61 protein-coding genes (1 of these 61 only partly in view) are annotated in these 54,694 nt (G+C 60.3%); 39 read left to right on the top strand and 22 right to left on the bottom strand.

All coding sequences use genetic code 11. The features are described 5' to 3' along the window. Positions 1-36: 36 nt before the first annotated feature. The 4 genes from yidD to D1641_RS01660 all read right to left on the bottom strand — a co-directional run bounded on the left by yidD (position 37) and on the right by D1641_RS01660 (position 4,503). Positions 37-255: a membrane protein insertion efficiency factor YidD gene (yidD, locus tag D1641_RS01645; RefSeq protein ID WP_160662656.1), complete on the bottom strand. Its 219-nt coding sequence runs from the start codon at positions 253-255 to the stop codon at positions 37-39. Further along, positions 252-608: a ribonuclease P protein component gene (gene rnpA, locus D1641_RS01650; RefSeq protein WP_160662657.1), complete on the bottom strand. Its 357-nt coding sequence runs from the start codon at positions 606-608 to the stop codon at positions 252-254. Before rnpA ends, yidD begins: the two co-directional genes overlap by 4 nt. A 130-nt stretch (positions 609-738) precedes the next feature. After that, the gene (gene rpmH, locus D1641_RS01655) at positions 739-873 is read right to left on the bottom strand and encodes a 50S ribosomal protein L34 (protein WP_160662658.1); all 135 of its coding nucleotides are present in this window, start codon (positions 871-873) and stop codon (positions 739-741) included. A gap of 234 nt (positions 874-1,107) precedes the next feature. After that, positions 1,108-4,503: a response regulator gene (locus tag D1641_RS01660; RefSeq protein ID WP_347707364.1), complete on the bottom strand. Its 3,396-nt coding sequence runs from the start codon at positions 4,501-4,503 to the stop codon at positions 1,108-1,110. A 253-nt stretch (positions 4,504-4,756) separates the two neighbouring features. On the opposite strand from D1641_RS01660, the gene dnaA reads away from it, so the two are divergent. From dnaA to D1641_RS01745, 17 genes are all read left to right on the top strand, one after another. Then, on the top strand, positions 4,757-6,073 hold the full coding sequence (gene dnaA, locus D1641_RS01665; RefSeq protein ID WP_160662659.1) for a chromosomal replication initiator protein DnaA: 1,317 nt from the start codon (positions 4,757-4,759) through the stop codon (positions 6,071-6,073). Positions 6,074-6,426: 353 nt separating this feature from the next. Next, complete coding sequence (gene dnaN, locus D1641_RS01670; RefSeq protein ID WP_160662660.1) at positions 6,427-7,533, top strand: DNA polymerase III subunit beta; 1,107 nt, start codon at positions 6,427-6,429, stop codon at positions 7,531-7,533. A 12-nt stretch (positions 7,534-7,545) separates the two neighbouring features. Continuing rightward, positions 7,546-8,304, top strand: coding sequence for an SUKH-4 family immunity protein (locus tag D1641_RS01675; RefSeq protein WP_160662661.1), 759 nt, complete (start codon positions 7,546-7,548; stop codon positions 8,302-8,304). A gap of 10 nt (positions 8,305-8,314) precedes the next feature. After that, on the top strand, positions 8,315-8,530 hold the full coding sequence (locus D1641_RS01680) for an RNA-binding S4 domain-containing protein (RefSeq protein WP_160662662.1): 216 nt from the start codon (positions 8,315-8,317) through the stop codon (positions 8,528-8,530). Next, positions 8,527-9,630: a DNA replication/repair protein RecF gene (gene recF, locus D1641_RS01685; RefSeq protein ID WP_160662663.1), complete on the top strand. Its 1,104-nt coding sequence runs from the start codon at positions 8,527-8,529 to the stop codon at positions 9,628-9,630. Before D1641_RS01680 ends, recF begins: the two co-directional genes overlap by 4 nt. Before the next feature lie 278 nt (positions 9,631-9,908). Then, positions 9,909-10,175 (top strand): extracellular matrix/biofilm biosynthesis regulator RemA family protein, encoded by a 267-nt coding sequence (locus D1641_RS01690; protein WP_160662664.1) that lies wholly within the window; start codon positions 9,909-9,911, stop codon positions 10,173-10,175. A 109-nt stretch (positions 10,176-10,284) separates the two neighbouring features. After that, on the top strand, positions 10,285-10,692 hold the full coding sequence (locus tag D1641_RS01695; protein ID WP_201757191.1) for a PH domain-containing protein: 408 nt from the start codon (positions 10,285-10,287) through the stop codon (positions 10,690-10,692). Between the two features lie 108 nt (positions 10,693-10,800). Beyond that, positions 10,801-12,756: a DNA topoisomerase (ATP-hydrolyzing) subunit B gene (gene gyrB, locus D1641_RS01700; RefSeq protein ID WP_160662665.1), complete on the top strand. Its 1,956-nt coding sequence runs from the start codon at positions 10,801-10,803 to the stop codon at positions 12,754-12,756. 29 nt (positions 12,757-12,785) lie between these two features. Continuing rightward, positions 12,786-12,995, top strand: coding sequence for a hypothetical protein (locus D1641_RS01705; protein WP_160662666.1), 210 nt, complete (start codon positions 12,786-12,788; stop codon positions 12,993-12,995). Between the two features lie 2 nt (positions 12,996-12,997). Beyond that, positions 12,998-13,270, top strand: a complete 273-nt coding sequence (locus D1641_RS01710) for a type II toxin-antitoxin system YafQ family toxin (RefSeq protein ID WP_160662667.1) — start codon at positions 12,998-13,000, stop codon at positions 13,268-13,270. A 31-nt stretch (positions 13,271-13,301) separates the two neighbouring features. After that, positions 13,302-15,818 carry a DNA gyrase subunit A gene (gene gyrA, locus D1641_RS01715; RefSeq protein WP_160662668.1) on the top strand — a complete coding sequence of 839 codons (2,517 nt, stop codon included), beginning with the start codon at positions 13,302-13,304 and terminating at the stop codon, positions 15,816-15,818. Between the two features lie 3 nt (positions 15,819-15,821). Further along, positions 15,822-16,304 carry an SHOCT domain-containing protein gene (locus D1641_RS01720; RefSeq protein WP_160662669.1) on the top strand — a complete coding sequence of 161 codons (483 nt, stop codon included), beginning with the start codon at positions 15,822-15,824 and terminating at the stop codon, positions 16,302-16,304. Between the two features lie 4 nt (positions 16,305-16,308). After that, on the top strand, positions 16,309-16,764 hold the full coding sequence (locus tag D1641_RS01725; protein WP_160662670.1) for a DIP1984 family protein: 456 nt from the start codon (positions 16,309-16,311) through the stop codon (positions 16,762-16,764). A gap of 405 nt (positions 16,765-17,169) precedes the next feature. Continuing rightward, positions 17,170-17,445: a type II toxin-antitoxin system RelB/DinJ family antitoxin gene (locus D1641_RS01730; RefSeq protein ID WP_160662671.1), complete on the top strand. Its 276-nt coding sequence runs from the start codon at positions 17,170-17,172 to the stop codon at positions 17,443-17,445. Then, a complete protein-coding gene (locus D1641_RS01735) occupies positions 17,445-17,717 on the top strand; it encodes a type II toxin-antitoxin system YafQ family toxin (protein ID WP_160662672.1) in 273 nt (90 codons plus the stop codon). Before D1641_RS01730 ends, D1641_RS01735 begins: the two co-directional genes overlap by 1 nt. Positions 17,718-17,730: 13 nt before the next feature. Beyond that, positions 17,731-18,168 carry a ribonuclease HI gene (gene rnhA / locus D1641_RS01740; RefSeq protein WP_160662673.1) on the top strand — a complete coding sequence of 146 codons (438 nt, stop codon included), beginning with the start codon at positions 17,731-17,733 and terminating at the stop codon, positions 18,166-18,168. Positions 18,169-18,216: 48 nt separating this feature from the next. Next, complete coding sequence (locus tag D1641_RS01745; RefSeq protein ID WP_160662674.1) at positions 18,217-18,597, top strand: YegP family protein; 381 nt, start codon at positions 18,217-18,219, stop codon at positions 18,595-18,597. A 29-nt stretch (positions 18,598-18,626) separates the two neighbouring features. On the opposite strand, the gene D1641_RS01750 is transcribed toward D1641_RS01745, so the two are convergent. Genes D1641_RS01750 through D1641_RS01760 form a run of 3 tightly spaced genes read right to left on the bottom strand, consistent with a single transcriptional unit; the run spans position 18,627 to position 19,340 of the window. Next, complete coding sequence (locus tag D1641_RS01750) at positions 18,627-18,800, bottom strand: hypothetical protein (protein ID WP_160662675.1); 174 nt, start codon at positions 18,798-18,800, stop codon at positions 18,627-18,629. Positions 18,801-18,814: 14 nt separating this feature from the next. After that, positions 18,815-19,024: a helix-turn-helix transcriptional regulator gene (locus D1641_RS01755; protein WP_160662676.1), complete on the bottom strand. Its 210-nt coding sequence runs from the start codon at positions 19,022-19,024 to the stop codon at positions 18,815-18,817. A gap of 4 nt (positions 19,025-19,028) precedes the next feature. Beyond that, on the bottom strand, positions 19,029-19,340 hold the full coding sequence (locus D1641_RS01760; RefSeq protein ID WP_160662677.1) for a DUF6442 family protein: 312 nt from the start codon (positions 19,338-19,340) through the stop codon (positions 19,029-19,031). Positions 19,341-19,543: 203 nt separating this feature from the next. Between D1641_RS01760 and D1641_RS01765 the strand changes: the two genes are divergently transcribed. Further along, positions 19,544-20,353 (top strand): MoxR family ATPase, encoded by an 810-nt coding sequence (locus D1641_RS01765; protein WP_160662678.1) that lies wholly within the window; start codon positions 19,544-19,546, stop codon positions 20,351-20,353. 4 nt (positions 20,354-20,357) lie between these two features. Next, positions 20,358-21,557, top strand: coding sequence for a VWA domain-containing protein (locus D1641_RS01770; protein ID WP_160662679.1), 1,200 nt, complete (start codon positions 20,358-20,360; stop codon positions 21,555-21,557). 106 nt (positions 21,558-21,663) lie between these two features. Here D1641_RS01770 and D1641_RS01775 read toward each other — a convergent pair whose 3' ends face one another. From D1641_RS01775 to D1641_RS01790, 4 genes are all read right to left on the bottom strand, one after another. Then, on the bottom strand, positions 21,664-22,560 hold the full coding sequence (locus tag D1641_RS01775) for an MBL fold metallo-hydrolase (RefSeq protein ID WP_160662680.1): 897 nt from the start codon (positions 22,558-22,560) through the stop codon (positions 21,664-21,666). A gap of 168 nt (positions 22,561-22,728) precedes the next feature. Next, the gene (locus D1641_RS01780; protein ID WP_160662681.1) at positions 22,729-23,406 is read right to left on the bottom strand and encodes a DUF4304 domain-containing protein; all 678 of its coding nucleotides are present in this window, start codon (positions 23,404-23,406) and stop codon (positions 22,729-22,731) included. Between the two features lie 12 nt (positions 23,407-23,418). Further along, positions 23,419-25,293 carry a tRNA uridine-5-carboxymethylaminomethyl(34) synthesis enzyme MnmG gene (gene mnmG, locus D1641_RS01785; RefSeq protein ID WP_160662682.1) on the bottom strand — a complete coding sequence of 625 codons (1,875 nt, stop codon included), beginning with the start codon at positions 25,291-25,293 and terminating at the stop codon, positions 23,419-23,421. Then, complete coding sequence (locus D1641_RS01790; RefSeq protein ID WP_160662683.1) at positions 25,290-25,733, bottom strand: hypothetical protein; 444 nt, start codon at positions 25,731-25,733, stop codon at positions 25,290-25,292. Before D1641_RS01790 ends, mnmG begins: the two co-directional genes overlap by 4 nt. Before the next feature lie 167 nt (positions 25,734-25,900). Between D1641_RS01790 and D1641_RS01795 the strand changes: the two genes are divergently transcribed. After that, entirely contained in the window at positions 25,901-26,344 is a 444-nt protein-coding gene (locus D1641_RS01795) for a nucleoside deaminase (RefSeq protein ID WP_160662684.1), read from the top strand. Between the two features lie 565 nt (positions 26,345-26,909). On the opposite strand, the gene D1641_RS01800 is transcribed toward D1641_RS01795, so the two are convergent. Next, on the bottom strand, positions 26,910-27,128 hold the full coding sequence (locus D1641_RS01800) for a helix-turn-helix transcriptional regulator (protein WP_160662685.1): 219 nt from the start codon (positions 27,126-27,128) through the stop codon (positions 26,910-26,912). 99 nt (positions 27,129-27,227) lie between these two features. Between D1641_RS01800 and D1641_RS01805 the strand changes: the two genes are divergently transcribed. Then, positions 27,228-27,404: a hypothetical protein gene (locus D1641_RS01805; protein ID WP_160662686.1), complete on the top strand. Its 177-nt coding sequence runs from the start codon at positions 27,228-27,230 to the stop codon at positions 27,402-27,404. 46 nt (positions 27,405-27,450) lie between these two features. Here the strand turns inward: D1641_RS01805 and D1641_RS01810 are convergent, their stop codons facing one another. The 8 genes from D1641_RS01810 to D1641_RS01845 form a co-directional block, all read right to left on the bottom strand. Further along, positions 27,451-28,707, bottom strand: coding sequence for an acetyl-CoA C-acetyltransferase (locus tag D1641_RS01810; protein ID WP_160662687.1), 1,257 nt, complete (start codon positions 28,705-28,707; stop codon positions 27,451-27,453). 201 nt (positions 28,708-28,908) lie between these two features. Further along, positions 28,909-30,858, bottom strand: a complete 1,950-nt coding sequence (locus tag D1641_RS01815; RefSeq protein WP_160662688.1) for a hypothetical protein — start codon at positions 30,856-30,858, stop codon at positions 28,909-28,911. Further along, positions 30,833-31,735, bottom strand: a complete 903-nt coding sequence (locus tag D1641_RS01820; protein WP_160662689.1) for an ABC transporter ATP-binding protein — start codon at positions 31,733-31,735, stop codon at positions 30,833-30,835. The genes D1641_RS01815 and D1641_RS01820 overlap by 26 nt, the downstream gene beginning before the upstream one ends. Further along, the gene (locus D1641_RS01825) at positions 31,728-32,102 is read right to left on the bottom strand and encodes a GntR family transcriptional regulator (RefSeq protein WP_160662690.1); all 375 of its coding nucleotides are present in this window, start codon (positions 32,100-32,102) and stop codon (positions 31,728-31,730) included. Before D1641_RS01825 ends, D1641_RS01820 begins: the two co-directional genes overlap by 8 nt. A 134-nt stretch (positions 32,103-32,236) precedes the next feature. Then, entirely contained in the window at positions 32,237-32,722 is a 486-nt protein-coding gene (locus tag D1641_RS01830) for a type III toxin-antitoxin system ToxN/AbiQ family toxin (protein ID WP_160662691.1), read from the bottom strand. Positions 32,723-33,038: 316 nt separating this feature from the next. Then, positions 33,039-34,505, bottom strand: coding sequence for a UDP-N-acetylmuramoyl-L-alanyl-D-glutamate--2,6-diaminopimelate ligase (locus D1641_RS01835; protein ID WP_160662692.1), 1,467 nt, complete (start codon positions 34,503-34,505; stop codon positions 33,039-33,041). Further along, positions 34,502-35,344, bottom strand: coding sequence for a diaminopimelate epimerase (dapF, locus tag D1641_RS01840; protein ID WP_160662693.1), 843 nt, complete (start codon positions 35,342-35,344; stop codon positions 34,502-34,504). Before dapF ends, D1641_RS01835 begins: the two co-directional genes overlap by 4 nt. Before the next feature lie 169 nt (positions 35,345-35,513). Beyond that, entirely contained in the window at positions 35,514-36,692 is a 1,179-nt protein-coding gene (locus D1641_RS01845) for a PLP-dependent aspartate aminotransferase family protein (protein WP_160662694.1), read from the bottom strand. Between the two features lie 272 nt (positions 36,693-36,964). On the opposite strand from D1641_RS01845, the gene D1641_RS01850 reads away from it, so the two are divergent. After that, positions 36,965-37,813, top strand: a complete 849-nt coding sequence (locus D1641_RS01850; protein WP_160662695.1) for an AraC family transcriptional regulator — start codon at positions 36,965-36,967, stop codon at positions 37,811-37,813. Between the two features lie 28 nt (positions 37,814-37,841). Here the strand turns inward: D1641_RS01850 and D1641_RS01855 are convergent, their stop codons facing one another. Then, the gene (locus tag D1641_RS01855) at positions 37,842-38,657 is read right to left on the bottom strand and encodes a hypothetical protein (protein ID WP_160662696.1); all 816 of its coding nucleotides are present in this window, start codon (positions 38,655-38,657) and stop codon (positions 37,842-37,844) included. Between the two features lie 127 nt (positions 38,658-38,784). On the opposite strand from D1641_RS01855, the gene D1641_RS01860 reads away from it, so the two are divergent. From D1641_RS01860 to D1641_RS01895, 8 genes are all read left to right on the top strand, one after another. Next, the gene (locus D1641_RS01860) at positions 38,785-39,621 is read left to right on the top strand and encodes a TIGR02452 family protein (RefSeq protein WP_160662697.1); all 837 of its coding nucleotides are present in this window, start codon (positions 38,785-38,787) and stop codon (positions 39,619-39,621) included. After that, the gene (locus D1641_RS01865; RefSeq protein ID WP_160662698.1) at positions 39,618-40,874 is read left to right on the top strand and encodes a DUF1266 domain-containing protein; all 1,257 of its coding nucleotides are present in this window, start codon (positions 39,618-39,620) and stop codon (positions 40,872-40,874) included. Before D1641_RS01860 ends, D1641_RS01865 begins: the two co-directional genes overlap by 4 nt. Before the next feature lie 163 nt (positions 40,875-41,037). Next, positions 41,038-41,550 carry an HDIG domain-containing metalloprotein gene (locus D1641_RS01870; protein WP_243149214.1) on the top strand — a complete coding sequence of 171 codons (513 nt, stop codon included), beginning with the start codon at positions 41,038-41,040 and terminating at the stop codon, positions 41,548-41,550. Between the two features lie 190 nt (positions 41,551-41,740). Then, positions 41,741-42,424 carry a DapH/DapD/GlmU-related protein gene (locus tag D1641_RS01875; RefSeq protein WP_243149215.1) on the top strand — a complete coding sequence of 228 codons (684 nt, stop codon included), beginning with the start codon at positions 41,741-41,743 and terminating at the stop codon, positions 42,422-42,424. A gap of 101 nt (positions 42,425-42,525) precedes the next feature. Next, a complete protein-coding gene (locus tag D1641_RS01880; RefSeq protein WP_160662701.1) occupies positions 42,526-43,524 on the top strand; it encodes a ribose-phosphate pyrophosphokinase in 999 nt (332 codons plus the stop codon). A 170-nt stretch (positions 43,525-43,694) separates the two neighbouring features. Then, positions 43,695-44,288 carry an aminoacyl-tRNA hydrolase gene (pth, locus tag D1641_RS01885; RefSeq protein WP_160662702.1) on the top strand — a complete coding sequence of 198 codons (594 nt, stop codon included), beginning with the start codon at positions 43,695-43,697 and terminating at the stop codon, positions 44,286-44,288. A 95-nt stretch (positions 44,289-44,383) separates the two neighbouring features. After that, positions 44,384-44,530, top strand: a complete 147-nt coding sequence (locus D1641_RS01890; RefSeq protein WP_160662703.1) for a hypothetical protein — start codon at positions 44,384-44,386, stop codon at positions 44,528-44,530. Positions 44,531-44,877: 347 nt separating this feature from the next. Beyond that, complete coding sequence (locus tag D1641_RS01895; protein WP_160662704.1) at positions 44,878-45,048, top strand: ribbon-helix-helix domain-containing protein; 171 nt, start codon at positions 44,878-44,880, stop codon at positions 45,046-45,048. 343 nt (positions 45,049-45,391) lie between these two features. On the opposite strand, the gene D1641_RS01900 is transcribed toward D1641_RS01895, so the two are convergent. Beyond that, positions 45,392-46,459 (bottom strand): alanine racemase, encoded by a 1,068-nt coding sequence (locus tag D1641_RS01900; RefSeq protein ID WP_160662705.1) that lies wholly within the window; start codon positions 46,457-46,459, stop codon positions 45,392-45,394. Between the two features lie 285 nt (positions 46,460-46,744). On the opposite strand from D1641_RS01900, the gene D1641_RS01905 reads away from it, so the two are divergent. From D1641_RS01905 to D1641_RS01945, 9 genes are all read left to right on the top strand, one after another. After that, the gene (locus D1641_RS01905; RefSeq protein ID WP_160662706.1) at positions 46,745-47,137 is read left to right on the top strand and encodes a zinc ribbon domain-containing protein; all 393 of its coding nucleotides are present in this window, start codon (positions 46,745-46,747) and stop codon (positions 47,135-47,137) included. A gap of 46 nt (positions 47,138-47,183) precedes the next feature. Continuing rightward, entirely contained in the window at positions 47,184-48,008 is an 825-nt protein-coding gene (locus D1641_RS01910; protein ID WP_160662707.1) for a purine-nucleoside phosphorylase, read from the top strand. 130 nt (positions 48,009-48,138) lie between these two features. After that, a complete protein-coding gene (locus tag D1641_RS01915; RefSeq protein WP_160662708.1) occupies positions 48,139-49,449 on the top strand; it encodes an amidohydrolase in 1,311 nt (436 codons plus the stop codon). Next, positions 49,450-50,085: a hypothetical protein gene (locus D1641_RS01920; RefSeq protein WP_160662709.1), complete on the top strand. Its 636-nt coding sequence runs from the start codon at positions 49,450-49,452 to the stop codon at positions 50,083-50,085. Positions 50,086-50,114: 29 nt separating this feature from the next. After that, a complete protein-coding gene (locus D1641_RS01925; protein WP_160662710.1) occupies positions 50,115-51,986 on the top strand; it encodes a polysaccharide biosynthesis protein in 1,872 nt (623 codons plus the stop codon). A gap of 112 nt (positions 51,987-52,098) precedes the next feature. After that, positions 52,099-52,881 carry a nucleoside triphosphate pyrophosphohydrolase gene (mazG, locus tag D1641_RS01930; protein ID WP_160662711.1) on the top strand — a complete coding sequence of 261 codons (783 nt, stop codon included), beginning with the start codon at positions 52,099-52,101 and terminating at the stop codon, positions 52,879-52,881. A gap of 326 nt (positions 52,882-53,207) precedes the next feature. Then, complete coding sequence (locus tag D1641_RS01935; protein WP_160662712.1) at positions 53,208-53,483, top strand: HU family DNA-binding protein; 276 nt, start codon at positions 53,208-53,210, stop codon at positions 53,481-53,483. Positions 53,484-53,546: 63 nt separating this feature from the next. Continuing rightward, on the top strand, positions 53,547-53,789 hold the full coding sequence (locus D1641_RS01940) for an RNA-binding S4 domain-containing protein (RefSeq protein ID WP_160662721.1): 243 nt from the start codon (positions 53,547-53,549) through the stop codon (positions 53,787-53,789). After that, positions 53,786-54,694, top strand: the 5' portion of a protein-coding gene (locus D1641_RS01945; protein WP_201757192.1) for an FAD:protein FMN transferase. Its footprint extends 132 nt past the window's final position; 909 of the gene's 1,041 nt are visible here — the first part of the coding sequence; the start codon lies at positions 53,786-53,788; its stop codon lies beyond the right edge, outside the window. Before D1641_RS01940 ends, D1641_RS01945 begins: the two co-directional genes overlap by 4 nt.

Raw genomic sequence — 54,694 nt, forward strand, 5'->3', positions numbered from 1 at the left:
CATACTCGACAGCGGGGCGGCGCTTCAGGCCGTCCCCTACGGCACAGGGTCATATTCAATGGACTTCTGCCGGTGGAAGGGCTGGCACCTCGCAAGCCTGCGCAGGGCCAGCCAGCCCCCCTTGAAAACGCCATATTTCTCCACCGCCTCCAGGGCATACTCCGAGCAGGTGGGAATAAAACGGCAGCAGGGGGGGCGCAGGGGCGAGATGCTGCGCCGGTAAAACCGGATCAGGGCCAGAAGAAGAGTTTTCACTGCCGGCTGTCCCCTTTTGACGGGAGCAGTCCCAGCTTTTTTGTCAGCTGGCGGAAGCTGCGCACCAGCTCGGCGTGCCGGCCGTAGATTACCCGGGTGCGGGCCACGATAACAATATCATAACCGGGGAGCAGCTCACCCTCGTGGACGCGGTACAGCTCCCGAATACGGCGGCGGGCCCGGTTGCGCTTGACGGCGTTGCCCAGCTTGAGCCCGGTTGTGATGCCCAGCCGGCTCACCGGCCGGCCGGTTTTCCGGCAGTAGATGACGAAATAAGGGGAGACAGCACTTTTTCCCTTGTTGTACAGCCGGCGGAACTCGTGATTCTGTTTCAACGCGACAGTATGCTCCATGCCGTCCTCCGTAAAAAAGCGTATACGCACATAGAGGGCGGGGAATTTCTCCCACGCCCCTGTTTTGTGCCTATTAAAACTGTGTCCTCTTATCCCGCCCCGGCAGGACCCGGTCCGTTCTCACCTGAGCTTAATAAGTCAGGCGGGCGCGGCCCTTGGCGCGGCGGCGGGCCAGCACCTTGCGGCCATTGCGGGTGGCCATACGCTTGCGGAAGCCGTGCTCCTTGGAACGCTGGCGCTTTTTGGGCTGATAGGTACGAAGCATGGGGGACACCTCCTCATTTGAAATCAAGCCGGCTCTCCCGGCCCAACAACAGCTCCGGCTGAGAACAGGAGCTGCGGTCTGCAAAAGATACGCCTAGTATTATAGCGGATAAATGCGGCCGCTGTCAACCAAAATTTTATCTCCGCCGCCAGGATTTTTTCATTTTCTCACTGGATGCTATATCTTGTGACAGCTTTTTCTCTATCCACAAGGTATGCCCGCCCCGGGCGGCCGTCAGGAGGTGTATTTCTGAAGCACTGAGATAAACAGCCCCATATCCAGTGGCTTTGCCAGGTGGGCAGTCATGCCGTTTTTCAGCGCTGCCTCCTTGTCCTCCTCCATGGCGTTGGCCGTCATGGCGATGATGGGCAGGTCTTTCACATCCCTCCGGGGCATACTCCGGATAGTTCTGGTGGCCTCATAGCCGTCCATAATGGGCATCTGCACATCCATCAGGACCACGTCATAGTAGTGCTCCGGCGATTCAGTCATCATAGCCACCGCGTCGGTCCCGTCGGGGGCCGCCTCCACCTGGAAGCCGGCCTCCTGGAGAATCGCCTCCGCAATCTCCCGGTTGAGCTCGTTGTCGTCCACCAGCAGAACCCGTTTCCCGCTGAAATCGGCCTGGGTCCAGGGGGCCTCCTCCTCCTCTTCCTTCTCTATCAGATTATAGGCGGACAACAGGGCGGATTTCAAATCGGACATGAACATGGGCTTGGCGCAGAAAGCGGTGATCCCCGCGCCTCTGGCCTCCTCCTCAATATCCGTCCAGTCGTAAGCGGTGAGTATGATGATGGGCACGTCGCTTTTCACCGCCCGGCGAATTTGCCGGGCGGTATCCACACCGCTGAGCTCCGGCATCTGCCAGTCGATAATGTAGGTGCGGTATGGGTCCCCCTCCTCCTCCGCCTTTCTTGCCCGGTAAACCGCCTCACGGCCGGAGGCCGTCCACTCGGACCGAAGGCCAATCTCCTGGAGCATCTTGCTCACGCTGTCGCAGGTATTCAGGTCGTCATCCACCACCAGGGCCCGCAGCCCCTCCAGCTCTCTGATCTGGGCGGCGTTCTTCTCCACGTCCTGGAGCTTCAGGCTGATCTCCACGGTAAAGACGCTTCCTCTGCCGGGGGTACTGTCCACGTGGATGGTTCCGCTCATCATCTCCACAATGTTTTTGGTGATGGCCATACCCAGGCCGGTGCCCTGAATGCCGCTCTGCGTGGCGGTACTCTCCCGCTCGAAGGGGTCAAAGACGTGCTTGACAAACTCAGGCGACATGCCGATGCCGTTGTCCTTCACAATAAAGGTATAGTCCCCGTAGCCGTGGCGGAAGGTGGTCTTCTGGCTGATCCGGAAGGTGACCATCCCACCGGCGGGAGTGTATTTCACCGCGTTGCTCAGCAGGTTGATGAATACCTGATTCAGTTTCAGGGGGTCGGCGATGACGTCCTCATTGACCACCTCAAAGGTGTCGATAAACAGCTCCAGCTGCTTGGCCTTCACCTGGGGCTGTATGATATTCACCAGGTTGTGCATCAGCTCAGAGATGTTGCACTCCTGCTCCTTGATCTGCACCTTGCCGCTCTCGATGCGGCTCATATCCAGAATATCGTTGATGAGGCTGAGCAGATGGTTGCTGGAGGACAGCACCTTCTGTAAACAGTCCCGGACCTGGTCCTTGTTGTCAATGTGACTGACTGCAATAGTGGTAAAGCCTATGATGGCGTTCATAGGGGTACGGATGTCGTGGGACATATTGGACAGGAAGGTGGTTTTGGCCTGATTGGCGTGCTGGGCCTGCATCAGGGCGTCCTGAAGGGCCTGAGTCTGTTCCCTCTGCGCCCGGACCTGGTCCGTGATATCCCGGGACACCACCATCACCATAATATCTCCGGAGTCATCCTGGGTCATCACGAAGGACTGCCGCACACACATTTGCTCCTTCGTGGAGATTTGGCCCCAGTAGTCCGCAGTGACCTCAAGCTCCCCCTGTTCAAAGCGCTCCTTCAGATATTCCAGATTTGACACGGCCCGGTATTCCTTCAGTGACTCCTCCAGTACAAAGACCTCCCACTTCTGGAAGCACAGGGAGGCGGAGCAGGGCGCCTGGAGCCCCACCCGCTCCAGCAGGGAGACCTGCCGGCCATCTATGGTGCACACCACGTCGTGCTCAATCAGGTCCCGGGTCAGGTTGAACTCAAAGGTGCAGAAGGCGGCGGAGGTAATGGCGATCCGATACTGCCGCTCCTTGCGGTTCATGACGGACAGGGCCTTCTCACTTTGCAGCTCCCGCAGCTTCAGCTCCGTGATATTCTGCCGGACATACAGAATGCGGGTAACCCGGCCCTCCTCCCGCTGGAGGCACACCGCGATCAGATGCTCCCAGTCCTCCTTTCCGTCCCGGGATACATGGCACTCGTAGGTGAAAACATCCTGCTCTGAGAGAAGCGCCTGTATGGAATTGATCTCAAAGGTCCTCCGGAACCGCTCCTGATCCTCCTTCTCAATGATATCCAGAGCGTGAATCCGAACGATATCCTCATAGGGTCCCTCCATTCCCAGACTGCTGCTCAGGGGCCTGATTCCAGCCATATAGGAATATGTACCCTCCTCCAGATCCACCGTGAGGTAGCGGGAGGAGAAGAGGGTGTTCAATCCGTCCAGCACATAGCCGAACTGGGTATTCTCCTTTTCCAGCCGCTCCCGGCGCTTCCGGGCTCTGAGCAGAAGAACAAGGATATAGATGAGAAACAGGCATATGAGCATGATTTCCAACTGGATGCCCACCATATTTTCCGCCTGAATCATATTCTGAGTCACATTTTTGGGGAAGGTCTGCACCAGCACATATTCCCCATTGGACAGGTCCCGGACGCAGATGTTATCCGTCTTGCAGCCGTCCTCACAGAGGAAGGATCCGTCTGTGCCCGGGCGGTCAAACACCTCCTGAACAGCCTGAGCCGTCCTGGAGTCAATCACGCCGTCCGCCAGCAGACCGTCCACAAGCCTGGCCTCATAGCTTTGACTGTCGGAGCTGGCGATGACGGTTCCCTCCCGGGTGCACAGGAACACGGCGGCCTTCTCCCCGAAATAGCTGGTGGCCAGCATATTCCGCAGATAGTCCTCCGCAAGATAGAGGCCCAAGAGCATGCCGATGATTTTGCCGTCCCGCTCCACTGGAGCGTAAAACACCATCATCATCTGGCCTGTCAGTCTGGACTGAAAAATTACCTCCAGACCGCTCTTCCCCTGCATTCCCTGGATAAAGTAGTTCCGGTCACTGCTGTCGGAGATCTTTCCGCCTGAGGACAGGTTGACACCTTCTGCGTTAGTGAAGCGGATGGCGTCGAAGGAGGAGTGGGACTCCATTTCCTTTAAAAATTCCGCGTCAATCACAGAGTTTCCCTCGTCCGTGCTGAGCAGATAAGCATAGTTGCGGATTCGCAGCAGCGCGTTGTTAAACTCGCTTTCGATGCGCTCCGCGGTCTGCCGGGCGGAGTCTGCTGCATAGGTCTTGTTGCGCTCCTCAATCCTGCTGCTGTTCTGCGCCGTATACCAGAAAAACAGAAGTACAATGGCAAGCAGGAGAAAGGCTACATACACCATCTCCTGGGATATCTTCTTCCCCTTCACAATTCGCCCTCCTTACAACCTCCAGACCTTCCCGATCCCGCACGCATATAGAGCTTCTCTTAATGTATTATACGTCAAAGCGCCAGCCCCGTCAATATTTTGGTCTCTTTCTAAAATAAAAGAAGGGATATCCGCAAATTGACCTTGCTGTCTCTTCTCTTTTTTGGTATAATGGAAAGAGTGGAAATTTATGCGATTTTATACGCGGAAAGCGGCTGAGTCCCTTTTCCGTCAGTCATGAGGAGTGAAGGAAATGAACCCCGCCGCGGAAGTATGGGAAAAAGTAAAGGCACTGATGGGGGCGGAGATGACCGCCACCACTCTGAACACCTGGTTTGACGACGCCGAGGCCGTCGCCCTGGAGGAGAGCCGCTTCGTGCTGTACAGCCCCACCAGGTTCAAGCGGGATATCATCGCCGCCCGCTATATCGTCCCGATTCAAAACGCCCTCCACGAGCTCTTCTCCGCCGATTTTCAGGTCACCGTTCTCACCGAGGGAGAGCGGGAGGGCTTTCAGGAGACGGCCAAACAGAAGGTATTCCTCCCCGGCACCGAGGATTACACCTTCGAGCGCTTTGTGGTGGGCTCTTCCAACAAGTTCGCCCACGCCGCCGCCCGCAAGGTGGCCGAAAACCCCGGAGAGAGCTATAACCCCCTGTTTATCTTCGGCGAGTCCGGCCTGGGCAAGACCCATCTGCTCTATGCCATCGCCCACACCATCCACGCCAGCCACCCGGAGTATAAGGTCATCTACATCAAGGGGGACGCCTTCACCAACGAGCTGATCGCCGCCATCCGGGAGGGCCGGAACCAGGAGTTCCGGGAAAAATACCGGGGGGCCGACGTGTTCCTCATGGACGACGTGCAGTTCATCGCCGGCCGGGACTCCACCCAGGAGGAGATGTTCCACACCTTTAATACCCTCTACGAGCTTAAAAAGCAGATTGTATTCACCTCCGACCGCCCCCCCAAGGAGATGCTCCGCCTGGAGGACCGGCTGAAAACCCGCTTTGAGTGGGGCCTGCTGGCCGACATCATCCCCCCCGACTATGAGACGAGGATGGCCATCATCCGCAGCAAGTCCATCCGCATGGGGATGGAGCTGCCCGACTTCCTTATTCAGCTCATCGCCGAAAACATCACCGCCAACGTCCGGCAGATTGAGGGCACGGTAAACAAGATCATGGCCTATCAGGATCTGATTGGGGACACGGTGAACAAAAACACCGTCATCCGGGCGGTGAAGGACATCTTTAAGGAGAAATCGGATATCCTGCCCACCGCCGACGTAATTATCGACGAGGTGTGCAAGTTCTACAACCTGGAGCCCGACCTCCTCCGGGGCCAGGGCCGCTCCAAGGATATCTCCATGGCCCGGCAGATCGCCATGTATCAGATCCGCCGCATGACCAACCTGTCCCTGAAGGAGATCGGCGCGGAGTTCGGCGGCCGGGACCACTCCACCGTCCTCAACGCCCTGAACCGCATCGAGGGTCTGGTCAAAACCGACCCGGAGAAGGCGGAGATTATCAAGGATATCACCACCAATATCAACTCCCGGTACGAATAAGGCGCCCTCTCCCTACCGCCTCTGTCACTTCGCGACATCTCCCCCTGACAGGGGGAGTCGTCCGGGCAGGCATTCTTTTTCTCGAGAGAAAAAGAATCAAAAAGAGCTCTCCTGTTGTCCCATTATAATCTGACTTTCCACAAAAAATTGTGAATTATCTGTGGATGAATGTGGAGAAAAAAAGCTGCTGTGGAAAGCCGCCCGTTTTTCACCACACCCCCTGTTGAGACTTTTTTCTTAGAGCCGCAGCGCTTTGCGGCATCTTTCCACAAAATTTTTGCCTACGGACTACTGTTACTAAAAAATATCCTCTCCTCCTATTGCGGAGAGAGAAAGAGACTGGAGGAACTGTTATGAAATTCTCCTGCGAAAAGGCCCTGCTGTCCGCCGCCGTATCCGTCGCCTCCCGGGCGGTGGCCGCCAAGAGCTCCATCCCCGCCATGGAGGGTATCCTCATCGAGGCGGGAGAGTCCCTGCGCCTCACCGGCTACAACCTGGAGACGGGTATCCAGGCCGCCGTCCCCGCCGAAATCGTGGAGGGGGGCTCCCTGGTGCTGTCCGCCCGGCTCTTTGGGGAAATCGTCCGCAAGATGCCCGACGACGTGGTGGTATTCACCTCCCAGGGCTGTACAGTGAATGTGAGGTGCGGACTCAGCGAGTTCAACATTCTGGGCACCGACCCGGAGGAGTTCCCGGAGCTGCCCGCAGTGGACCAGCAGAACGCCCTGGTCATCGGCCAGCCGGTGCTGCGCTCCATGATCTCTCAGACTCTCTTTGCCGTCAGCGACAATGAGAGCCGGCCCGTCCACACGGGGTCTCTCTTTGAGGTTGACGGCTCCGGCCTCACTGTGGTCTCGGTGGACGGCTACCGTCTGGCCCTGCGCCATGAGGAGGTGGAGGACAAAAAGGGGGCGGATTCCTTCTCCTTTGTGGTGCCCGGCTCCGCCCTGGGCGAGGTGGAGAAGATCTGCTCCGGAGAGGAGAGCGTCACGGTAATTCAGGGGGCCCGGCACATCCTGTTCCAGACGGGGGACACCCTGCTGGTCTGCCGACGGCTGGAGGGGGACTTCCTGGCCTACAAAAACGCCATCCCCCGGAACAACACCGTCAAGGTGGAGGTGGAGGCCCGGGCTCTGCTCAGCTCCATCGACCGGGTGTCCCTGATTATCAGCGAAAAGCTCAAGTCCCCCCTGCGTTGCGTCTTTGGGGACGGGATGGTGGATATCACCACCAGGACCGCCATCGGCGACGCCGCTGACCAGTGTCCCATTTCCGGCGACGGCGGCGGGCTGGAGATCGGCTTCAATAACAAGTATCTGATGGATGCCCTCAAGGCCGCCCCCGCCGACAAGCTGCGCATGGAGTTCACCTCCGGGGTGGCCCCCTGCGTCATCCTGCCCGCCGAGGGGGAGGAGAACTTCACATATATGGTCCTGCCCGTAAGATTGAAGGCGAACTGATGGAGGTTTCACGTGGAACAAGCAGAAAGGCACCCTAACTGGATGAACTATCCCCCTCTGCTCCAGCTCTACCAGCAGGTCCGGGAGGCGGGAGTGGAGCTGGAGCCCGACCCGAAGTTTTTGGAGGACCCGAGACTTGGACGATATCAGGAGCACCGATTGAAAAATTTAGAGGTGCCACAAAGCATCAAAGATTTTCTGACGAAGGTAGGTCTGCCCGATCAATTTCGTCCTTTCCGCCTGCCCAGTGACGAGAGGAGCGGAAAGCATGTCTATCTTGGAACCCTGTTTTGGGTCAGCTGCCTGAGAAATGAGACAATCAATAAGAAAAAGTATCTGGTGATCGGAGAAAGTCGGGAATTTAGCCCGATTGTGTTCACCAGCGAGCGTGAAATGCCAGACGGGGCGAAGGAAAAAATTTGGAACTACTTCAAGGACGAACATGTCTCTTATGAGGTGGTGGAGCTGAAAACCGGGTCAGTGTGGACCTGGTATCACGACTCCTATGGTGACGAGCTGAGCTTTGTAAACAGCAGTCTGGAGCAATATCTGCTTTCTATGGCCTATTGGCAGAGCTTTTATCAGGATTTCTCAGAAAAAATTGAGAGCTATTTGAAGAAGAACAGGGATAAACGGGAGTGGGAGTATGTGGAGCGAAACCGAAAAAAGCTTTACGCCCCTTTTCTGGAATGTATGAGGACGCTGGATCCGCCGGCTCTGCGCAAGCGGATGACCATATGGAAGCGTTTGACTGACATCTCCCTGATTTGAGGTTATCAATATGGACTCACACGAGATTAAAATACACACTGAATTTATCAAGCTCCAGGACCTGCTCAAGTTCGCCGGGGCGGTGGAGACGGGCGGGGACGCCAAGCTGATTATCCAGGAGGGACGGGTGGCCGTCAACGGCGAGCCCTGCACTATGCGGGGGAAGAAGCTGCGGCCCGGAGATAGAGCGGTAATCGATAACGAGACGGAGCTTGTGGTTACGTGATTGTCAAAAGTCTGGAGCTGGATTTTTTCCGGAACTATGCCCATCTGGAGGCGGAATTTGACCCCAGAGTCAACCTGATCTATGGCGACAACGCCCAGGGCAAGACCAACCTGCTGGAGGCGGTGGCCTATCTCTCCGCTGCCCGGTCCCACCGGGCCCGGTATGACAGGGAGATGATTATGCTGGGGGTGGACTCCGCCTTTGTGAGGGGGGAAGTATTCAGCCGTGACCGGGATTTTTCTCTGGAGGCCCGTCTCTTCCGGGGCCGGGGCCGGCAGCTGTATTCCAATGGAATACGCCTGAAGACGGCGGCGGAGCTGGCGGGAATTTTGAATACCGTCCTTTTCTGCCCCGAGGATTTGTCCCTTATTCGAGAGGGGGCGGCGGAGCGGCGGAGATTCCTGGATGGGGGCATCTGCCAGCTGCGGCCCCGATACGCCCAGGCTCTGGCAGAGTATAACCGGCTCTACGACCACAAGACCCGCATCCTCCGGGACTGGCCGGAGCGGCCCTCCCTGCTGGACACCCTGGACGACTTCAATCTCCGTATGGCTCAGACCGGGGCCATTATAATTCACTACCGGGCCCATTTTGTGAAGCGCCTGCGGGAGCACGCCCCCGCCATCCACGCCGACTTCTCCGGGGGCCGGGAGGGGCTGGAGCTGGGCTATGAGACGGTGTCCAACGTAGACGACCCCCAGGCCCAGCCCCGGGAGCTGCTTCCCCTCCTGCTGGAGCACCAGGAGAAGCACCGCCAGGCGGAGCTTGACAGCCGTCAGTGCCTGTCCGGCCCCCACAAGGATGACCTGGCTGTCACCATCGGCGGCCAGTCCGCCAAGACTTACGCCTCCCAGGGCCAGACCCGGACGGCGGCCCTGTCCCTCAAGCTGGCCCAGCGGGAGATTTTCCAGGAGGAGACCGGGGAGTGGCCCGTCCTGCTGCTGGACGACGTCCTCTCCGAGCTGGACCCCAGGCGGCAGGCCTTTGTCCTCAACCGCATCCGGGGGGGCCAGGTGTTCATCACCTGCTGCGAGGAGGAGAAGCTGGAGGGTCTGGAGGGCGGGAAGGCCTTTCATATCTGCGGCGGGAAGCTGATATAGGAGGAAAAAATGGCTGTTTTACTTCCCTTTGTTTTCATTCCCTTTTGCTTTCAGCTTTTCGCATTGGGCTGTATCAAAAACCGCTTTTTACGGTGGAGTCCCCTGATAATATTTGAGATGATTCTATTGATTGGAATGGTAAATCACCGGCTGAATCCGCCCTCCTTTGACATTTTAGGCTGGGAAATATGGCTATGGCTGATTGGGAGTGTATTTTTAGGCTGTATACTGGCCTGGCTAGCTTATGTTTTGTATGAGAGAAAGAACAGGTAGCGCTTATGTATCTGCATTTGGGACAATCGGTTGTGATTCCAGACCGGGATATTTTGGGTATATTTGATTTGGACAACGCCAGCTGGGCCTATAAGACCCGGGAGCTGCTGGAGCGGGCGGAGGCGGAGGGTCGGGCCATCTGGCTCACCGACGACCTGCCCCGATCCTTCATCCTGGCGGACAGCCGCTGGGGAGAGCCTGTTGTGTACATCTCCCCCCTCTCCCCCGCCACCCTGGCCCACCGGGCGGAGCGGGGCGGATTGGCTCTGTAGGGGGCGGCCTCTGTGCCGCCCCATCATCCTTGCGTCATAACAGCGGGGCAGCCTCTGCGCCGCCCCCTGCATGGTATATTATAATAGAGAATAGAATGGAGGTTACATTATGGAATCCATCGAATATCTGTGGAAAGACCGCAAGCGGCACCTGGGACTGCCTCTGTCCTTCACCAAATACCGTCTCAGCGAGGACCGGCTGTTCTGTGAGGTTGGCTTTCTAAACATCAAGTCTGACGAGGTGCTCCTCTATCGGGTGCGGGATCTCCAGCTGAACATCGGCCTGTGTCAGCGTATTTTCGGCGTAGGGACGGTCTGCGTAATTTCCTCTGACAAGAGCATTCCCCACCTGGAACTGAAGAACGTCAAGCACCCACGGGAGGTCAAGGAGCTGATCCACAGGCATGTGGAGGAGGCCAAGGACAAGCGGCGGATGCGGACCACCGAGCTTGTGGGCACCGAGAGCGGCGATGATTACCACGAAACCGCTGATCTGGACGACGAGGAATTGGATTAATATAGGCAGGAGCGGATATCATCCGCCCGCCGCAGAGCGAATTACAGCATATTTTCAGGCGGATGATATCTGCCCCTATCAGGATTTTACCATCGCGGAGGTTAAGCTATGTCTGAAGAATTGAACCAGCTCAACGAGCTGAACACCACCCAGACCGACCACGAGTACAGCGGGTCGGAGATCCAGGTCCTGGAGGGTCTGGAGGCGGTGCGCAAGCGCCCTGGCATGTATATCGGCTCCACATCGGAATCCGGCCTGCACCACCTGGTGTATGAGATTGTGGACAACTCCATTGATGAGGCCCTGGCCGGGCACTGTACGGACATTACCGTCACCATCAACCCGGGGAACACCGTCACCGTCACCGACAACGGACGGGGCATCCCAGTGGACATCCAGCCCCAGACGGGCAAGCCCGCCCTGGAGGTGGTTTTTACCATCCTCCACGCCGGCGGCAAGTTCGGCGGCGGCGGATATAAGGTCTCCGGCGGCCTCCACGGGGTGGGCGCCTCGGTTGTCAACGCCCTGAGCGAGTGGCTGGAGGTCCAGGTCCACAAGAACGGGGAAATTTATGAGATGAAATTTGCCCGGGGTAAGATTACCCAGGAGATGAAGGTGGTGGGCCGGACGGACCACACCGGCACCACCGTCACCTTCAAGCCCGATCCGGAGATGTTCGACACCCTGGAGTACAGCTACGACACCCTCCATACCCGGATGCGGGAGGAGGCCTTCCTCAACGCCGGCCTGCGCATCCAGACGGTGGACCTGCGTCCCGGCCGGGAGCAGGAGGACGACATGTGCTATGAGGGGGGCATCCGGGAGTTTGTCACCTTCATCAACAAGAACAAGGACCCCCTCCATAATGACGTGATCTACATGTCCGGAGCCCGGGAGGACTCCATGGCTGAGGTGGCCATGCAGTACAACGACGGCTATCAGGAGGTCATGGTCTCCTTTGCCAACAACGTCCACACCCCCGAGGGCGGCATGCATGAGGAGGGCTTCCGCCGGGCGCTGACCAACGTCCTCAACGCCTACGGCCGGAAGATCAAGCTGCTGAAGGACGACGAGAAGGTCTCAGGGGACGACTGCCGGGAGGGCCTCACGGTGGTCATCTCGGTGAAGCTCACCGAGGCCCAGTTCGAGGGACAGACCAAGGCTAAGCTGGGCAACAGCGAGATGCGCACCCTGGTCAACTCCATTGTCTCGGAAAAGCTGGAGACCTATCTGGAGGAGAACCCCTCTGTAGGCCGGGCCATCCTGGATAAGGCCCTCATGGCAAACCGGGCCCGGGAAGCCGCCCGGAAGGCCCGGGAGTCCATCCGCCGCAAGACCGCCCTGGGCGGGGCAGCCATGCCCGACAAGCTGCGGGACTGCAACGAGGCAAATCCCGAGCTCACCGAGCTCTATATCGTCGAGGGCGACTCCGCCGGCGGCTCGGCCACCCAGGGCCGGGACAGCCGTTTCCAGGCCATTCTTCCCCTGTGGGGCAAGATGCTCAACGTGGAGAAGGCCCGGGCGGACAAGGTTTACGGCAACGACAAGCTCACCCCCGTGATTACCGCCCTGGGGGCCGGCATCGGAGACGACTTCGACCTGAACAGGCTGCGGTATCACAAGGTCATTATCATGGCCGATGCCGACGTGGACGGCGCCCATATCCGCACCCTGCTTTTAACATTTTTCTTCCGCTTTATGCGGCCCCTCATTGAAAACGGCTATGTCTACTCCGCCGTCCCTCCCCTGTTCAAGCTTACCCGGGGCAAGCAGACCCGGCTGGCTTTCTCCGAGGAGGAGCGGGATAAGATTTCCGCCGAGATGCGGGGGGACAACCCGAACGCCAAAATCGACATCTCCCGCTTTAAGGGTCTGGGCGAGATGAACCCCCACGAGTTGTGGGAGACCACCATGGACCCGGAAAAGCGCACCTTGCGCCGCATCGAGCTGGACGATGCCGTCCGGGCGGACGAGACCTTCACCGTCCTCATGGGCGAGAAGGTGGAGCCCCGGAAGGAGTTCATCGAGCGTAACGCCAAGTATGCGGTGAATTTGGATTATTGATGCTTTGTTTTCGGAAAGGAGCGCCAGAAATGAGTAATCGGGAATTTGCAAAGACCCTCATTGACCAGATACCGGAAAACCGCCTGTTCTATGTAATTTCCTATCTGCAGGGGGCGGCGGTCCCGGACGAAACCCCGAACGCCGAAACATTAGAGGCTTTCACGGAGTTGGACAACGGCGGGGGCCACCCATTCAACGGCACAACGGAGGAGCTTTTTGCCGAATTGATGGAGGAATGACAATGTTAAATGTCAGATACTCCACAAGATTCAAGAGAGACTTTAAGCTCTGTGTAAAGCGTCATTGGAATATGGAATTGCTCCAGCAGGTAATTGACAGGCTGAAAATCCCGGACACGCTCCCGCAAAAAAATTTGGATCATAGTTTAAGCGGGAATCATTCCGGACACCGGGAATGTCATGTAGCTCCGGATTGGCTGTTGATTTACAGGCAGGATGGAGAAGAATTGTTACTTTACCGCACAGGTACGCACGGTGATCTGTTTGGTATATAAAACCCACCTCTAACAAGGAGGAACACAATAAATGTCTAAAAAACCCCAATACGACCCCGAGGAGATTCGTTACCCGGACCAGAAAATTGTCGCCTCTCCTCTGGTGCCGGAAATGGAGAAATCCTATATTGAATATGCCATGTCGGTCATCGTGGGCCGGGCTCTGCCCGATGTGCGGGACGGCCTGAAGCCCGTCCACCGGCGCATCCTCTACGCCATGTATGAGGACAACCTGACGGCGGATAAGCCCTTTAAGAAGTCGGCCACCTGCGTGGGCGACGTGCTGGGCCGCTACCACCCCCACGGGGATCAGTCTGTCTACGACGCCCTGGTCCGCCTGGCCCAGGACTTCTCCATGCGGTACATGCTGGTGGACGGCCACGGCAACTTCGGCTCGGTGGACGGCGACCCCCCGGCGGCCTACCGTTACACCGAGGCAAGAATGTCCAAGCTCTCCGACGAGATGCTCCGGGACATTGAGAAGGACACAGTGGACTGGGACCCCAACTTTGACGAGACGAGACGGGAGCCCAAGACCCTCCCCTCCCGCTTCCCCAACCTGCTGGTGAACGGGTCCAGCGGCATCGCCGTGGGTATGGCCACCAATATCCCGCCCCACAACATGCGGGAGGTCATCAACGCCGCCATCTGCGTGCTGGACGACCCCGAGGCCACCCTGGGCGACCTGATGGAGCACATCAAAGGTCCCGACTTCCCCACCCGGGCCATTATCATGGGCCGGGCGGGCATCCGCGCGGCCTACGCCACCGGCCGGGGCCGGGTGACCATCCGGGCCCGCCATGAGTTCGAGGAGTTCGGCAAGGACCGCACCCGGATTGTCATCACAGAGATTCCCTACCAGGTGAACAAGCGGATGCTAATCAAGAATATGGCCGATCAGGTGGAGGACAAGCGGCTGGAGGGCATTTCCGACATCCGGGATGAGACCGACCGCAACGGTATGCGCATTGTCATCGAGCTGAAGCGGGACGCCAACCCCCAGGTGGTGCTCAACCGCCTCTTTGCCCAGACCCAGCTCCAGACCACCTTCGCCATCAACATGCTGGCTCTGGTGGAGGTAAACGGCAAGCTCCAGCCCCGGATTTTGTCCCTGCGGCACATTCTGGACGAGTATATCGCCTATCAGGAGCAGATCATCATCCGGCGCACCAAATACGACCTGAAAAAAGCCCAGGAGCGGGCCCATATTCTGGAGGGCCTGCTCATTGCTCAGGACAACATCGACGAGGTTATCCACATTCTGCGCACCAGCTACGACAACGGCAAGGAGCGGCTGATGGAGCGGTTTGGGCTGGACGACGTCCAGGCCCAGGCCATCTGCGACATGCGGCTCATCTCCCTCCAGGGACTGAACCGGGAGAAGCTGGAGGCGGAATACAAGGAGCTGGAGGAGCGCATCGCCTACTTCAACCAGCTGCTGGCCTCCGAGGAGATGCTCCGGGGAGTCCTGAAGGACGAGCTTACCGTCATCCGGGACAAGTACGGCGACGACCGGATTACTGAAATCCAGGACGTGGAGGACGAGATCGATATCGAGGACTTGATCGAGGAGGAGCAGTGCGTCTTCACCCTCACCCAGGCGGGCTACATCAAGCGCACCCCGGTGAGCGAATACGCCGCCCAGTCTAAGGGCGGTATGGGCAAGAAGGGCATCACCACCCGGGAGGAGGACTGCGTGGTGGACGTGTTCACCGCCTCCACCCACGACTATATCCTCTTCTTCACCGACACCGGCAAGGTCTACCGCAAGAAGGGCTATCAGATTCCCGAGAGCGGCAAGACGGCCAAGGGGACCAACATCATCAACATTCTGCAAGTGGAGCAGGGGGAGCGGGTGCAGACCATGCTCCACTACCGGGAGCACGAGGGCGAGGAGCTGTATCTGTTCATGGTCACCCGCCAGGGCACGGTAAAGCGTCTGCCCGTCCACACCCTGAAAAACCTGCGGAACAACGGCATCCGGGCCCTGCGCCTGGACGAGGGGGACGAGCTGGTATCCGTCCGGGAGACCGACGGAAGCAAGAAAATCCTCATTGCCACCCACGACGGCATGGCGGTGTGCTTTGACGAGAACGACGTGCGGCCTATGGGCCGGGACGCCGTGGGCGTCCGGGGCATCCGCCTCCGGGAGGGGGACTACGTGGTAGGCGCCGCCCGGGCCATCGAGGGCAGGACGGTGCTGTCCATCACCGAGAAGGGCTTCGGCAAGCGCACCCCCGTGGAGGAGTACCGGATCACCAACCGGGGCGGCCTGGGTATTAAGAACTACATGGTCACCGACAAGACCGGCCCCATCGTGGGGGTCAAGGTGGTGGACGGCAGCGAAGACCTGCTGGTGGTCACCCAGGCGGGCATCCTGATCCGCACCCATGTGGACTCCATCCGGATGGCGGGCCGCTCCACTCAAGGGGTCATCGTCATGCGCTTCAAGGAGGAGGGGGACAAGGTGATCTCCCTGGCTCTGGCCGAGCGTGAGGAGACCGTCGAGCCTGAGTCTTTGCCTGATGAGGAGAAATCAGAGGAGTAATCTATGTATTTTGTGCCAATGTGGGAGTCCGCCATCGACCCCAACGGCGATACAGAGGTCATGCTGTATGTGGTGCTGTCCCTGATTGGACTGTGTCTGGAGTTCACCGCCCTTAATAAGGCCTATAACTGGACCATGGGCTGGCTGCGGAAGCGGGCCGGGGGAAACGACGCCCATCTCCCCAGCAGGACGCAGGGGGTAGTGGGCGCGGTGTGGGGCGGAGTTTTTGTCCTGTTTGGGCTGGCTGTGATCGTTCCCGCCACCGCCCCTTTCGGAGTCATATGGACCCTCCTGGCCGGCATATTTACCGCGTTGGACATCTATCAGGTCTTTATAAAGCGGCATGTCAGGGCCCGCCCCCGGAGCGGAGGGCTCGCCCCGGAGGTCCAGCGCCAGCTGGCCCTGCTGGAGAGCCTGAGGGCCGCCGGGATGATGGACGAAGAGGAGTATTGGGAAAAACGACGGAAAATTTTAGAGGAGCTGTGATTGTATGAAACTGGCCAACGCCCTGTCCCAGCGGTCGGAGCTGCAAACGAGAATCCGCCAGCTGGAGAGCCGGCTGAGCAACAACGCCCTGGTCCAGGAGGGGGAGCAGCCCGCCGAGGACCCCACGGAGCTGCTGGCTGAGCTGGAGGCGGACTACGCCCGCCTGGAGGAGCTGATCTCCGCCATCAACCGCACCAACAACTCCACCAGGATGGAGGACGGGGCCACCCTGTCCGACCTGCTGGCTCGCCGGGACTGTCTCAAGGGCAAACTGTCCATCCTGCGTGGGTTTTTGAACAGCGCCAGTGCCCTGGCCCACCGCCACTCTGTCAGCGAGATCAAGATTAAGAGCACCGTCAACGTCCGCCAGCTGCAAAAGCAGGTGGACGGCCTGTCCAGAGAGCTGCGGGAGCTGGAGGAGACCATCCAGGAGAAGAACTGGACCACCGAGCTTTTGTAGGGCGCGACGACCCCGGCGCGCCGTCTCCCCGGGATACACCGTCCCTGTTGAACGGCGTGCCCGGTGGTCACGCCCTGCATTTATCATTTTGGTTGCGCGAGAGGCGGGCGTCAAGCCCCAATGTGCCGGGGCCAAGAGGCACGTTGTATGGGAGCGGGCGGGACCTCGCTTAGCCGGGTTCGAACCCTGGCTTATTATCAGGTCCGTTACTGTTACACCTGTACCGTTATCTGTCGTGAAAGACGCTTATTTTTATCACCGGACGTCGGTTTCGCGCGGGCGGGTTTGGGGATTATGGAAAGGCTGGACGCGGGAATCGTGTCCAGCCTTTTGTATTAAAATATCTTGACAATGTATATAAACTTAAATATAATACATAGTATAAAGCAGAAGGGGGTATCTGATATGGCGCAGACGAACGTAAATATCCGGATGGACGCGGAATTGAAGCGTCAGTTTGAGGAATTTTGCGCGGACGTGGGCATGAGCATGACCACGGCGTTTACCGTGTTTGCAAAAAAAACCGTGCGGGAAAACCGGATTCCCTTCTCCGTGGACCGGGAGATTCCCAATGAGGAGACAAGGGAAGCAATAGAAGAGACCCAGCGGATGATGGCGGACCCGAGCTACGGGAGGAGCTATACGGATGTTGATGAGATGATGAGGGAGCTGCTGGGTTGATGTATACAGTAAAGCCGACGACAAAGTTTCAGCGGGATGTGAGAAGAGCGGCAAGGCGAGGATATAATATGTCTCTGTTGACGGAGACAATCAAACGATTGGCTGCTGGAGAAAAGCTGCCAGAGAAATTTAAGGATCATGATTTGATTGGAGATTATATTGGCTGCCGGGAGTGTCACATTACTCCAGATTGGCTGTTGGTCTATAAGACAGATCAGGATAAGCTGATCCTGGTGCTCACCCGGACGGGAACTCACAGCGATTTGTTTTAAGGAAGAAGGGGCTATGAAAACTGTCACCATCTACACCGACGGGGCCTGCTCCGGCAATCCGGGCCCGGGGGGCTGGGGGGCCATCCTGATGTACGGCTCCCACAGGAAGGAGATGTCCGGAGGCGAGGCCCAGACCACCAACAACCGCATGGAGCTCACCGGGGTGATTGCCGCTCTGGAAGCGTTAAAGGAGCCCTGCGTGGTGGAGCTGTACTCCGACAGCAAATATGTCATCGACGGCCTGGGCAAGGGCTGGGCCCGGGGCTGGCGGGCCCGGGGCTGGGTAAAGTCGGACAAGAAGCCCGCCCTCAACCCCGACCTGTGGGGCCGTCTGCTGGATTTATGCGAGAGGCACACCGTCAACCTCCACTGGGTTAAGGGCCACGCCGAGAACGAGTTCAACAACCGCTGCGACCAGCTGGCGGTGGCGGAGAGCCAGAAATATAAATAGAGTTCAAGGTCGGAGGACCTGAAAATAAAGAGAAAGAAGGCATTTACTATGGGCAAATTTGTAATCTCCAAGACCAAAAACGGCGAGTTTACCTTCAACCTGAAGGCGGGCAACGGCGAGGTGATTCTCACCGCCTCTGAGAGCTACACCAGCATGTCCAGCTGTCAGGGGGGCATCGCCTCCGTGCAGAAGAACGCCCTGGCCCACGTGGAGGACCAGACGGCGGAGGGCTTCGAGGAGCTGACCCACCCCAAGTTCGAGGTCTATCAGGACAAGGCCGGGGAGTACCGCTTCCGCCTCAAGGCAAAGAACGGCGAGAACATCGGCAAGAGCGAGGGCTACAAGGCCAAGGCCAGCTGCATGAACGGCATCGCCTCGGTGGGCCGCAACGCCCCCGACGCCAAGATCGAGGAGCCCGAGGAGGATTAAGACCCTCTAAAGCTACGAAAAAGCGCCCGTCAGGGCGCTTTTTTGTCGGTTTTCTTCTGATTCCGGTAGCAGATATCCCGGTTGCCGCAGGTGGCGCATCCCCGGCCGCATCCCCGCTTCTTGCCGTAGTCGTTCAGCAGCAGGATGGCGATAGGGATGCCGATCACCGCCACGGCGAACAGCCCGATGGCGAAAGCCTCCATTGACAGGCCCCCTCTCAGTCGAAGTAGAACAGCTCCTCAAATTTCTTGTCCAGGGCGACGCACAGCACCAGTGCCAGCTTGGCGGTGGGGTTGAACTGCCCCGTCTCGATGGAGCTGATGGTCTGCCGGGAGACCCCCACCAGCTTGGCCAGCTCCCCCTGGGACAGGGACCGCTCCGCCCGGGCCACCTTTAACCGATTCTTCAGGACCAGCTGATCGTCCATGCCCTCACCCCTGTGAGAAATATTTTACCACATAAAAGACCAGAATGACAAGGGATATTATCATTGTGATCAAATCAGAGGTATCCCCTCGCTTGGTCAGCCGGTACAGCCGGCTGCTGACGCAGGAGGTCCAGAACATAATCATCACACTGTCGGAGGGCAGGTTGTGAAAGTGGTTGTAGGCGACGATGGCCAGCCCTGCCATCAATGTAAAGGCCAGGCTGAAGGACTCCCCCTCGATGGTAATGGTCCGCTCCATCTCGTCCCGGTTTTCATTTTCTTTGCGGCTCTTTTCCAGAATTTCATTCTTATCCATTGAAATGACTTCCTTTCCAAATTCCCAGCCTCGGTCCGGCCGTGACCTCCCCTGGTGAGGCTATCATAGCACAGCGGGGTTATAATGTCAAGTACACTTGTCAAAAAAATAATAAAACTTGGCAGAACAGAATAGACTTGCCTTTTTTCGGAAAACAGGATACAATCAGGAACAACGCTAAATTGACTTAGGAGGAAAATGGAATGAAGGAATTTCGGGGAAGTCAAAACTACGTGGCCTCGGAGGAGCTGCTCCGTGCGGCCAACATCGCCATGGTGCTGCAAAAGCCCCTGCTCATCAAGGGGGAGCCGGGCACCGGCAAGACCATGCTGGCTGAGGCCATCTCTCAGGCGCTGGGCAGAAAGCTCATCATCTGGAATATCAAATCCACCACCAAGGCCCAGGACGGCCTGTATGTCTACGACGTGGTCCAGCGCCTGTATGACAGCCAGTTCGGTGGCCAGGGGGTGGACGACATTGAGAAATACGTCAAGCTGGGCAAGCTGGGGGAGGCCTTCACCGATCAGGAGCAGGTGATTCTCCTCATTGACGAGATCGACAAGGCGGACCTGGAGTTTCCCAACGACCTGCTGTGGGAGCTGGACCGGATGGAATTTCACATCCCGGAGACGGGCCGGACAGTGAAGGCCAACCACCGCCCGGTGGTAATTATCACCTCCAACGCCGAGAAGGAGCTGCCCGACGCCTTTCTCCGCCGGTGCGTATTCCACTATATTGAGTTTCCCGACAGGGAGCTGATGGAGGACATCGTCCGGGTCCACTTCCCCGACATCGACAAGAAGCTGCTGGACCAGGTGCTGGAGGCCTTCTACAAGATCAGAAATCTGCCTCAGATCAAGAAAAAGCCCTCCACCAGCGAGATCATCGACTGGATCCAGGCCCTCCAGCACGGGGGCGTGGACGTGCGGCGGATTGTGAAGGAGGTGCCCTATCTGGGGGTGCTCTTGAAGAAGAACGAGGACATCGACGTCCTGCGCCGGCAGTGGCGGTGAGCCCATGTTTACCGATTTTCTGTATCTGCTCCGGCGAAACGGTCTGAAGGTGTCCCTCACCGAGTGGATGGCCCTGGTGGAGGGGCTGGACAAAAACCTCCACAACGCCAGCTTTACCGGCTTCTATCATCTGTGCCGGTGTCTGCTGGTGAAGAGCGAGGCCGACTTCGACGCCTTCGACCGCACCTTTCTGGAGTACTTCAAGGACGTCCCCTTCCAGCAGGAGGTATCCCAGGAGTTATTAGACTGGCTGAATAAACCGGAAGTATTAACCGATTACGCCAACTGGGATGAAATTCAGGCGCTGAAAAATATGGGCCTCTCCGAGGAGGAGATCGAGCAGATGCTCAAGGAGCGCATGGAGGAGCAGAAGGAGGAGCACAACGGGGGCAGCTACTGGGTGGGGACCCACGGCATGTCGGTCTTTGGAAACGCCGGTCTGTCCCCCAGGGGCATCCGGGTGGGGGGACAGAGTATGTACCGCCGGGCCTTCCGGGTGGCTGGGGAGCGGAAGTTCCGGGATTTTCGCCGGGACAACACTCTGGACACCCGCCAGTTCCAGGTGGCCCTGCGGCACCTGCGGCAGTACTCCGGACTGGTGGACCTCCCCCCCACCGAGTTTGACGTGGACAGCACGATAAAGGACACCGCCGGCAACGGCGGGGTGCTGAAGGTGCGCTACAAGCGGCCCCGGGAGAACACAGTGAAGGTCCTCCTGCTGATGGACTCCGGGGGCTCCATGGACTACTACGCCCAACTGTGCTCCGCCCTGTTCCAGGCGGTGAGCAAGTCGGGCCACTTCAAGGATTTAAAGGTCTACTACTTCCACAACTGCGTTTACGGCCGGCTCTATCAGGACCCCACCCTCCTGTCCCGGAACAGCGTACCCACCGACTGGGTGCTGTCCAACCTGCCCGGGGATTACAAGCTGATTCTGGTGGGGGACGCCCAGATGGCCCCCTACGAGCTGATGGGGGGCTACTACGGCCGGAGCGGCCGGGAGGACGGTCCACGGTGCGGCATGGACTGGCTGCGGCTTTTGAAGGGCCGCTTCCGGCATACCGTCTGGCTCAACCCCAGCCCCCGCCCCGACTGGGGCCCCTACTGGTCCCAGACCTACGATACCATCGCCCAGGAGTACCCCATGTTCCCCCTCACGGTGGACGGCCTGGAGGAGAGCATGAAAAAGCTGCTGAGCAGATGAAAAGACCCCTCTGATGGGTGTACCTTTGTAGGGGCGGACATTGTCCGCCCGCGGGCGCGCAGTGCGCGCCCCTACAATGGGTCCCGTTCCATCAGAGGGGGCTCTTTTATTTTTCCGCCGGGCTGTAATAGGTGGCGCCGTTCTGACACTCCTCATGAAGCCGCCCGATATCCACCAGGTACTCGATAAAAAACCGGACGTTCCGCTCAAAGCGCAGGGAGCGGCGGGGCTTGTGGGTGAGGAGCTGGTAGAGGAGGCATACCCTTTCGTCAATCTCGCTGGCCGTCATAGGCCGGTCAATGAGGGCCAGGATTTCCTCCGCCCGGCGGCGGATCAGAGCCTGATTGGCGTCGATGAGTCCGCCGATCTCCCCGCCGGGGCACACCCCCCGGTGGGCCATGATGTAAAAATCACAGCCCAGCCCCCTCAGCTTCTCCCGGCTGGCGATGGCCATTTGCTGGCTCAGGTTGTAGGGCAGCTTGGCAGTGAGCAGCTCCTGGCTGAGCAGGGCGTCGGCGGTGTAGCACACGTTGTCCGGGGTAATGGCGCAGATATGCCCGGCGGAGTGGCCGGGGGTGAGGACAATCCGGAACCGGGCCCCGCAGAAGTCGAAGGGGCCGTCCCCCTCCGGGATGAACAGGTCGGGCCGGTGGATCATGCAGGAGGACTCCTGCGCCACTGTCCCCGGGGAGAGGGTGAGAAAGTAGCACTTCAGCGTCAGCGGTGTGGAACACATCCCCGCCTCCGGGAAGGTGAGGGCGATTTTTGTACCGTACCTCTCCTGAAAATAGCCGTTGTTGGAGCAGTGGTCCACGTGGGCGTGGGAGCACAGTATCCCCACAGGGGTCAGCCCCGCCTCTGACAGGGTGCTTTCCAGCTCCTCCCGCTCCTCGAAGAGCCCTGTGTCCAGCAGGACACACCGCTTCTCATCCAGCTTGTACAGCGGGATCAGCTGGTTGGCCTCGATGACCCAGGTGTTTCCCTTTACTTGTGTCAGATTCATGTCAATACCTCCAGGGGATGTTGTGTAGGGCGCGCCGTTTTTAGGGATAGGGCGGCCTGCGGGAGACGGGCCGCCGAGGTCGTCGGCCCCTACGCAAGGTGATTTGTAGGGGCGCATAGTATGCGCCCGCTGTTCTACATTCTGCATACGGGCGGATAATATCCGCCCCTACAGGCCCAGTTCCTTTTCCAGGTCCTCCGCCAGCCGAATCACCGCCCATGCCTGAGAATTGGTGGTCCGGGTGTCCTTGATCTGCTCATAGACCTGGGCCTGATAGCCCATCTCGGCCAGCATTTTTGCGGTGCCGTAGTGCATAACGATTGTGTAGGAGTACTGCTGGACTGTGCCGTCTAAAATCATGTCTATTGTGGACTGCCGGCTCTCGAAATGGCCGAACCAGTTCAACACATCCTGCATGGACTGCTTTAAGTCCTGATACATGGCCTCCATGTCGGTCCGCTTGAAAATATACCAAAACTGCTTGTTATAAGAAAATTCCTCACCCTTTTTTCCGTATATGTCGGTAGGGGTCGGGTTGTCCCCGGTACTTCTGATTTGGCAGTCGTATTCCTTGAATTTTCGATTTTTAATGGCCGGTTCCGGCTCAAAATAGACGCCGGTATAAATTAAGAACCCCAGCCTGCGGTCCTTCTGATTCCATTTGTCCTTTCGGAAGTTGACGATCTTTCCCAACCCGTCCGGGGCAATCTGGCGGAAATTCTGCCCATCCTTTTTGAATCCCAGGGGCTTCAAGATTTCCTCATGAACCCGCCGCAGCAATTCCGTGTATTTGTCCTCGATGGGCGTGGGGTCGAGAAATTCCTGTACCTTTCCAAACAAATTCATAAACTGCACCCCTTACTGCTCTCTCTGCTTCAAATACACCATCAGCACCGCCACGTCCGCCGGGGACACTCCGGACACCCGCCCGGCCTGGCCCAGATTCTTGGGGCGGATGGTGGCCAGCTTCTGCCGGGCCTCCAGCCGCAGTCCGGCGATGGATTCGTAGTCGATATCCTCCGGCATGGGGCGCTCCTCCATCCGGCGGACCTCCTCCACCTGACGCAACTGGCGGTCGATGTAGCCGGCATACTTGATGGTAATCTCCGCTTCGCTCACAATCGCCGGGGGCAGATCGGGCCGGTCCGGGTCGAAGGGGGTCAGATCCTGATAGCTCAGCCTGGGCCGGCGGAGCAGATCGGCCAGCCGGGCTCCGTCCTTGACAGGGGACTCCCCCCGGGCCTCCAGCAGGGCGGCCAGCTGGGGTGTGGGGGGCGTGCCGGTGTGCTCCAGCCGCCGGACCTCCCGGTCCACAGCGGCGTACTTCTCCTCCACCCTTTCATATTGTTCCCGGGAAATAAGCCCCAATTCATAGCCGATAGGGGCCAGCCGCCAGTCGGCGTTGTCCTGGCGGTGGAGCAGCCGGTACTCGGTGCGGGAGGTCATCATCCGGTAGGGCTCGTTGGTGCCCTTGGTGACCAGGTCGTCGATGAGCACCCCGATGTAGCCCTGGTCCCGGCGGAGAATGAGGGGCTGCTTTCCCTGTATCTTCAGGGAAGCATTTACCCCGGCCACAAAACCCTGGACGGCGGCCTCCTCATAGCCGGAGGAGCCGTTGAACTGCCCCGCCCCGTACAGGCCGGGGACGGCCTTGGTCTCCAGGGTGGCCTCCAGCCCGGTGGGGTCCACACAGTCGTACTCGATGGCGTAGGCGCACCGGGTCATCTCCGCCCGCTCCAGGCCGGGGATGGTATGGAGCATCTCGATCTGCACCTCCTCCGGGAGGGAGGAGGAGAAGCCCTGGATATACAGCTCCTCCGTGTCCAGGCCCATTGGCTCGATGAAGAGCTGGTGGCGCTCCTTGTCGGGAAAGCGCTCCACCTTGGTCTCGATGGAGGGGCAATAGCGAGGCCCCACCCCCTCGATGGTGCCGTCGTAGAGGGGGGAGCGGTCCAGATTGGCCCGGATGATTCTGTGGGTGTCCTCGTTGGTGTAGGTCAGCCAGCACACCGCCCGGTTTTCCGGGGGCGTCTCCGTCTGAAAGGAGAAGGCCGGATTGTCGGTGTCCCCTTCCTGGCGCTCCATCTTGGAAAAATCCACGCTGCGGGCATTGACCCGGGGGGGCGTGCCCGTCTTGAACCGGCGGATGGTCAGCCCCAGCTTTATCAGCGATTGGGTCAGGGGCAGGGCGGCGGACAGGCCGTCGGGGCCCGAGTCCCTTACCACCTCCCCCACCACAATCCGGCCTCCCAGGTGGGTGCCGGTGGCGACAATGGCGGCCTTCACCTCATACACCGCCCCGGTGTGGGTGACCACCCCGGACACAGCGCCGCCCTCGGTGAGGATATCCACAATTTCCGCCTGCTTTACCCACAGGTTTTCCTGCTTCTCCAGGGTGTGCTTCATCACCTTCTGATACTCCCGGCGGTCGGCCTGGGCCCGGAGGGACCAGACGGCGGGGCCCTTGCTCCGGTTGAGCAGCCGGTACTGGATGCAGGCCCGGTCAGCGGCCTTAGCCATCTCGCCCCCCAGGGCGTCCAGCTCCCGCACCAGATGGCCCTTCCCCGTGCCCCCAATGGCCGGGTTGCAGGGCATATTGCCCACCGCGTCCAGGTTGACGGTGAAGCAGAGGGTTTTCATCCCCATCCGGGCGGCAGCCAGGGCGGCCTCGATGCCCGCGTGGCCCGCCCCGATGACGGCGATGTCGAATTGTCCGGCGAAATAGGTTTTCATGCAAATTCTACGCTCCAGTCAGGGGGGAGATTCAACAGTGTGCCGAAGCTCTCCAGCACAAATCGGGTTTCCTCACAGTGAAACACCACGTCAAAGGTGCTGTTGACGTCTATGCTCCAGTATTCAAAGATAACATAAGGCTCGTCCACAAAGACGATGGCCAGTAGATGGCGGAAGCGTCCGTTTCCGCCGTGGGCGGCGTCGAACCGCTGGGCCAGGTCGTCCAGCCGGCAGATGTTTTTTGCCACGAAAGCGATAAAGGGCCGCAGAGCGTCGAATTTCTCCTCCTGGCCCTCCAGGTCCACCGCGATGTCGTAGTCCTCCTCGGCGGAGATGCAGACCTCCGTGCCGTTCACCAGCTCCAGCTTGTCCGGGTCGGTGATGAACTTGCTTAGATCGCCATACCGGCCGGGCCGGTCCTCGTTTTTGCGGTCCCACATAGTACGTCCCCCCTATTTTGTCATTGGGTATGATTATAAGTGATTTTGTGGAGAAATTCAAGGCGGCGGGTTGCGGAAAATTCGTTTATGAGGTAGAATCGCAGAAGAGGCAAGGGCAGAGCCCTTGCCCTATACGCGCACCGATTTGCGGGACAGGAGAATGGAAAATGGACCACGAATATTTTATGGCCGAAGCCCTGCGTCTGGCCCGGGAGGCCATTGCCGACGGCGACGTGCCGGTGGGCTGCGTGATTGTGAAGGACGGGGAGATCATCGGCCGGGGCCGCAACCGCCGGGAGGCGGACGCCAACGCCACCGCCCACGCGGAGGTGGAGGCCATCCGGGAGGCCTGCGCCCGGCTGGGCAGCTGGCGGCTCCAGGGCTGCACCCTCTATGTCACCCTGGAGCCCTGCCCCATGTGCGCCGGAGCTATCATCAACGCCCGGGTGGAGGAGGTCCGCTATGGGGCGAGGGAGGAGAAGTCGGGCTGCTGCGGCTCGGTGCTCAACCTTTTCGAGGAGCGGTTCAACCACCGCCCCCGCATCTATCAGGGGCCCCTGGAGAGGGAGTGTGAGGCGGTGCTACAGGAATTTTTTCAAAGTTTGCGATGATATTTAAATCTTTTGTAACAACTGACGTGAACTTTTGTAAAGAAACCCGTCTATACTAATACTCGCAAGGCAAGAACATCTTTTCATTCTATCCTCCATTTTTGAAAGGTCGGCGGGTCGCTCCGCTGGCCTTTCTCTCTTCTCTCTAACCGCCTGTCCAAAAGCGCCAAAAAATTCCGGTACACGGCCGTGACTTTTGGACGATTTAATCTTTTTGTAACAACTGACGTTGGATTTGTTAATATCTTTCAGGTAATATAAAATCTGCAAGAGACAGTTCGTTTCATTTTAATCCTCTTTTTCAACGGGAAGCCCCGGATACCTTGGAGCAGGTATCCGGGGTTTTTCGTTTTCCGGAGGGCCTTGAGCCCTCTGTAGGGGCGGACATTGTCCGCCCGCTTTTTCGGACCCAGCCTGTTAACCGCGGGCGCACAATGTGCGCCCCTACACAGTCTCCTCCGCGCTCCGTAGGGCGGGACGGCTCGGCCCGCCGCATTGCCGCCCGCCTCCCCCGTCCCGCCGCAGCGGCGTCCCCCTTGCGGGGAAAAGGGGCCTTTTGTGCCTGCTATCTGGGCCACTTCATATTCCGACCCAGCCCCAGGATATAGTCCGCGCTGACACCGTAGTGCTGGCAGAATTTGATAAAGGTCTGAATGGACATCTCGTGAGTGCGCGTTTCATATTTTGCCCACTGGGCGCGGCTGATGTCCAAGCTTTTTCCCAGAGTTTCCTGAGTATCGTCCTCGTCGATCCTCACAGCAACCATTCTATCTATATAATCCATATTTTCGCTCCTGCTGTCACATGTGACATTGACAGCATAAGCGGAAAATGCTATACTAATTCCAATTGTGTCATATGTGACACAATGGAGGTATGGATTATGAAAGCTGAAACAAAAAGGGTAACGGTCACACTGCCGCCGACAATATATGAAGAACTGGAAAGGCTGGCGGCAAAAAACGGGCACAAAGTACCGGGCTATGTTCGCTGGCTGATATGGAGGCATCTTGACGGGCAGGACATTTCACTTCCTCTTTTCCCTCCGGGGGAAGAATAAAAACCGGCCCGGGAATACTCCCGGGCCGGTCTGTGTGTTTAACAGATTAGCACTTCTCGAAGATGGTGGCGACGCCCATGCCGCCGCCGATGCACAGGGTAGCCAGGCCCTTCTTGGCATCGTCCCGCTTGGCCAGCTCGTGGAGCAGGGTGACGATGATCCGCGCGCCGGAGGCGCCCACGGGGTGACCCAGGGCGATGGCGCCGCCGTTGACGTTGACCTTGCTCATGTCGAAGTTCAGCTCACGGGCCACAGCGATAGATTGGGCGGCAAAGGCCTCGTTGGCCTCCACCAAGTCGATATCCTCTATCTTCAGGCCGGCCTTCTCCATAGCCTGACGGGAGGCGGGCACGGGGCCCACGCCCATGATCTTGGGGTCCACGCCGCCCTGGCCCCAGCTGACCAGCTTGGCCATGGGCTTCAGGCCGTACTTCTCCACGGCCTCCTTGGAGGCCAGGACGATGGCGGCAGCGCCGTCGTTAATGCCGGAGGCCTGACCGGCGGTCACCCGCTGGACGTGCTTCTTGGCGTCGGCCTCATGGACACCGGTGAGCTCAAAGGTGTGGACAATCTCGTCCTCCACGCCCTCGGGGCCGCAGGGGAAGGCGCCGCGGAGCTTGGCCAGCTTATCCAGGGGGGACAGGCGGGGGAACTCGTCCTTCTTGAACTCCACCATTTCCTTCTTGACCTTAATCATCACAGGGACGATCTCGTCGTCGAACTTGCCGGCCTCCATAGCGTCGGCGGCCTTCTTCTGGGAGTTGTAGCCGAACTCGTCCAGCTCCTCGCGGGTGATGCCCCACACGTCGCAGATGTTCTCCGCGGTGGTGCCCATGTGGTAGTTGTTATACACGTCCCACAGGCCGTCCTTAATCATGGTGTCCACCATCTTGTTGTCGCCCATGCGGGCGCCCCAGCGGGCGGCGGGGAGAGCGTAGGGGGCGGCGGACATGTTCTCGGTGCCGCCGGCCACGATGATCTCAGCGTCGCCCAGGGCGATGGTCCGGCCGGCCTCGATGACCGACTTCATGCCGGAGCCGCACACCATGCCCACGGTGTAGGCGGGGACGGAGGTGGGGATGCCGGCCTTCAGGCTGGCCTGACGGGCCACGTTCTGGCCCAGGCCGGCGGTGAGGATGCAGCCGAACATGACCTCGTCCACGTTCTCGGGCTTCACGCCGGCCCGGTTCAGGGCCTCCTTGATGACGGTGGCGCCCAGGTCGGCGGCGGGGGTGTCCTTCAGGGAACCGCCGAAGGAGCCGATGGCGGTGCGGCAGCAGTTGACGACATAAACTTCTCTCATGATGGGTGTTACCTCCTAAAATTTAGTAGGACGCTGGGGTCAGCGCCCGGGATAACCGCTCTTGCGCTCCATTATACCGGAGAAGCGCTTAAAAAGCAATAAGATTTTTCGGAGAAAAAGGTAATGGGCGGGCTCCGCCCCGCCCCGTTTGGGATTTGGTATGGCTGTAGGGGGCGGCGCGGAGGCCGCCCCCTACAGTCCTCAGTATACAATCTCCTCGCCGTAATGGCCGGCGGTATGGGGAAGGCCGTTGAGCTGGCTGGTGTCCCAGGGCATCAGGGTGTAGCCCTCCTCAAAAATGCCGGATTCCTCCAGCACGGCCAGGGTGTGCCTGGCGTTGGGGGTGAGGGTGACGGTGAGATAGGAGTTGGAGGGGCCGGTTTCATAGAGGATTTCCCCGTTGCCGGCGGGTCCGAACGCCTCGCTGTAGTTTCTGGAGGCCTCAAAGACCAGGTCGGTCATATAGGTGTTCTCATAGCGGTCTTTGCTGTTGTCAAAGAGATACCGCACACCAATGGTCCCCTCGTTGAAGTCGGCCTGCACCGCGTCCCACAGCTCCTGGCGGCAGTCATCCAAAAATACATTCTCGTCGTAGGACTTCCCGTTCAGATTTACAATATTCAGATAGGCAGAGGTGAGGCGGGCGTCCTCCAGGAAGCGGTCGAAGCCGTAGGCCAGCCGCACCAGCTCCCGATCCTCCAGAATCTGCCGCAGGACGTAGGCCACCGTGCCCGGCGTGTCCAAATCGCCCTCAGCAATGGGGACGCTGTTGTAGCGCCGCTCCAGCACGCCGCCGGACAGGGTATAGGAGAGGGAGACAGAGGCGTAGTCAAAGCTGCCCGCATGGGTGTACCGGAAGTCGTCCTCCTGGTCCCGGCCATCTACGATGGCCTGATGGAGAGCCAGGAACTTTTCAATCTGGGCAGGGTCGGTGATGGTGGCGTTCAGGCTTTGGCCGTCGTCGTAGGGGGCGCCCATGCTGATATTGACCTTGACGGACTCCACCCGGCCGGGGCTGGGGACCCGGCTGACCACGCCGAACACGTCCACGAGGCAGACCAGACACAGGACCAGCATGACGGCGGTCATCACCGCCCCGCCCCTCCAGGCCTTGAGCACCCGGAAGGATTTTTTCAGAAGCATCTCGGCGGTAAAATAGCCGATGACTGTCCAGACCAGGATGCAGGGGATGAGGATGGGCAGCTCCGCCCAGCCGAAGAAGGCGGCGGTGAACATGCCGAAGGCCAGCCCGGAGCAGAAGGACACACCGTATTTGAACAGGGGCCGGACTACCGCCACGGCGACCACGTCCCCGGCGGTCTCCACGTGGCGGCGGCGGTAGACATACAGGGAGGCCGCCGCCAGCAGGATGCCTACCAGGGCATAGATCAGCACCAGTATGGGGGCGCTGAGATGGGCCGGGGCATATTCGCTGGCCGGCCACCAGCCCACCGCGTCCGTCAGGGCGCGGGTAGGGGTGAGGTACTCCACCACGGTCAGGGCGCCGGGGGTGCCGGCATAGCCGTAGTAGAACTCGGTCATCAGAGCGTCAACCAGGAACCAGAGGCCCGATGCCAGCATATTGAGGATGAAGTAAAAGGCGGGCAGGGCCAGAATATGACCGGTGAACATGGCGCAGAAAGCGGCGAAGGAGAAGAAGAACAGGCAGATCCCGCTCTGAGCCAGCAGCCAGGTCCCCAAGGCGGACAGGGCCTTTCCCCAGCTGCCCATGGGGAGGAAGGAGACCTCAATCATGGCCGTCAGCACCGCCACCGCCAGCAGGGGCAGGAGCAGGAAGCTGAGCCCCGCCAGATACTGGGTGGTGAACAGGGCCTCCCGGCGCATAGGCAGGGCGTGGGTCCAGCAGGCGGAGCGGTGGTTATAGAGGTATCCGAACACCGCCATGGCGCACAGGATGGCGAAAAAGGCGGCCAGAAACACGCCGGGGGGCAGCATATCGGGGAGCTCCGCCGCCATATCCATCAGCCGCCGCTGGGGGGAGGTGGACGCATAGCGTTCAAAGTAGGTGTTCAGCATGTTCAACGGGATGAGAAACAGCCAGCCTACCCCCCACAGTGTCCACAGGGGCCAGAAGCGGGCCAGGGTCTTGCGGTAGAGGGCGCCGTTAAAGTACGATGTCGCGGACCGCATAGTCCTCACCTCCCAGTTCATAGATAAAGATTTCCTCCAGGGTCAGGGGCAGAGCCTCCATCAAAATGGGGGCGCAGACCGCCATGCGGGTCTTGATCTCCGCCGGGTTCCCCCGGACAATGAGGGTGTACACCCGCCCGATCTGGGAGGTGTGGAGCACATTCAGGTCTTTCGGCAGCTCGGGCAGCTCCCCGTCGGCGAAGGCGAGCTGCAGCTTGACCACGTTGTCCTGGAGGTCGGTGAGGGACCGCTCCAGCAGCACCTTGCCATGGGACAGGATGCCCACGTGGTCGCACACATCCTCCAGCTCCCGCAGGTTGTGGGAGGAGACCAGCACGGTGGTCCCCCGCTGGGCCACGTCCCCCATGAGCAGGGTCCACACCTGGCGGCGCATCACCGGGTCCAGGCCGTCCACCGGCTCGTCCAGCACTAGCACCTCCGGATTGCAGCACAGGGCCAGCCGGAAGGCGGACTGCTTCTGCATCCCCTTGGACAGCCGGCGGATGGGCTGCTTCTCGTCCACCTCGGGGAAGGCCTCGGCCAACGCCTCGTACCGCTTCATGTCGAAGTTGGGGTACATCCCCCGGTAGAAGCGCATCATGTCCCTGGTGGAGGCGGAGTTGAAGTAGTACAGCTCGTCGGGGATGGCGGCAATTTTGGCCTTGACCGCCGGGTTTTCGTAGACCTGCTCCCCGTCTACCAGCACCGAGCCCGAGTCCGGGCGGTAGATGCCCATAATGTGCCGCAGGATGGTGGATTTGCCCGCTCCGTTGGGGCCCACCAGCCCGTAGATGGAGCCCTTCTCCGCCGTCATGGTCAGGCCGTCCAGGGCCGTGAACCCGTCGAAGGTTTTCACCACGTTGTTTACCTTAATCATCCAAATTTCCCCCTTCCAGGGCCCGAATGCGGGCCCACAGCTCCTCGCCGCTGACGCCAAGGAACAGCAGCTCCCCCGCCGTCTGGTCGAAGGTCTGGAGCAGGTCGTGCTTCCGCCCCTCGTCCACCCCGGTGTTGGGGGCGGCGAAGGAGCCCTTCCCCGGCACCGAGTAGACATACCCCTCCGACTCCAGAGCCTCGTAGGCCCGCTGAATGGTGTTGGGGTTGATGGCCAGCGTCCCCGCCATGGTGCGCACCGAGGGCAGCTTCTCCCCCTCCTGGATTACCCCCGTCACCATCAGCCGGCGCAGGCCGTCCTTCACCTGTTCATAGATGGGCCGGGCGTCTCGGTAGTCTAAGTTCAACATCACAGCTCCTCCTTTCCGGATACTGTATTAACTGTATTAGTACAGGTAGTATATCAGAGGGGCGGAGGAAATACAATTAAGAACTCCTTAAGATTTATAAAAAGGCCGCCCCGGCGGGCGGCCCTGAGAAAGGCTTAGTGATTTGGATCATACTGCTTGCAGGCGTACTCCAGCTTTTTAAAATCACAGCAGATTTTAAGGAGAAACGCGTTCTTTTTATGTACGACGCTGAAATAGGTCTGGGAGGCGTGATTGAGCACATCAGCCTTGCTCCGGTTGATAAAAGAAATCTGGCGGCGCAGCAGCTCGGCATATTTGACATCGGGCTCCTTGCCGATGTCAAAGGAAATGAGAGCCGCGTCATGGACAGGGATCATATTGTTAAAGCCGAGCAGGCCAAGCTTCCCGTTGTCTATTTTCATAATATGGCGTCCGGGCTTAATATTGGCGTGGTTTGGCTTCGGGGACTCCATGGGAACAAAATAGCGGTGGTCGCCTACATAGAGGACTACGCCCACATAGGGCCTGCGCCGGTTCTTATTATCCTGCACCCGGGGATCCCGGCTCTTCAAAAAACGAATATATTTGTCCGAGATACGGTACAGCTTCAGAGACTCCATAGGCTCCTCCACACAGGACGGGGGAGGCGGGCGGTAAAGCCTGCCTCCCCCCTTTTCCGGTCCCTACTTGCGGCAAGGGATTTCCGCTTTTTTAAGGTCTGACTTGCGGCACAGACTGTCCGCTTTTTCCGGTCCCGATTTACGGCTCGGGCTCTCCGCTTCGAAAGGAGGTGAAAATAACACGGAGGTAATTTTCACACTTGCGGATTACTCCGCACCTTTATTATATGCCCTTTTAATACAAAATGCAATCCCAAGATGTAGGGAAAGTTCCCGGAAGGAACAATATATTGTTTTAAAGGACCACTGGAATTCGCTATTTCCTGTCCTTGCCGGCCAGGTAGTCCCGAACCACCTGCTCCTCGGAGAAGAAGTGCTTCACGCCCCTGATCTCCTGATACTCCTCGTGGCCCTTGCCGATTAGGGCGATAATGTCGCCGTCCTGGGCCTGGTCGATGACCCAGCGGATGGCCTCCGCCCGGTCGGGGATGGAGATATATTTCCCGTTATGGCGGGCCAGGCCCACCTTGATGTCCTCGTTGATGGCCTCCACCTCCTCGTCCCGGGGGTTGTCCATGGTGAGGACGGTGAGGTCGGCGTATTTGGCGCTCATCTCCCCCATGTCGTACCGCCGCAGGCGGGAGCGGTTGCCGCCGCCGCCAAAGAGGCAGATCAGCCGGTGGGGGCCATAGGCCCGGAGCATGGACAGCAGGTTCTCCGTGCTGACGGCGTTGTGGGCGTAGTCGATGAGCAGGGTGTAGTGCCCCGGGGTGGGCAGAATCTGGGTGCGGCCCTTCACCTGGACGGTCTCCAGGCCCCTGGCTGCCGCCTCCCGGCTGATGCCCGCCAGGTCCGCCGCCGCCAGAGCGGCCAGGGCGTTTTCCACGTTGAACCGCCCCGGCATGTCCAGCAGAAACTCCCCGGACATGGGGCCGGAAACGGAAAACCGGCTGCCCAGAAAGCTGGGGCGGCGCTCCTCGGCAATGCCGTCCGCCCGGTAGCTGGCCTCCCCCGCCATGGAGAAGGTGGTCAGGGGACACAGGGCGCCGGCGGTCACCGCGGGGGTGTGCTCGTCGTCGATATTCACCAGCCCCTGTTTGCACTGCCGGAACATCAGGCTTTTACACTGGAGGTACTCCTCAAAGCTCTCGTGCTCCCCCGGGCCCACGTGGTCGGGGGACAGGTTGAGAAACACCCCGATGTCAAACTGAATCCCGGCGGTGCGCCGGAGCTTGAAGCCCTGTGAGGAGGCCTCCATCACCACATGGGAGCACCCCGCGTCCGCCATCCGGCGGAAGAGGGAGTGGAGCTCGTAGGACTCAGGGGTGGTATTTTTGGTGGTGATCCTCTCCCCGCCGATCACCGCCCCGATGGTGCCGATCATGCCCACCCTGTGGCCCGCCGCCTCCAGAATGGCCTTGAGCATGTGGGCGGTGGTGGTCTTGCCCTTGGTGCCGGTGAGGCCGATGACCGTCATCTCCCGGGCCGGATGGCCGAACCAGGCCGCTGACAGCAGGGCCAGAGCGGTCCGGCTGTCGGTGACCCGCAGAACAGCGATCCCCTCAGGGACCTCCACCTCCCGCTCCACCACAAGAGCGGCCGCCCCGGCCTCCAGGGCCTTGGGGATGTAGTCGTGGCCGTCGGCCTGAAAGCCGGTGAGACAGACGAAGAGACTGCCGGGGACCACCTTCCGGGAGTCGTACTCCAGGGCGGATATCTCCACATCCAGGGACCCAGCGTCCAGGATATAGTTCAGATTTTTTACCAGCTCTGTCAGCTTCATAAATAGAGGACCCCCTCAAATACCGTGTGGGACGGGCCAGTCATGCGGACATGGTTGTCCGACTCCCGCCAGTCCACCTCCAGGATGCCGCCGATCTGCTCCACCCGGACCTGACGGTTGGCGCGGCCCAGCAGGGAGGCGGCCACCGCCGCCGTGCAGCAGCCGGTGCCGCAGCCGATGGTCTCCCCTGTCCCCCGCTCCCACTCCCGAATCTTGATATAGTCCCGGGAGACCACCTGGGCGAAGGTGACGTTGATTTTGTTGGGGAACAGGCTTGTCATATGCTCGATGGCGGGGCCGTATTTGGCCACATCGAAGGAGGCGGTGTCGTCGATGAACATGACGCAGTGGGGGTTGCCCCAGGACAGGGCGGTGATGTGGAAAGTGCAGTCAACTATATTGACAGGTTGGTTGACAAACTGCTCCAACGGGGTGTTCACCGGCACGGCGGCGGCGGACAGCCGGGGCTGGCCGATGTCGGCGGTGATGTTCACCGCCCTGCCGTTCTCCACCTGGAGCCAGACGTGCTGCATCCCCCCCAGGGTCTCGATCTCAAACTCAGTTTTTTGAGTCAGCCGATGGTCGTAGACATATTTGGACAGGGAGCGCAGGGCGTTGCCGCACATCTCACCCTCGGTGCCGTCGGGGTTGAACATCCGCATCCGGAACTCCCCCCGGTCCGAGGGGCAGATGAGCACCAGGCCGTCAGAGCCGATGCCGAAGTGCCGGTCGCTTACCCGCCGGGCCAGGGCGTTTGGGTCGTCAACCTCCTGAGAAATGGCGTTGACATACACGTAGTCGTTGCCGTAGGCCTGCATTTTGGTGAATTGTAGTTCCATATTTTGATTTCTCCTCTGCGGCCCCCTTCGCAAAGGGGGCTGGCACGGCGAAGCCGTGACTGGGGGTTTTCTCCCGACAGCTGCGGTACGGGAGAAAACCCTCCGTCATCCGCTGCGCGGATGCCACCTCCCTTTTCAAAGGGAGGCTTTTGGGCTTTACCTGTGGCTGTTATGCCAGCGCCTGCTCCAGGTCGGCGATGATGTCCCGGGGGTTTTCGATGCCGATGGAGATGCGGATAAACCGCTCGTTGATGCCCAGGGCCTCCCGCACGTCGGCGGGGATGGACTCGTGGGTCTGGGTCAGAGGGTAGGTGACCAGGCTCTCCACCCCGCCCAGACTCTCGGCGAACATAATCAGCTTCACCCGGGACAGCAGATTCATGGTGGTCTCCAGGCTGTCCAGCTCAAAGGAGATCATGCCGGAGAAGCCGGTGGACTGCCTGGTCATGACGGCGTAGTCCTTGTGGTCCTCGAAGCCGGAGTAGTACACCTTCTTCACCTTGGGGTGCTTCCGCAGCCAGTGGGACACCTCCATGGCGTTGGCGTTGTGCCGCTCCATCCGCAGGGCCAGGGTCTTCAGCCCCCGGAGGAGGAGCCAGCAGTCCATGGGGGCCAGGCCGTTGCCATGGGACTTGAGCTGGGCGTGGAAGAAGTCGCACATCTCCTGACTTTTTGCCACAGCGATGCCGGCGATCACGTCGTTGTGGCCGCAGAGGTACTTGGTGGCGCTGTGGACCACCACATCGGCCCCCAGGTCCAGGGGACGTTGGAAATAGGGGGTCATGAAGGTGTTGTCCACCACGAAGAGGGCCCCGATCTCATGGGCGATGTCCGCCAGGGCGGCGATGTCCGCCACCTTCATCATGGGATTGGTGGGGGTCTCGCAGAAAATCATTTTGGTCTCCGGCTTGACTGCCGCCCGGACGGCGTCCAGGTCGGACAGGTCGATCCAGGAGAAGGTGCAGCCGAATTTGGAGAAGATCTCGTCGCAGATGCGGAAGGTGCCGCCGTAGATGTCGTCGGAGAGGATCACGTGGCTGCCCACGGGGAGCCAGGTGAACAGGGCCATGTTGGCCGCCTGGCCGCTGGAGAAGGCGAAGCCCTCCAGGCCGTTTTCCAGAATGGCCATGGTGCGCTCCAGCTCCTGGCGGGTGGGGTTCTGCACCCGGGTGTAGTCGTAGCCGGTAGAGATGCCGAAGGCCCGGTGCCGGAAGGTGGCCGTCTGAAAGATGGGGAAGCTCACCGCCCCGGTGATGGGGTCGCAGCCCATGCCCCCGTGGACCACCTTGGTGTCGAAGGCCAGTTTTTCCTTGCGGTCGAAATTGTTGTAGTAGCACTCGTTTTTCATGGATGTTACCTCCTTGTGTCGGGGGCCGCGCCCCAGCCTTGTCCAGCTTATGGACCTAGTATACCGAAATTTTTTCCAAAATAATTGGCGGAACCTGCTTTTCATATTGCAAAAAATGCGGTATACTGAATGGTATGGAAAAGCCTCCCTTTGTAAAGGGAGGGGGACCGCCGCCGCAGGCGGTGGTGGAGGGTTTTCCTGAAGAAAGAAACCCCCCGGCCCTGCGGGGCCGCCCCCCTTTGCAAAGGGGGGCGGGGAAAGGAGTCGAGATCATGCTCCAACCAGCCAACTACCAGCGCCGGGGCTACCTCCACGAGGACTTCCGGCTGTTCCACCTGCGGGACATGGGGGTGGAGGAGATGGAGTACCACTACCACGAGTTTGACAAGATTGTGATATTTCTGTCGGGCCGGGCCAGCTACATCATCGAGGGCCGGTCCTACTTTCTCAAGCCCTGGGATGTACTGCTGGTGAGCCACCACCTGATCCACAGGCCGGTGACCGACCCGGATCACCCCTATGAGCGGGCGGTGATCTATCTGGACCCGGGCTTCCTCAGCGCCAGCGGCACCCGGGGGGAGGACCTGGCCTCCTGCTTCCGCCTGGCCCGGGAGCGGCAGTTCGCCCTGATGCGGCCCGAGCTCGGGGAGCGGGAAAAGCTGAAGAGCCTGCTGGACAGCCTGGAGCGGGCGCTGGGGGACGAGGGTTTCGGCGGGGACCTGCTGGCCCGGACCTGTTTTCTCCAGCTGCTGGTCTTTCTCAACCGGGCCATGATCCGGGACCGCACCCACCGGGATCAATCGGTGAGCCAGTACGACCCCAAGGTGGCCCAGGCCCTGTCCTACATCAACGACCACCTGGGGGAGGAGCTGACGGTGGACAGCCTGGCCCGGCAGGTGTACACCAGTAAATTCCACTTTATGCGCCGGTTCAAGGAGCTCACCGGCTGTCCCGTCCACCAGTATATCACCCAGAAGCGGCTGCTGGCCGCGGCGGAGCTGCTGCGCGCCGGGGTGTCCGCCCAGGCCGCCTGCGGCCGGTGCGGCTTTCAGGACTACTCCGCCTTCCACCGGGCCTTCCGGCGGCAGTTCGGGGCCAGTCCCAGGGAGTTTATGCCCTAAGCTGCGACAGACACTCGGCAGCGGCCAATCAAAGCAGTTCCTTCTTTTTCAGCCTGACCGTCCCGCCCTCTGGGGACAATGCGACGCCCCATGTCATGTTCAGCGCAGTCCGCTCCAGCCTTTCCAGGGTGTCTGTGATCTGAGCTTCACTCCCGTTCAACACAGAGAGCAGCTGCGTCACCGCCTGGAAATCCCTCTGCTTATAGAGCGCTGCTTCATGCCCAATTTGTATGCTCTGATCAATGCCTCTTTTATAGCGCGTGAGGGCATCCTTCAGCAGAGGTAAGCCCTTCTCCCGGTTTCCTGCCCAAAGCTCGCCGCACCCCATGGCAAAAAATCGCGGTGCGTCGTAATTTCCGGGGGAACTGCCGTAGTGAAAATCGCCACAGCGCTGCTTGTCCGATAAAACCAGGAAATCGTTATAGCAGAAGGTGTCTAAACAGGAAAAGATTTCCTGGTTCAGCTGGGGTTTGATTACCTCCTCCCAGACTGTTTTCATCTGTTCAATGTTGAAAAACTGCTTATAGCTGGACGGATCGTCCACCGCCAGTTCGTCATAGGAGTTGATAAAGACATCCGGGTCATTACTTCTGCGGGGGTTAATCTTCTTACCGGCGTAGTAGTGATCTGCACAGGAGGCAGACAGAAAAAGCAGCACATGGACAACGGTCCTCGAATAGGAAATTTCCGGGTAGACTACCTCTGTGTAGTGCTTCGAGATGCGGACCATGTGCTTTGCCTTCCTGGGGCTGAGAACAAAACCGTTAACCTCGCACATCATTTTTAATTGCTGATACAAAAACTTGTTCATCTCTGTAGTGCTCCAAAATTTTTCTGGGTCCATTTGAACGGCTCCTTTCCCTTGCTTTATACTTGATTATAGTGATATTCCAGTTCTGTTTCAAGTGTTTTCCAGGAGCATTGACAGCGGTGGTATGATGGAACCATAAAAGACGCGGGAGGGATGCGCTATGAATCGCGAGGCGCTTGTCAGGATGGCCCGGGAGACGGTGGAGATCAGCCGTCAGGGCCGATATCGGGCCGGGGGCCGGGCGGTGGTGCTCGACGCCGGGCGGCCCACTTGGCTGTGGACCGCCGAAGAGCTGGATGAGCTGGTGAGAGATACTGAGATCCCGGCGGAGGGTCCCTCCGCCGCCCTGGAGGTCCGGGGGGAGGGGACGGTGGACGCCATTTTCCGCCTGGCGGGCGGGGAGACCCTGTGCCCCGAAATCGGGGTGCTGAACTTCGCCTCTGCCAAAAATCCGGGAGGCGGCTTTCTCAACGGCTCGGTGGCTCAGGAGGAGTGTCTGGCCTTCTGCTCCAGCCTGTACCACACCCAGACCACCGGCCAGGGGCCCCGGTACTACGAGATCAACCGGGCCAACCGGGACCCGGTATACACCGACACCATGCTCATCGGGGATGTGGCCTTCTTCCGCGCCGGCGATTACGCCTTGACGGAGTGCCCCGTCACCTGCCCGGTGATCACTGCCCCTGCGGTGAACATGGGCATCGTCATCCGCAACGGGGACGATACGGGCCGGGCACAGGAGGTCATGAAGGGGCGGATGAGGAAAATTCTGGCCCTCTTCGCCAAATGGGGCTGCGCCCGGCTGATCCTGGGGGCCTATGGCTGCGGGGTGTTCCGCAACGACCCGGAGGACGTATCCAGGTTCTGGCAGGAGCTGCTGGAGGAGGAGGGCTGGGGCCGGCTCTTTGAACAGGTCACCTTCTCCATCCTGGAGCGCCCCGGGAGGGACGGCAACACCGCCCCCTTCTGCCGCCGGTTTGGGGGTGCTGGCCGATGAAGGGCCTTTTGCGGTATTGGCGGGAGGGCAACAACCTGCTTAACGCCGCGGCGGTCACCGCGGCGGTGATGTTCCTGCTGGCCGGCCCCTGCTGGAGGCTGTATGTCCATGTGATGGACCTGGGCCCCGGGGGCTGGGGAGGCGCGGCCGGGGCGGACACCCCCATCGCCCGTTCCGTCCGGGAGATGGAGGAGCTGGACCGCTTTGCCCTGCTGGTCCGGGGGACGGCGGAGGAGTATCCAAAGCTGGACTACTTCTTTGTGGGCGGGGACACCTACTGGGTGTTCCCCCTGGACAGCGGGGAGAGGGTGGCCGGCCGGTGTGTCCAGACCCTGGAGAATATCCAGAGGGAGAAGAAGGACGGGGTCTATCAGGTGCTCTACCCGGTGGGGGCCTGGAGGGAGTGGAAGCTCACCGGGGAGGAGCGGGCCGGCGTGGAGCGGGACGTCCCCCAGCTGATCACCACCCGGTATTTTGTGGACATGGAGGGCCGACACCGGGAGAACATCACCGAGACCCGGTTTAAGGGAGGCTTTTGGACCCTCTGCCTGCTGGCGGGGCTGGGCTCCATGTTCGTGACACACCGGAAGCAGGAGAACCGCCGGAAAAAGGAGGCTGACATCACCCTGCCCCAGAACGATTTGGAGCGGTGGATTGTGGGCTCCTATGCCATCTGGGGGCAGTTCTTCGCCCAGCTGGGGCGCAGTGGAGACGGCCGGCGGGATGTGGAGGCCCGCCGGGGGCCCATCCGCATCGGCGGCCAGCCTATGGATGACCGGGGGCAGAAATTTACCCGGGAGACCCTGAAAGACAGCTGGGACATCTCCAGCCAGAAGGAGTTGTTTGAGACGGTGGACTATATGTCCGCCGGCCCGGGCTTTGAAAGCTGCGAGACCCAGGCCGCCCGGGCCTGGCAGCTGTGCCGGTCCATGCAGCTGCTGGGCATGTGCTTTGCTGCCGGCTGGTGCAGCCGGGAGGAGATGGTCAGCCGCTCCTGTCAGGTGGGCCGGAAAATGCAGGAGAGCTTCCGGTCCTGGGAGGAGCTGTGCGAGGGCTTTTTGGAGGGATTTTACACCTGGCGGCTGGGCGCCTTCGGCTTCAGAGACGCCCAGGCCGCCCTTCAGGAGCGGAGGGAGATTTACCAGGAGCTCAGAGCCCGGCCCGACAGCCCCTATAGGCTGAACTGGTATTACCCCCTGGACCCGGCGGCCCAGCGCAGAAAAGAGGCCCAATTTGGGGCGCTGGAGAAATAAAAGCTCGGGGCGCCGGTCTCAAAGCCGCGCGCTCTGTCCTGTTTGAACAAAAGAAGCGCAAAATTTGGGAAAAATTTTCTCGTGACATTTTCCCTTGTCTGGTGTATCATGTGGGCAGAAGAGGACTCAGCCTCATATAAATGGACAGAAAGGAATGATTCCAATGAGCTATTTAACCCGTAAGCGGCGGGAGCGGGAGTTTGTGGAGCTGACCCGGGAGCTGCTGGACTCTGATCAGGTGCGGATGATGGGCCGGTGGAAGCACCACGGGCCGGTGACCACCTTGGATCACTCCCTTTTCGTGGCCTTCAGTACCTACCGCATTGCCCGGGCGCTCCGCATGGACGTGCGCGCCGCTGTCCGGGGGGCCCTGCTCCACGACCTGTATCTCTACGATTCCCGGGACAAGTCCGCCCACCCCGGCAACCAGTGCTTTGACCACCCCCGTTTCGCCGCCCGGAACGCCGCCGCCCTGACCCCCCTCAGCCCCAAGGAGAGAAACATCATCCTCTCCCACATGTGGCCCCTGGGGGGCGCCCTGCCCCGGTCTTTGGAGGCCTGGATGGTGGATCTGGTGGACACCGTCTGCGCCGGGCTGGAGGTCTCCCGCATCTGCCGGCCCTCCCGCCTGCGGGAGCGGCTGGGCGTGCGCCCCATGTCCCCCGCCTATCAGTAAAGGAAAAATGGCCGCCTGTCCGGAGTTCCGGAGGGGCGGCCGCCGCTGTTTTTCAAGGGATTTTCTCCCAAAAAGACCGTTTCTCGCTTTTCGCAAAAAATATTGCCGGATAGTGGAAAAACGGAAAAATTTATGCTATAATGTCACCGGGCTCCGCGCACAGCGCAAGGCCCCAGTCAGGAGGAAGCTTATGAACGACTATTCCGCCCCGCTGCAGGCCAAGCGGGAGCAGCTGCTTCAGGCGGGCGTGCTGATGATGGACCCCGCCGCCGTCTATGTGGAGGACGACGTGACCGTGGGGGCGGGCACCCTGCTCCTGCCCGGCACCATTCTCCGGGGAAAGACAGTCATCGGGGAGAACTGCTGCATCGGCCCCCAGGTGATGCTCACCAGCTGTACCGTGGGCGACGGGTGCACCATCAACGCCTCCCAGTGCGAGGAGAGCACCATTGAGCGCAGCTGTCAGATCGGCCCCTATACCCACATCCGGCCCCACTGCGTGGTGGGGGAGGGCTCGAAGATCGGGGCCTTTGTTCAGCTGAAAAACTGTAATCTGGGCCGGGGAACCAAGATGGCCCACCTGACCTATGTGGGGGACAGCGATGTGGGAGAGGACTGCAACTTCGGCTGCGGGACCGTCACCTGCAACTACGACGGCTTCCAGAAGCACCGCACCACCATCGGCAGCCACGTCTTTGTGGGCTGCAACACCAACCTGGTGGCCCCGGTGACCGTGAAGGACGGGGCCTTCATCGCCGCCGGCACCACGGTGACCGACCTGGTCCGGGAGGACGCTATGGCCATTGGCCGGGTCCGCCAGGAGGTCAAGGAGGGCTGGGCCCGGGAGAACCGGAAAAAAAGGGGAAAGAAATAGGGAGTACCACGGGCGAGCGGGCCCGGGGAATAATAGAAAGGGAAGTACAGAAAGAGGGGACCGGCCAAGGCCGGCTCGAAAAATGGGAGGATGAACGTCACATGATAGCACACGGCAAGGACATCAAGGTCATTACCGGCAACTCCAACCCTGCGCTGGCCGCGGACATCTGCAAGGAGCTGGGCATCCCTCTGGGCAACTCAGTGGTAGGCGCCTTCTCCGACGGGGAGAACTTCGCCTCCATCTATGAGACAGTCCGGGGCTCCGACGTGTTCGTGGTCCAGTCCACCTGCTCCTTCGTCCGGGACAACAAGGACGGCACCACAACCAACTGCACCGTCAACGATGCGCTGATGGAGCTTCTGATCATCATCGACGGGCTGAAGCGGGCCTCTGCGGGCAGGATCACCGCTGTGATTCCCTATTTCGGCTACGCCCGCCAGGACCGCAAGACCAAGCCCCGGGACCCCATCTCCGCCAAGCTGGTGGCCAACCTGATTACCACCGCCGGCGCCGACCGGGTCCTCACCATGGACCTCCACGCCAACCAGATTCAGGGCTTCTTCGACATCCCGGTGGACAACATGCTGGGCTCCCCTATCTTTGTGGACTACTTCAACCGCAAGTTTAAGGACTCCAGAGAGGACACCATGGTAGTCTCCCCCGACGTGGGCAGCGTGGCCCGGGCCCGGGCCTTTGCCCAGAAGCTGGATATGCCCCTGGCCATCGTGGACAAGCGGCGGCAGAAGGCCAACTCCTCCGAGGTGATGAACATCATCGGCGACGTGCGGGACAAGCGGGTCATCCTCCTGGACGACATGGTGGACACCGGCGGCTCTCTGTGTCACGCGGCCAAGGCCCTGGTGGAGATTGGCGGCGCCAGAGACGTCACCGCCTGCGCCTCCCACGGGGTCCTCTCCGGCCCCGCCATCCAGCGCATCCAGGACAGCGCCCTGGACGAGGTGGTCTTCCTGAACACCATCCCCCCCAAAGAGGACGTCAGCTGCGGCAAAATCCGCTACATCTCGGTGGCCCACCTCTTTGCCGAGGCCATCAGCCATATCTACATGGAGACCTCCGTGTCTCCCCTGTTTGTGTAATTCAAACAAGCGGCATAGCCGTTTGTTTGAGGAAGCTGCGGCCAGCTGCGCGCGCCCTTCGGGCACACTTGCGGCCGAGAAGTGTTTTTGATGCGGCAAAGCCGCCCCAAAAACGGATTATGATTCATTTCGCCGCCTGCGGGCGGCGAAATTTCTGCGAGGGAACGACCATGTTTTTCAAAAAGGACGCCGGCGGCGTGAGCTGGCTGCTGGTCTGCCTGGGCAATCCGGGGGACAAATATGAGAACACCCGGCACAATGTGGGCTATATGGTGGCCGACGAGATGGCCGGGCGGCAGGGCAAGCCCATCCAGCGGCTGAAATTCAAGGCGCTGACCAATATCCTCACCATCTCGGGGGAGAAGGTGCTGGTAATGAAGCCCATCACCTACATGAACCTGTCCGGGGAGGCGGTGCGGCCGGCGGCGGATTTTTATAAAATCCCCCCCGAGCGGGTGCTGGTGGTGTCTGACGACACCGCCCTGCCTGTGGGAAAGCTGCGCATCCGGCAGAAGGGCTCCGCCGGGGGTCACAACGGGCTGAAGAACATCATCCAGCACCTGGGCACCGACCAGTTCCCACGCCTGCGGGTGGGGGTGGGGGAAAAGCCCCACCCCGATTACGACATGGCAGACTGGGTGCTGGGCAGGTTCCAGGGCGAGGACAAAAAGGCCATCGACGCCGCCGTCAAGCGGGCCGCCGACGCCATCGAGTGCATCCTGGCCCAGGGCATCGACCGGGGCATGGGGAGGTTTAACGGATGAGCCCAGCCGGCGGGAGAAAAATCCCGGGAAATCTATTGTAATACACCGGGAAATCTGATAAAATAAGGCTATCAAAAAGAAAGGGGGCTGACCGGATGTCAACCGAAAAGGAGATTTTAGTGGCGCAGAAGGCCGCGATGTTCGATCTGATCCAGATCATCAAAAAGCAGCCGGATAAGACCTATACTGTGGAGGAACTGGAAGCCCTTATTGTCGCCTATATCACAGGAGCGGAACAGTAAAACTCCGGTTTCACATGAATGAGCCTCCCCTACCGGGGAGGCTCCTCTTCTTTCGGCACATAGTGCGGGCAGGCCTTTGTATCGCAGTGCCGGAACTTTTGCCGGGGGTAGACACAGTGTCCGGAGTAGCAGGTCACAAATCTGCCGTCGGGGTACTGGACATAGTGCTGGCAAAAGTGTGTACAGGTTTGACAGGTATATTTATTTTCCATATTAAACACCTCACTATGAATATACCATGTAGTGACTACAAAGTCAATATATGGTGAGCGGTTGACGAAAGCTTTTTTTGATGGTAACCTAATTGCATCATATAGTCACTATATAGTGCATAGGAGGTGGGACACGTGGCTGGAACAAACCTCGTGAACCGGACAAAACTGATTTCTTCTCTGGCAAATGAGCTGGTGGAGCCATTTAATGAGCTTTCAAGAAAAACAAGGGTCCCCAAGACACGCCTATTAGACGAAGCGGTGGAAGATCTCTTGAAAAAGTACGAAAAACGGATGGCTGAGTAAGCCATCCGTTTTACTGTTGAATAGAAAGCCGGATTTTGGTATAATTGCTGTGCTGCCCTACATAACCCAATCTGTGGCAACAGAGAGGGGGTGGAACAGTGGAAGTCCTAACGAGCTTTTTGGTGTCGGTTATGGCAAACGTAGTTGGCTATTGCGTATGCAAATGGCTTGACCGGCACGACAAGGGTAAGTAAGCCTAGAAAGTTCCCGCGGAGAGTGGCCTCTCTCCGCGGGACTTTCTTTGCGGTGGAAACAGTAATCCTAACGAGCTTACTGGCTGAGTAAATTATACCACAACCGATTCAGGATATGCAAGAGACAAAAAGCTTTTTCTGAAACAGAATCATCTATATTCCGGGACAAAGCCTCTGGCGAAGAGGGGGTCGATGTCGAAGGTGACAAGGTCGCCGGCGGAGCACTTCATATTGGTGAGGTCGATGAGGGTTTCGGCGGCGCCGATGGGGCCGATGACCCGGGCCTTCTGGTCATTCACCCGGACGACGCGGCTTCTGGACCGCCGCCATCTGCGCCAGAAGGCCCAGAAGGAGGTCTCCCGGGGCCGCTCTACCCCCAGGCCGTTCTGATAGCCCACGGGGAGCACCCCGATCCGGGCGGGCTTTTTCAGGACGATGGGCCTGTCGGCGCCCAGGCAGTGGCCCTTGGGCAGCCAGCGGACCTCGGCCAGGGGGGCCTGGCCGTAGCCCACGGTTTTGAGCCTGTCGTCCCGGGTGCGGCGGCACCGGCCCAGAATGGCCGAGCCCACCCGCACCGCGTCCAGCCGGGCGCTGTCGTTGTGGAGCAGGGCAAAGGAGCCGGCGGCGTGGACGGTGCCCGTCTCATAGCCGGCTTTGTGGACGGTGTCCAGCACCTGGTGGAACTGGTCCAGCTGGTGGGCGGCCTCCGGGTCGTTGGGGCGCATGCCGTGGAGCTGGGTATAGATGCCCTCCAGGGCCACGTTGGGCAGGGAGCGGTAGGCGAGAAGGATTTTCTCCGGCTCGCTGACCAGAAAGCCACCGAAGCCCATGCCGGTGTCCACCTGGATGTGGGCGCAGGCCACGGTGGCCCGGTTTTCTGCCAGGGCGTTGAGAGCCAGCCCGGTGTCCACCGAGGAGATGGTGCACACCACATTCAAATCCACCAGCCGTTCCAGCTCCTCCCGGTCGGTGGTGGAGCGGAGCATCAGGATCTCCTCGTCCTCGAAGCCGGCCTGGCGCAGCTTTTCCGCATCCTTGGCGTCGTACACGGCGAAGCGGCCGATGCCCTCCGCCCGGAGCAGCCTGGCCATGGGGACGGTGCCCGCCCCGCCGCCGTCTCCGGTGAGCACGCCGTAGATCACCGCCCCGGCCGCCCGCTCCTTGATGACGGACAGGTTGTGCTTGACTGCGGCCTTTTCAATAATCAGCCTGCGCATAGGAACGCCCCTTTCTGTCTCTGCGGGAGATGCTCTAGTAACGCTATTTTATCACCTTTTCCTGAAAATAGCAATACGCACAGCCAAGAGTTGGATACACGGGTGCCGCTGCACCGCCCTGGCCTGTCACGGAACCAGGACCGAGGCGTCGGAGAACGGGGCGTTGTCAAGGAAATTCTGCGGTGCGAAGAGAGGAGTCCGTGAGATTTTTCGGTCAAGGTTGCAATTTGGGGACGATTGGTGTAGAATATCAATACCAAATTTTTAAAGTGGAGGAGTATGGTAATGGACGACAAGGTAAAAGCCCTGCTGGAGCGGGTAAAGGGGACCGCCGGCCACGCCGCCGACGCTGCGGCGGATTCCGCCCGGGCCGCCGGCAAAAGGGCGGGTCAGATGATGGACACGGCCAAGCTGAACGTCCAGCTCTTCGACCTGAACGGGGAGTATAACGACGTCCTGCGCCAGCTGGGCCAGGTGATGGTGGAGACCCACCGAGGCCAGGCCCCCGAGAACGCGCTGGTCACGAGCCTGCTGAGCCAGGCGGACGAGCTGTCTCTGAAGATATCCGAGCTGAAAAACCGCGTTGCTGACCTGAAGCGGGTCCAGACCTGTCCCGTCTGCGGCGGACCCTGCGGAAGGGGAGACAAATTCTGCCGCGCCTGCGGCGCCCGGCTGTAAATGAGGCCTCCCTCATTGAAGGGGGCCTGATACGAGGAGGATTTCTATGGAGTATACAAGAGAGCAGTATGAAGCCAGCGCCCGGGTCATCCGGAAGCGGCTGGGGGGCTTTGCCCCCAAGGTGGCCATGGTGCTGGGCTCCGGCCTGGGCTATCTGGCGGACGAGGTGGAGGGTGCTGTCTCCATCGACTACCGGGACATCCCCAATTTCAAGGCATCCACCGCACCCGGCCACAAGGGCCGGCTGGTGTTCGGCATGCTGGAGGGCCAACAGGTGGCCGTGATGCAGGGCCGGATGCACCACTACGAGGGCTACTCCTATGAGGCGGTGTCCTACGCCGTCCGGGTGCTGCGCCTGCTGGGCTGCGACACCCTCATTGTCACCAACGCCGCCGGCTGCGTCAACACAGGCTGGAGGGCGGGGGACCTGATGCTCATCACCGACCAGATCAAGATGTTTTCCGAGTCCCCCCTCCGGGGGGAGAATCTGCCCGGGTTCGGCGTCCGCTTCCCCGACGCCTCCCACCTGTACACCCCCCGCCTCCAGACGCTGGCCCGCGAGACGGCGGCCGAGCTGGGCATCCCCCTGCGGGAGGGGGTCTACTTCTACTGCTACGGCCCCCAATACGAGACCCCGGCGGAGATCCGGGCGGTCCGTATCCTGGGGGGGGACGCCGTGGGCATGTCCACCGCCCCGGAGGTAATCGTGGCCGGCCACTGCGGCATGGAGGTGCTGGGCCTGACCCTTCTGTCCAACATGGCCGCCGGCATCCTGGACCAGCCCCTCTCTGAGCAGGAGGTGCTGGACGCCGCCGCCGCCGCCCGGGAGAAGTTCTCCGGACTGGTGCGGGCCTGTCTGAGGAAGATGTAGCGCAGCGGGGGCTTTTGGAATTGCTGTAGGGCGGGACGACCCCGGCCCGCCGTGTTTCCCCAAATTACGGCACATGAGAGAGACGGCGCGCCGAGTCGCCGCGCCCTACACATGAGGAGGAAACCTGAAGATGTCTATTCTCTTTGAAAACGTGACCGCCGTCACCATGGACCCGGCAAATCCGGTCCTCAAGAACGCCTATGTGGCGGTGGAGGGGATGAAAATCGCCTCGGTGGGGACACGGCGTCCCGACGGGGAATTTGACCGCTGTCTCGACTGCGCCGACAAGGTGCTCATGCCCGGGCTGGTGAACGCCCACACCCACGTGCCTATGACCCTCATGCGGGGCTACGGCGGGGGCTGCGACCTGCACACCTGGCTTAACAATTACATCTTCCCCGCCGAGGACAAGCTGGACGACCGATGTGTGGCCGCCGGGGCGGCCCTGGGCCTGGCGGAGATGATTGCCTCGGGCACCACCTGCATCGCCGACATGTATATGAATACCGAGACCATCGCTCAGACCGTGCTGGATGCGGGCATCTCCGCCAACCTGGCCTGCGGAGCGGTGTACTTCGGCGCGCCCGAGGACTTCTCCCCCGAGACCTGCAATGACTGCGGCAACCATGTCCGTCTCTATGAGAACTGGCACGGCGCGGGGGACGGCCAGCTTCTGGTGGACGCCTCCATCCACGCCGAGTACACCTCCTCCGCGCCGGCCTGGGAGTGGGTGGCGGATTTTGCCCAGAAGCACAATCTGAGGATGCACGTCCACGTCTCAGAGACCGTCTCGGAGCATGAGAAGTGCGTCGATAAATACGGCACCACCCCCGCCCAGCTTCTGGACCGATACGGCGTGTGGCAGAACGGCGGCATCGCCGCCCATTGCGTCTATCTGTCCGGCGGGGACGCGGAGCTCTTTGCCAAGCGGGGAGTTACCGCCGTCCACAACCCAGTGTCCAACCTGAAGCTCATGTCCGGGGTGGCCCCCCTGTTCTTTATGCGGGACTGCGGCATGAATGTGGCCCTGGGCACCGACGGAGTGGCCTCCAACAACAGCCACAACATCTTTGAGGAGATGAAGACAGCCGCTCTGGTGCAGAATTACAGCTTTGGGGAGGACCACGGACTGCTTCAGGCGGCGGATATTCTGGCCATGGCCACCGTCAACGGGGCCAGGGCCCTGGGCCGGGATACCGGGGTTATCGCCCCCGGCAAAATCGCCGACCTGATTCTGGTGGACTTCACCGCCCCCAACCTTTTCCCCTGCCACGATATTATGGAGAACCTGGTCTATTCCGCCGCCCCCTCCAACGTGGTGATGAATATGGCCCGGGGAAAAATCATATATGAGAATGGGACATTCCTCACCCTGGACCTGGAGAGGGTCAGAGCTGAGGTGAAGGACTACGCCCTGCCCCACATCTTCGGAGGGAAGTAAATGCCCGCCTACTTTGAGATGTCTCTGCAATTTCTCCGCAAGGACCTGTACCCCGGCTTTATGACGGACTTTGACGCTCATCTGGAGGAGGCCGGTCTGGCTTTTTTTGACGGCTTTTGGGAGGACAGGGGCCTGTCCCAAAAGGCGATCGCCGCCTGGAACCAGCAAAAGCTGGAGAAGGACTTCTGCCTGGGGCCAACCACCCACCGCTCCCGCGACTACAAACAGACCCTGTACCGCTTCGGAGACTACAGCGAGGTCCGGGGCTTCTGGATGAATCAATATCCGGATAAGGGGCTGTTCAACTGCTCTATCATCATCCCGGAGAGCGAGGTGGTGGACGAGGGCAATTACACCATCTTCCTGCCGGAGCAAGCGGGGCAGCTGCGGGAGCTGGCTGAAAAGCTGTGGCAGTTCCCGGCGGTAAAGGCCATTCAAACCGGGATGGAGGAGGATGCCCATATCAGCCTGCGGGAGCTGCGAAAGGGCGTTCCGGCCTGCGTGTGCCCCTTCGCCATCGTGGAGCGGGACTGCCACCCCTATGACGACGGCTCCCAGGTCATAGAACTGACCCGGGGCAGGCCGGGACTCCTCCTGCTGGAGAACGACGATCTCCCAGCCCAACCCTGTCAGTAAGCCTGATACATCAATTTAGGAGGCGGCCTATGGCCCGATATGATGCGCCCTCCCGCCGGAGCGGCGGGCAAAAACAGAATACCTTCTTCGGGGGGGCGGCCATTCTGGCGGTGGGCATCCTGGTGGTCAAGGTCATCGGCATGTTCTATAAGATTCCGCTGGTCAACATCATCGGAGCCCAGGGGAACACCGACTTTACCAACGCCTACAACATCTACGCCGTCCTGCTCACCATCTCCACCGCCGGGTTCCCGGTGGCTCTGTCCAAGCTGGTGAGCGAGGCCAACGCCCAGGGCCGGCGCAATCAGGCCCGCCGCACCTTCCAGCTGGCGATGATAATGCTCCTGATTCTGGGGGTGGCCTCCTTCCTGGTGATGTACTTTAGGGCTGACGCACTGGCCGACCTGATGCACGACACCAAGTCCTCCGCCGGCATCAAGGCCCTGGCCCCAGCGGTGGTCTGCGTTGGCTGTCTGGCCGCCATGCGGGGCTACAGCCAGGGCCACCTGAACATGGCCCCCACCTCTGTCTCCCAGATCATCGAGGCCGCCTGCAAGCTGGCGGTGGGCCTGCCCCTGGCCTGGTGGATCATCAACCGGATGAACCTGCCCCCGGAGGCGGGGGCCGCGGGCGCCATCACCGGCGTGACGGTGGGCACCGTTGTAGCCCTGGCCTATATGCTGGTGGATTTCCTCATGGCCCGGGCCCGGGAGCCTGGGCGGGCCCGGGATGTGCCCGACGAGGCGCGGAGCATCGTCTGGAGCATCCTGCGCATCGCCATCCCCATCACCCTCAGCTCCTCCATGGTGGGCATCGTCAACGTGATTGACGCCTCTCTGGTTCAGGGCCAGCTTCAGCGGGTGCTGCTGGAGAACCCGGCCTCCTGGGAGCTGTATCAGAGCTTTGTGGACTTCACCCCCCTCCAGAGCGCCATCGCCGCCTGGAGGGACACCTTGGCGGAGGACGCGCCCGCCACCATGGCCGCCCTCAGCGCCCAGATAGACAAGGAGCTGGCCGCCAAGACGGTCCAGTCCGCCGCCCAGACCCTGCGCACCACCCTGGAGGCCATCAGCCGCACCCTCTACGGCAACTACGGCGGCGCGCTGAATATCTATAACCTGCCCGTCTCCCTGATGACGGCCATCACCGCCTCGGTGATCCCGACCGTCTCCGGGGCGCTGGCCCGGCGGGACCGCCGGGGGGCCACCCGGGTGGCCAGCTCCGCCATGCGGATCACCGCCCTGCTGGCCTGCCCCATGGGAGTGGGACTGCTGGTGATGGGCCAGCCCATCATGCAGCTGCTCTACCCCACCCTGGAGCGGGATCTGGCCGGTCCGCTGCTGTCTGCCCTGGGGCTTGCCACCGTGTTTGTGTGCATGATGCTGGTGTGCAACTCCATTCTCCAGGCCTACGCCTTCGTCAACGTCCCCATCCTGGTGATGGTGACAGGAGGGGCGCTGAAGATTTTCGCCAATTACCACATGGTGGCCATGCCCAAAATCGGCATCTATGGCGCGCCTGTAGGCAGCATTCTGTGCTTCGGGCTGTGCTTGGGGCTGGACCTGCTGATTATTTCCCGGGCTATCCCCCGCCGGCCCCGGTATGACGACGTGTTTGTCAAGCCCCTGCTGGCCTCCGTCATTATGGGCGGCGCGGCCTGGGCGGTGTACGGCTTGGGCTCCACCCTGATGATGAAGCTGGGCTTGCTGTGCGTCAGAGATCAGGCAACCCAGCAGGTGCTGGGCCTGAGCCGGGCCGGCAACGGCCTGATGACCCTGGGGGCCATTGGGGTGGCTATGGTGATCTATCTGGTGCTGATTGTGGTGCTGGGTGGTATCTCCCGGGACGACCTGGCCCTGATGCCAAAAGGGGACAGGATTGCCAGGCTGCTGCGGATCTGACACTTTATTGAAGAAAATGGCAAATGATGGAAGAGAAAAAGGCCAAACAAGTCCTGCGCAGGGAGAAAATGTGAAAAAACTCCAAATAAACACTTGATAAGGAAGAGAAATTGTGATAGATTTTCATAGGGCGGAAAATTATAAGATAGACGATCTGCTCCGGATTATGGAGCTGCTTCGTTCGCCGGGGGGCTGTCCCTGGGATATGGCCCAGACCCACCAGTCCATCCGGCAGAATATGCTGGAGGAGGCCTATGAGGCCGCCGACGCCATCGACCACGCCGACATGGACAACCTGAAGGAGGAGCTGGGCGACGTGCTGCTCCAAGTGGTGTTCCACGCCCGCATGGCCCAGGAGGCCGGGCAGTTCACCTTTGACGATGTGGTGGACGGGGTGTGCAAAAAGCTGGTCTACCGCCACCCCCATGTCTTTGGAACAGTGGAGGCGGCGGACCCGGAGGGCGCCCTGTCTGCCTGGGACGCCCAGAAGCGGACGGAGAAGGGCCAAAAGACCGCCGGCGACGCTTTGGACAGCGTGGCCCGGGCTCTGCCCGCTTTGACCCGCGCGGCCAAGCTCCAGAGCAAGGCGGCCAAGGCCGGCTTCGACTGGGACTGCGTCGCCCCCGCTCTGGACAAGCTGTCGGAGGAGCTGGAGGAGTTTCAGTGCGCTGTTCGGGAGGACTCTAATGTGGAGGAGGAGCTGGGCGACCTGCTTTTCGCCGCTGTCAAGGCGGGCCGGTTTACCGGAGTGGACGGCGAGACCGCCCTGCAAAAGGCCTGCGAAAAATTTATCCGTCGGTTCCGGGCTGTGGAGCGGCTGGCGGAGGGGCCCTTGGACCAGATGGACGTCCCGGCGCTGGAGGTGCTGTGGCGGCGGGCTAAGGAGGAAACTTAACACCCGGAAGGGTCTATATTCACAGCCAGGAAATTACGCGCCAGAAAGACCTTGTCCGGGCCGGTGGTTCACGGCTGTGAATATAGACCGCCAGAGGGGTTTAAGTCTAGAACCTGTATTCATGGCTGAAAATGCCGAATGGCCGGAGAATTGTCCCGCCGGACAGGGCAGATTTTCGCAGGAATACGATGTGCATCGCAAGAAAATTTAACGCATTACGGCGGGAAAGGACCCGGCCGGGCGGCGTTTGAGGTCATATATGCAGGTTCTAATATTTCGGCAGTCCCGCGGGCTGTCAATACAATGCACAGGAGGATAAAGTAAACATGAACAAGACGGAATTGATTGCGGAAGTGGCTGAGAGAGCCGAGATGTCTAAGAAAGACGCCGAGGCGGCTGTTTCCGCCGCTGTGGACGTCATCACCGAGGCCCTCCGCAAGGGGGAGAAGGTTCAGATGGTGGGCTTCGGCTCCTTTGAGGTAAAGACCCGGGCTGAGCGCATGGGCCGCAACCCCCGGACCAAGGAGCCCATTCCCATTCCCGCCTCCAAGGCCCCGGTGTTCAAGGCCGGCAAGGCCCTGAAGGACGCGGTTGCCCGCTGATCGGGAGCGATATGTCAGGAGGCGCCGCCGTAAGGCGGCGTCTCTTCGTTTTGGAGGAATATGATGCGACTGGACAAGTGGTTAAAGGTATCCCGGCTCATCAAGCGCCGCACCGTTGCCAACGAGGCCTGCGACAACGAGCGGGTGTCGGTCAACGGCCGGCCCGTCCGGGCCAGCTACGACGTGAAGGTGGGCGACCAGGTGGAGCTGCGCTTCGGGCAGAACACCGTGAAGGTGGAGGTGCTGGTGGTGGCCGACAATGTGGGCAAGGCGGACGCCGCCGCCATGTACCGGGAGATCGTATGAGAAAACGGCTGCTGTGCGTCCTGCTGGCGGCGGCGCTGGCCGCGTCCGCTGGCTGCTCCCGTTATGCAGCGGCCAAGGAGTTCAGTCTGTTCGCTATGGATACACTGGTCGATGTGACCCTCTATGCGGGGGAGCGGGGGGCGGTGGACAGGGAACAGGCAATCATGAGCGGTGCGGTCAGCAGTATGGAGAAGGCACTGTCGGTAACCCATGAGGACAGCGATGTTTTCCGCATCAACCGGGAAGCCGGCCGGTCGGGCGCTGCGGTGAGCGGCGAAACCATCGAGGTGCTGTCCAGCGCGCTGGAGCTGTGCGAGCTGACCGGCGGTGCGCTGGACATCACCGCCTACCCGGCGGTGAAGGCCTGGGGGTTCACCACAGAGGAGCACCGGGTCCCCTCCCCCGCCGAGCTGGAGGCGCTGGCAGCACAGATCGACTACGCCGCCGTGGAGCTGGAGGGGGACACCGTTACCCTCCCCGCAGGGATAGAGATCGACCTGGGGGCGGTAGCCAAGGGCTACGCTGGAGACTGGCTGGCCCGGGACGCCCGGGGAAATGGCATCACCTCTGCCCTGCTGAATCTGGGCCAGAGCACCATCGTGGCGGTGGGGAGCAAGCCGGACGGCTCCCCCTGGCGCATTGGGGTGGTGGACCCGGCCCGGCCGGAGAACTACTTCGCTGTGGTGGAGCTGGAGGACTGCGCGATGGGCACCTCCGGGGGCTACCAGCGGTATTTTGAACAGGACGGGGAAATCTACTGGCACATTCTGGACCCGGATACCGCCGCTCCCGCCCGGTCGGGGCTGGCCTCGGTGACGGTGGTCTCCCCCTCGGCGCTGACCTGCGACGGGCTGTCCACCGCCCTGTTCGTCATGGGACTGGAGGAGGGAGCCGCCTTCTGGCGG

Origin of the sequence: Colidextribacter sp. OB.20 (assembly GCF_009911595.1) — a bacterium.
GTDB lineage: Bacteria > Bacillota > Clostridia > Oscillospirales > Oscillospiraceae > Lawsonibacter.

Bases quoted from the DNA above. Each gene is read 5' to 3' on its own strand.
- rnpA (WP_160662657.1), bottom strand. From the start codon at position 608: ATGGAGCATACTGTCGCGTTGAAACAGAATCACGAGTTCCGCCGGCTG.
- rpmH (WP_160662658.1), bottom strand. From the start codon at position 873: ATGCTTCGTACCTATCAGCCCAAAAAGCGCCAGCGTTCCAAGGAGCAC.
- dnaA (WP_160662659.1), top strand. From the start codon at position 4,757: ATGAACCCCGCCGCGGAAGTATGGGAAAAAGTAAAGGCACTGATGGGG.
- dnaN (WP_160662660.1), top strand. From the start codon at position 6,427: ATGAAATTCTCCTGCGAAAAGGCCCTGCTGTCCGCCGCCGTATCCGTC.
- D1641_RS01680 (WP_160662662.1), top strand. From the start codon at position 8,315: ATGGACTCACACGAGATTAAAATACACACTGAATTTATCAAGCTCCAG.
- D1641_RS01690 (WP_160662664.1), top strand. From the start codon at position 9,909: ATGTATCTGCATTTGGGACAATCGGTTGTGATTCCAGACCGGGATATT.
- D1641_RS01695 (WP_201757191.1), top strand. From the start codon at position 10,285: ATGGAATCCATCGAATATCTGTGGAAAGACCGCAAGCGGCACCTGGGA.
- gyrB (WP_160662665.1), top strand. From the start codon at position 10,801: ATGTCTGAAGAATTGAACCAGCTCAACGAGCTGAACACCACCCAGACC.
- D1641_RS01705 (WP_160662666.1), top strand. From the start codon at position 12,786: ATGAGTAATCGGGAATTTGCAAAGACCCTCATTGACCAGATACCGGAA.
- D1641_RS01710 (WP_160662667.1), top strand. From the start codon at position 12,998: ATGTTAAATGTCAGATACTCCACAAGATTCAAGAGAGACTTTAAGCTC.
- gyrA (WP_160662668.1), top strand. From the start codon at position 13,302: ATGTCTAAAAAACCCCAATACGACCCCGAGGAGATTCGTTACCCGGAC.
- D1641_RS01720 (WP_160662669.1), top strand. From the start codon at position 15,822: ATGTATTTTGTGCCAATGTGGGAGTCCGCCATCGACCCCAACGGCGAT.
- D1641_RS01725 (WP_160662670.1), top strand. From the start codon at position 16,309: ATGAAACTGGCCAACGCCCTGTCCCAGCGGTCGGAGCTGCAAACGAGA.
- D1641_RS01730 (WP_160662671.1), top strand. From the start codon at position 17,170: ATGGCGCAGACGAACGTAAATATCCGGATGGACGCGGAATTGAAGCGT.
- D1641_RS01735 (WP_160662672.1), top strand. From the start codon at position 17,445: ATGTATACAGTAAAGCCGACGACAAAGTTTCAGCGGGATGTGAGAAGA.
- rnhA (WP_160662673.1), top strand. From the start codon at position 17,731: ATGAAAACTGTCACCATCTACACCGACGGGGCCTGCTCCGGCAATCCG.
- D1641_RS01745 (WP_160662674.1), top strand. From the start codon at position 18,217: ATGGGCAAATTTGTAATCTCCAAGACCAAAAACGGCGAGTTTACCTTC.
- D1641_RS01750 (WP_160662675.1), bottom strand. From the start codon at position 18,800: ATGGAGGCTTTCGCCATCGGGCTGTTCGCCGTGGCGGTGATCGGCATC.
- D1641_RS01755 (WP_160662676.1), bottom strand. From the start codon at position 19,024: ATGGACGATCAGCTGGTCCTGAAGAATCGGTTAAAGGTGGCCCGGGCG.
- D1641_RS01760 (WP_160662677.1), bottom strand. From the start codon at position 19,340: ATGGATAAGAATGAAATTCTGGAAAAGAGCCGCAAAGAAAATGAAAAC.
- D1641_RS01765 (WP_160662678.1), top strand. From the start codon at position 19,544: ATGAAGGAATTTCGGGGAAGTCAAAACTACGTGGCCTCGGAGGAGCTG.
- D1641_RS01770 (WP_160662679.1), top strand. From the start codon at position 20,358: ATGTTTACCGATTTTCTGTATCTGCTCCGGCGAAACGGTCTGAAGGTG.
- D1641_RS01775 (WP_160662680.1), bottom strand. From the start codon at position 22,560: ATGAATCTGACACAAGTAAAGGGAAACACCTGGGTCATCGAGGCCAAC.
- D1641_RS01780 (WP_160662681.1), bottom strand. From the start codon at position 23,406: ATGAATTTGTTTGGAAAGGTACAGGAATTTCTCGACCCCACGCCCATC.
- mnmG (WP_160662682.1), bottom strand. From the start codon at position 25,293: ATGAAAACCTATTTCGCCGGACAATTCGACATCGCCGTCATCGGGGCG.
- D1641_RS01790 (WP_160662683.1), bottom strand. From the start codon at position 25,733: ATGTGGGACCGCAAAAACGAGGACCGGCCCGGCCGGTATGGCGATCTA.
- D1641_RS01795 (WP_160662684.1), top strand. From the start codon at position 25,901: ATGGACCACGAATATTTTATGGCCGAAGCCCTGCGTCTGGCCCGGGAG.
- D1641_RS01800 (WP_160662685.1), bottom strand. From the start codon at position 27,128: ATGGATTATATAGATAGAATGGTTGCTGTGAGGATCGACGAGGACGAT.
- D1641_RS01805 (WP_160662686.1), top strand. From the start codon at position 27,228: ATGAAAGCTGAAACAAAAAGGGTAACGGTCACACTGCCGCCGACAATA.
- D1641_RS01810 (WP_160662687.1), bottom strand. From the start codon at position 28,707: ATGAGAGAAGTTTATGTCGTCAACTGCTGCCGCACCGCCATCGGCTCC.
- D1641_RS01815 (WP_160662688.1), bottom strand. From the start codon at position 30,858: ATGCGGTCCGCGACATCGTACTTTAACGGCGCCCTCTACCGCAAGACC.
- D1641_RS01820 (WP_160662689.1), bottom strand. From the start codon at position 31,735: ATGATTAAGGTAAACAACGTGGTGAAAACCTTCGACGGGTTCACGGCC.
- D1641_RS01825 (WP_160662690.1), bottom strand. From the start codon at position 32,102: ATGTTGAACTTAGACTACCGAGACGCCCGGCCCATCTATGAACAGGTG.
- D1641_RS01830 (WP_160662691.1), bottom strand. From the start codon at position 32,722: ATGGAGTCTCTGAAGCTGTACCGTATCTCGGACAAATATATTCGTTTT.
- D1641_RS01835 (WP_160662692.1), bottom strand. From the start codon at position 34,505: ATGAAGCTGACAGAGCTGGTAAAAAATCTGAACTATATCCTGGACGCT.
- dapF (WP_160662693.1), bottom strand. From the start codon at position 35,344: ATGGAACTACAATTCACCAAAATGCAGGCCTACGGCAACGACTACGTG.
- D1641_RS01845 (WP_160662694.1), bottom strand. From the start codon at position 36,692: ATGAAAAACGAGTGCTACTACAACAATTTCGACCGCAAGGAAAAACTG.
- D1641_RS01850 (WP_160662695.1), top strand. From the start codon at position 36,965: ATGCTCCAACCAGCCAACTACCAGCGCCGGGGCTACCTCCACGAGGAC.
- D1641_RS01855 (WP_160662696.1), bottom strand. From the start codon at position 38,657: ATGGACCCAGAAAAATTTTGGAGCACTACAGAGATGAACAAGTTTTTG.
- D1641_RS01860 (WP_160662697.1), top strand. From the start codon at position 38,785: ATGAATCGCGAGGCGCTTGTCAGGATGGCCCGGGAGACGGTGGAGATC.
- D1641_RS01865 (WP_160662698.1), top strand. From the start codon at position 39,618: ATGAAGGGCCTTTTGCGGTATTGGCGGGAGGGCAACAACCTGCTTAAC.
- D1641_RS01870 (WP_243149214.1), top strand. From the start codon at position 41,038: ATGAGCTATTTAACCCGTAAGCGGCGGGAGCGGGAGTTTGTGGAGCTG.
- D1641_RS01875 (WP_243149215.1), top strand. From the start codon at position 41,741: ATGAACGACTATTCCGCCCCGCTGCAGGCCAAGCGGGAGCAGCTGCTT.
- D1641_RS01880 (WP_160662701.1), top strand. From the start codon at position 42,526: ATGATAGCACACGGCAAGGACATCAAGGTCATTACCGGCAACTCCAAC.
- pth (WP_160662702.1), top strand. From the start codon at position 43,695: ATGTTTTTCAAAAAGGACGCCGGCGGCGTGAGCTGGCTGCTGGTCTGC.
- D1641_RS01890 (WP_160662703.1), top strand. From the start codon at position 44,384: ATGTCAACCGAAAAGGAGATTTTAGTGGCGCAGAAGGCCGCGATGTTC.
- D1641_RS01900 (WP_160662705.1), bottom strand. From the start codon at position 46,459: ATGCGCAGGCTGATTATTGAAAAGGCCGCAGTCAAGCACAACCTGTCC.
- D1641_RS01905 (WP_160662706.1), top strand. From the start codon at position 46,745: ATGGACGACAAGGTAAAAGCCCTGCTGGAGCGGGTAAAGGGGACCGCC.
- D1641_RS01910 (WP_160662707.1), top strand. From the start codon at position 47,184: ATGGAGTATACAAGAGAGCAGTATGAAGCCAGCGCCCGGGTCATCCGG.
- D1641_RS01915 (WP_160662708.1), top strand. From the start codon at position 48,139: ATGTCTATTCTCTTTGAAAACGTGACCGCCGTCACCATGGACCCGGCA.
- D1641_RS01920 (WP_160662709.1), top strand. From the start codon at position 49,450: ATGCCCGCCTACTTTGAGATGTCTCTGCAATTTCTCCGCAAGGACCTG.
- D1641_RS01925 (WP_160662710.1), top strand. From the start codon at position 50,115: ATGGCCCGATATGATGCGCCCTCCCGCCGGAGCGGCGGGCAAAAACAG.
- D1641_RS01935 (WP_160662712.1), top strand. From the start codon at position 53,208: ATGAACAAGACGGAATTGATTGCGGAAGTGGCTGAGAGAGCCGAGATG.
- D1641_RS01940 (WP_160662721.1), top strand. From the start codon at position 53,547: ATGCGACTGGACAAGTGGTTAAAGGTATCCCGGCTCATCAAGCGCCGC.